The sequence below is a fragment of the Clostridium sp. AF22-10 genome (genome assembly GCF_003478725.1).
GTDB classification, from domain to species: domain Bacteria; phylum Bacillota; class Clostridia; order Lachnospirales; family Lachnospiraceae; genus Otoolea; species Otoolea fessa.
This window is the reverse complement of record NZ_QUFZ01000004.1, coordinates 115,343-173,013: the sequence shown is the minus strand read 5'-3', so window position 1 is coordinate 173,013 and position 57,671 is coordinate 115,343. Positions and strand designations below refer to the sequence as shown.

Sequence of the window (57,671 nt, the reverse complement as noted above, 5' to 3'; positions counted from 1 at the left end):
GTGCCGGAAACACCTGCCGAGACAGTTGAAGATCCGGCAGAATCTAGCACGACGATCGTGCCGGCAGGACCGGGCAGCGACATCGGACCAGGACACGGTCCGGCGCAGGAACCGGCAGTGGGTCCGGCGGCGGAGATTGGGCAGTAAAGAATTGAAAATGAGAAGAGTCATTTGATGCAGAGACATTAAATGGCTCTTCTTTGTTTTGTAGAAAAGAATTGTTCTATGAAATCTGTTCAAGATTTATGTGGAATCAATGGCGGAAGAATATTTGAATGAGAATAAAATTGACCGATTGTTTATGCAATAAGGGAAATATGGGGGAAAATGGATTGGAAATGTACAATACAATGAAATAAAACATGATAAAAGATCAATACGATTTAAAGTTCGTCAAATAAAATCAGAAAACGACTTGAAAATAAAAAAATAAAGTGCTAATATATCAGTAAGATATCTGAGATATATTAAAGAAAACAAAGTGCATGTACTAATAAAGATTAAAAAAGAAAGGAAGGAAAAAGAGTATGGGCGACAAAATCAGATTTGGTATTATCGGCGGCGGTATGGCAGGTCCGTTAAATGCAGGAGCACTTCGGGATATCCCGGAAGCAGAGGTTGTTGCATTCTGTGACGTGAAAGAGGATGTGGCAAAGGAATTCAGCAAAGAGTACAATATTCCGTCTTATTACACGGATTATAAAGAGATGCTGAAACGAGATGATATCGATGCTGTCTGTGTAGTAACACCTCCATTCCTGCATGAGCAGATGGTTGTGGACTGTGCGAAGGCTGGCAAACACGTAATGTGTGAGAAACCAATTTCTGTCGATTGTAATGCAGCTGACAGGATGATTGCAGCATGTAAAGAAGCGGGCGTTAAATTTGGTGTTATCTTTATGTACCGTTTCATGGATCAGGCTCAGCTGATCAAGAAAGCGCTGGATGAAGGCAAGCTTGGTAAACTTCTTTCGGTTGATTGTTCTGGAAAATGCTTCCGAAGCGATGAATACTATGCTTCCGGTGCATGGAGAGGTACATGGAAAGGTGAGGGCGGCGGTTCCCTGATTAGCCAGACCGTTCATTTTATTGACTTAATGCTTTATTTAGTCGGCGATGTAGAGAGACTGACTGGTAATTATATGACAACCCTGCATCCGGATATTGAAGTAGATGACGTAGCCAACGCAATATTCAAATTTAAGAATGGGGCGTTGGGAAGCCTGGTAAGTAGTAGTGCAGTCCGTCCGGGTTATCCGCGTCACATCGAAATCCATGGTGAAAAAGGTACGATCAAGATTGTGGAAGAAGAGATCGTAGAATGGAAAGTAGAAGGCATGAACGAGGATGATTACCTGACCAAGGTAAAAGTTGACTCTGGTGATACAGCAACGGGTGCTGGCTATGTGGCAACCGAAAATCACAGAAGACAGCTTACTGATTTCATCCATGCGATCAAAGAAGATCGTGAGCCGATGGTAGACGGCGTAGAGGGAAGAAGAACACTTGAATTTATCCGTGCGATTTATCAGTCGAGCGACCTTGGTAAAGAAGTGCATTTCCCGATCCAGGAAGATGAAAAATACGGAAAGAAGACAGCTTGGTAATAAGGAGGTATAGATTATGGAAAAGAAGATGTATACAGAGACGTTGGAAAAGGTTCGCAATGATTATGCGGTTCGCAATATTGATAAATTAGAGGCAGCGATCAAAGCCGGTGATATGGAAAAAGCGCTGGAGCTGCACAAATTAAATGTAGAGAAAAAGACAGGATTTCACCATTTCGCAGTCCGCTGGGTAAATCAGACATTACGCAATTTCAAGAAATGGGCACCGGATGAGGCGATCTTTGAATGTATGGAAGACTATGCATTATGGTGCTATCCGCCATGTCTGCAGGACTGGATGGAGAAATATAAAGCGGGTCAGGCTACATATAAAGATTTCCCAATGGAAGATTTCCTGGAGAACCGTGCAGTATTATGGTCTGCTCTTCATGATAACGGCGATCAGATTTGGGAAGAGGATGAGGAGAAGATTACCTTTACACTTCCGCGTTGTAACAGCGGCGGCTGGCTGGTAACCGAATGTCAAGACAAGGTACAGACTTTAGATAAACCGGATCCAAGAGCTTATAATAAGGAAGGATTCCAGTGCTACTGCCTGAACTGTACAACCATGTGGGAGTTTGGTTGGTACAAATGGTTTGGATGGCCATTATTCATTATGGATGTGCCGACTATCGGCAGTGACGGTAAGTGCGTGATGGTTATGTACAAAGATCCGAAAGATATCCCGGATTCTTACTATGAGAAACGCGGCTTAGAGAGAAAGATCTAATAAAAAACCGGCGGCAGTTTCACCGGCTGCCGCCTTTGTAAAAACTATCCAGGAAAGGGGGATACATTATGAAAGAAAAGGGGAACCCACTTCTCCAGATAATTCGAAATGTAAATGATGCGGTAGTAGTTGTTCTTTTCCTTGCGATGACAATTACAGTTATTATTCAGGTTTTTTTTCGTTTTGTAATACAGAGTCCTCTTAGATGGACCGAAGAATTAGCGAGATATCTGATGATATGGCTGGTATTGATGGCATCGGCGATTGCGATGAGAAATCGTTCTCACCTTCAGGTAGATGTTCTGACATCTGCACTTCCGCAAAAGCCGAAACGCATTTTGACCGCGATTGTAGATCTTTTAACGATTGTTTTCTTATGTATTATGACATATTTCGGGTTCAAAGTAGTACAGTCTACGACGGCTCAGACGTCTCCGGCGATGCAGATTCCGATGGCTTTGATTTACGCGGCATTCCCAACCGGTGGAGTTTTGATGATTATGGAACAGCTCCTTACCTTTATCGAACGCTTAAAAAACAAGAATGCACCGGAAGAACCGAGAGAATTTATAGATTAGTAAAGGAGGCTGCGATATGTTAGGATTTTTATTTATCTGTATTTTGTGTCTGTTTCTAATCGGAGCCCCTATTTTTGTTGCACTCGGAATGGGAACGACACTTTCGATTATGCTTGAGGGAAATTTCCCATTGGTTCTGGTACCGCAGAGAATGTTTGCGGGTCTTGACAGCTGGCCGATCATGGCGATTCCGATGTTCATGCTGGCAGGAAATCTGATGGATCAGGGCGGTATGTCCAAACGGATTGTAGATTTTGCAAGTGCGTCGATCGGCTTTGTAAAAGGAAGTCTGGCGATGGTAGCCGTACTGGCATCCATGATTTTCGCGGCAATTTCCGGTTCAGCAACGGCTGGAACAGCAGCAATCGGTTCGATCATGACGCCTGCATTTAAAGAAAAAGGCTATAACATGAGTTTCGTAACGGTTCTGCTCTCAGCAGCAGGAAGTATCGGACCGATTATTCCGCCAAGTATCTTAATGGTTCTGATTGGATATTCCACAGGTGCATCTGTTGGTCAGTTATTCCTCGGAGGCGCTATTCCTGGAGTTATGATTGGTGTGGCACTGATGGTCTACTCCTATATTCACGCTTCCAGGGGCGGAGATGCATATATCCAGACAACCAAGTTTGATCCGAAAGAAGTACGGAGAACGATGTTTTCTGCACTTCCTGGTTTAGGACTTCCGATTATCATTATCGGTGGTATCATCAGCGGTATCTTTTCTGCAACTGAAGCAGCGGCTGTGGCGGTTGTCTATGGCTTCCTGGTAGGTATGTTTATTTACAAAGAAATTACATTGAAAGATTTACCTGGTATTTTTGTTAAGTCCGCGCAGACAGCGGCTGGCATCATGATTATCACAGGCTGCGCTTATATCTTTGCATGGTTTATCACAGCAAAACAGCTGCCGCAGCTCTTAATCCAGGTTATGAATACATTCATCACAAGTAAGACTGCATTCCTTATTTTCTTAAATATTGCGCTGTTCTTAGTTGGAATGTTTATGGAAAGTTTCTCTGCAATTATCGTTTTAATGCCGATCTTATTCCCGGTAGCAACCGCTTATGGAATCGACCCGATTCACTTTGGTGTTATTGTCTGCATCAACCTGGCGATTGGATACGTAACACCGCCTTATGGAGCAACTTTATTCGTTGCCTGTGGATTGACCGGCAAGAGTGTAAGAGAGGTATTCCCGTTTGTAATTCCTACGATTCTTGCAATGTTAGTTGTACTGATTATTGTTACATATCTCCCGCAGACCTATTTATGGCTGCCGCAGTTAATGGGATAAGAAGATGAAATGAAAGGAGGATTTATTGATATGAAGAAAAATGTGAAACGGTTTGTAAGCATGACGATGGCGATGCTGGTGGCAGCTGGCTCTTTGGCAGGATGTGGAGGAGGCGGCAGCGCTTCCACAGGAGAGTCCGCAAAGGCAGCGGCTAATACAGGCGGTTCATCCGGTGGTGCGGTGACCGTAAAGGTTTCCTTATCACAGGCAGCAACCGAACCTCCGGTAAAAGCAGCGGAATATTTTAAAGAGATTGTGGAAGAGCGATCCAATGGCGAAATTAAAGTAGAAATATATCCGGATAACCAGCTTGGCAATGAGCGAGATGTCATTGAGGGTATGCAGCTTGGCACCGTAGAGATGGCGATGACGTCGGTAGCGCCGTTCTCCAGCTTTGTTCCATCTGTTAATATATTCTGCCTTCCGTTCCTCTGGAGAGATAAGGAACATATGTATTCCGTTCTGGACTCTGACGAGATTGGAATGTCCTATAGCGGTGACTGTGAGGAGAAAGGCTTCCATCTGATGGGCTTCCTGGATTTGGGAACCAGACATATCATGACAACGCAGAAGACGATCAACAGTATCGAGGATTTAAAGAATCTCAAGATCCGGACCATGGAAAATCAGGTACAGCTGGATTCCTTTACCGCATTCGGCGCAAGCCCGCTGCCGATGGCATACGGCGAATTATACACAGCGCTGCAGCAGAACATTATTGACGGTGCAGAAGCGGCCAATACAAACTATTATTCCAAGAAGTTTTATGAGGCAGCGCCGCACTGGGCAATGGTTGGATGGACCAACGACTTAGGTATCTGCGTAGTTGCTAAGAATTTCTATGATTCTCTTTCGGACGAGCACAAACAGATTATCGATGAGTGCACCAAAGAAATGATCGATAAAGAGAGAGAACTTTATACAGCATCTGAGGATGAGTGCTTGGAACTGTTAAATGGAGAGGGCATCGAAATCACAGAGCCGGATCGCGAACCATTTATCGAGGCAGCCCAGAGCGTATATGATCAGTGGGGCGATAAAGTAGGCGGAAGAGATAAAATTGACGCAATCGTTAATTTTGGAAAATAAAATGTGTTCAGTGACAGAGAAAGGCAAAGGTGTATATGGGATTTGATTATCAAAGTTTTTTGAATGACAAGATTTTTGAAGAATTAAACAAGATAAAAGCCTTTTCTCCGGAGGTTATTGAGCAGGAAGCGGCGGCGCGAAAAAAACCGGGATTTCCGCATGATAAGCTGGTATTTGCGGCAGCGGATCACAATGCCAGAATGATCAATGAGTACAAAGGAAATCCGATTGGTTTAAGTAATAGGCGGGAGTATTTATCCCGCCTGGTGCGGATGCTGCAGAGTGATCAGATTGATGGAATCGAGGCGACACCGGATATTATTGAAGATTTATTTATCCTCAATAAGTTGCAGCGGGAACGTGGAGAAAAGGCGTTTCTGGATGGGAAGATGCTGGTTGGCACTGTGAACCGGGGCGGTCTGAAAAATACGGTATGGGAGATGGACGATATGCCGTCCTGTTATACAGTCGATCGCCTAGTGAAACTTCGGATGGACGGTGTAAAGTTTATGATCCGTCTGAATCCGATGGATGAGCGAAGCAAATATACGGTTCGGTACTGTGCAGAAGCTGTCAATGCAGCAGAGTCAGCTGGTCTTCCAATTTTTATCGAGGCGCTGTATGTAGAAACGACGGAAACGGGGTTTACGATGAAGACGGATTCAGAGAGTCTGTGTAAGGTAGTCGGCGTGGTAGGCGCTCTTGGCTGCCGTGCATCCGGCAAATGGATTGAAGTTCCGCTGAATCATGAATATGCAGTTCCGACGGCGGCGACCACCTGTCCGGTGCTGGTAGTTCCAGACGAGGTAAAGAGTGAGCCGATTGAGGTTGTAGAAGAGTACACGAAAGAGATCGGAATCAGCAGCAATATCCGCGGAATCTTGCTGGGACGAAATGTTATGTACAATGAATCGGATCCGCTTCCAATCGCGGAAGCGATCGCGGATATCTGGCATAAGGGCGGCAACGCGGAAGAAAATTACAAGCGATGCGTCGAAAAATTATAAAAAAAATAGGGCATATCAGGTTACTGGGCATGTATGCGTGAACAGTAACTATATCAGAAACGGGGTATATACAAAAGTCTAATTGAATTTGATCCTTATTTGCGCTATTATAAAAATAAGCATTCCTGTAGACTAAAAGAAGTTGGATGCAAATCACAGATTTGTTCTACAAGAAAGATGAGGGAAACAATGCGAGTTAGTGATGTGGCATACGAGAAGATTAAGATGATGATTATTACAGCCAGACTTCGCCCCGGACAGACATTAGTAGAGGCTGAATTGATGGAAGAGCTGGGGATGGGACGAACTCCCATCCGTGAGGCACTGAATCGACTGGCATGGGAAAACTTTGTGAAAATTGTCCCGAGACAATGTATTATGGTAAATGAGATTTCCTTATATGAAGTGGAATCGATTTATCAGATGAGATTTGCTCTGTCTCCACTTGAATCAGAGCTTGCTGCTATGAATCGGACGGAAGAAGATTTAAAGCGGCTGAAAGACAGCCTGGAAGTCCTGAGAGAGGAGACAGATGCGGAAGAAAGAGTTCTTTTGGATCGAGCATTTCATAGAATTATTTCTTCTATGACTAGGAATCCGTTTCTTGAGCGGGAGATGAATAATTACCAGGATTTGAGTATTCGTCTTCTGTTTTTAAACCGGATTAATTTATCTTCGATTGATGATATGGATATTGGACATCATGAGGAAATTTATCGTTGTCTTCAGGAGAGAGATGTAGATAAATTGATATCGGTTCAGAAAGCGCATGTTCAGGCATTTAAAGAAAAATTTATCCGCTGAGAGCGGGAACTTCCCTTCGCTGAAAGGCGAAGGGAAATATAAGCCACATAAGATATATTTGAAGTATATTACTAACTCGGACTTTAAGTTGAAAGGAGACCAGCTATGAAAAAAATTGCTTTTATTGGAAGTGGAACTATGGGTACAGCTCTTGCAACGGCAGCCTGCAAGGGAATTGATCCATCGGAAGTTGTGATTACAGATGTGGTTACAGAAAAAGGACAGAAATTAGCGGACGAGCTGGGATGCAACTTTGTTGAGACCAATGGAGAAGCGATCAAGGCAGCTCATTATGTTGTGTTCTGTGTAAAACCGCAGTTTTTAAAGAGTGTTCTGGAAGAGGTGAAACCGGTCTTTGCGGCATGTGCAGAAGAAGGGCAGGAAAAAATTATCGTTTCGATTGTAGCGGGTGTTGAGGTTTCAACCTATATGAAAGAATTAGAGTTAGAAGGAAAGAATGTTCCGGTTATCCGTATTCTCCCGAATACAGCCTGCTTGATTGGAAAAGGTTTTATCCTGATCGAACAGGGCGACAGCTACACGAAGGAACAGGAGGACGAATTCCGGTATATTCTACGTGAAGCCGGTGGATTTGACAGCCTTCCGGCCTCCCAGTTTGTGGCAGGCACGGTATTAACATCTACATCCCCGGCGTTTATCGCAATGTTTGCTAATTCTCTGGCAGACGGCGGCGTTTACAATGGTCTTTTACGTTATCAGGCGAGAAGATATGCACTGGAAGGAATCCTTGGAACCGTGCAGCTGTTTTTACAGAGCGAAAAGCATCTTGAGAATTTAAAAGATGATGTGTGTTCTCCGGCTGGTCCGGCGATGATCGGTGTGAAGACACTGGAAGACCGTGGGTTCCGCAGCAGCGTGATCAATGCGGTTGTCGATGCTTATAAACGATTTGATGAAATTGGAAAATTAAAATAATCGTTGCATCATCCTGAAAAAGCCCCCCTTTATATTTTTATACCACCTTAGCAGCCGGTCGGTTTCCCTGATGAAGAGAAGCCGGCCGGTTTTCCATTAACTGCTTGGGATATCTGGTTTTGATAAGTGTTGTTTCCGGTACTGTGCTGGTGTGCAGCCAATGATCCGTTTGAATGTGGCGATGTAATTGCTGACCTGGTTGTATCCGACCAGTCCGGCAATCTGTGAGATGGGCAGATCGCGGTGAAGGAGGGAAACACTGGTCTGGATGCGGTAATTAGTTAAATATCCATAGGGAGTTGTGTGAAGAATATTTTGAAAAATCCGGCAGCATTCTCCGACGCTGATATTGGCTGATGCAGCCAGGTCTGAGAGCTGTAAATCATCTGCGTAATGTGCATAGATGAACAGGAGAATGGATTGCAGGCGCTGCTGGCGCAGGAGGTTAATAGAGGTAGAATTCCCACTGCTGTGAAAATTGGAAATCAACAGATTCCACATCGAGGTAATCTTAATGCAGATAGAATATTCATTGCCTTTAACCTGATTGGAAAGAAATAAATCGGTTATTTTTTTGTGCAGTCCGATCAACTCTTTCTGCCATTCGGATTCCGGGTGAATAGAGAAAGCGGAGAATTTCCCGCCGGCGGTATAGGGCAGGACGTAGTCCTGATCCATGCGGCTTCCAGGAAAAAAGGCAAGAAGGCGGTAAGGAAAATTGAGGCTCGCATAGGAGCCGTCTTCCGACATCTGTGTGACGGCATGAATCAGGGAGGTGTTGACGAAAATCAGATCTCCAGCCTGTCCGGGCAGAGAAAGATTATCTACCTGCATTGTCAATGTTCCGCTTAGTACGAGGGTAAACTGCAGCTCATCATGCCAGTGGAAGTCGCGCAGCCAGCGTCCCGGCGGCTGCATGGAATGAATATCAGAATAGTAGACATTGACCGGAAAATCTTGATCTTGATAGTGGTTGATTTCCTGTAACTGGGAAGTAGATTTCAAAGGATCCCTTCTTTCTATAAAAATTCAATATGTTAAGATTTTGGTATTTTTAGTTATTGATATTGTACCATTTCCACATAAGAATTGCTATACTTTTAAACGAAAAGAGATTTATAGCAGGTGCTAAAAAAATAAATCCCACAGAATGGGAATGTGAGTAAAAAATAGGAGGAAATCAGATGGCAGCAATCGAAAGAAAACCATACATGGATCGGATTGACCGATTAAAACAGAGAGTATTAAAGACCAAGCCAGAGATGGATCTGGAAAATGCAATTATCCTGACAAAGGGCTTCCAGGAATCAGAGGGACAGCCGCTGTGCATCCGGAAAGCATATGCATTTAAGAAACAGTGCCTGGAGAAAACTGTAAAAATCTGGGGGGATGAGCTGATTGTCGGCAATGCCGGAAGCAAGCAGCGCGGCGGTATTTTAAGTGTCGATACCTGCTGGTCGGTTCTGGATGAGGAGCTGGATACCATCAGTACCCGTCCATATGACCCATTCTATCTGCGCCCAGAGGATCGGAAGGCATTTGAGGAGATCATCCGCCCGTACTGGAAGGGACGTTCCACGTATGAGCAGTGGCTGGTACAATGCCCAGATTTTGCGGCAACCTTACGTGACTGCGGCGCTCTTTACATCAACCGTAAATCGGTTCGTGGCTGGGGCGAGACGACTGCGGGTTATTCCAGAGTCATTAAAGAAGGCATGGAGGGAATCAAGGCGCATATCCATAAAGTGCTTGATACACTTGATATTACCCGTCCGGGTGACTATGAGAAGATTGAATACCTGAAAGCGATGGAGCTGGCAGCTGACGGTATCTCCGCATTGGGACACCGCTATGCGGCAGAGGCGAGAAAGCTGGCAGAGGCAGAGCCGGATGAGAAGCGCAGAAAAGAACTGTTACAGATTGCAGGGACCTGCGATCAGGTTCCGGAAAAACCGGCGCGTACCTTCCGCGAGGCGATTCAGTCGATGTATATTTACCAGACCTGTATTTTCATGGAGCAGAATGCAGCAAGCTACAACCCGGGACGTATGGATCAATATCTTTACCCATTTTATAAGGCAGATATCGAGGCTGGCCGTTTGACAGAGGAAGAGGCGCAGGAACTTTTGGACTGCTTATGGGTTAAATTCTCTGAGCAGTGCCTGTTCCAGGATCAGGTAACCGCACAGTTTTCCGCCGGTTACCCAATGTTCCAGAACGTATGCTGCGGCGGTGTGGATGAGCGCGGCATGGACGCAGTCAATGACGTGTCGTACCTGATTTTGCAGGCAACCGCAGAAGTACAGTTATATCAGCCGTCCCTGTCTGTCCGTTACAATATGGCGAAGAATCCGAGCAGCTTCTTAAAGAAGATTGCAGAGGTTATCAAGCTTGGAACCGGTTTCCCGGCATTTCACAACGATGAAGTTGGTATCGAGATGCTCCTGAACAAGGGAATCCCGTTAAAAGAAGCATATAACTGGAATCCATGCGGCTGTGTAGAGACGAACCTGGAAGGAAAACAGAGATGCTACACCGCATATGCAGACTTCAACTTAGGTTCTGCGGTTGAATTTGCTCTGTTAAACGGTAAGAGCCGTAAATATGGCATTCAGGCATCTGAGGCGACCGGCGATCCGACTGCCTTTAATACCTACGAAGAGTTTGAAGAGGCAGTCAAAGAGCAGATCCGCTATGAACTTCGCGGAACCGTGGCTTCCAGCCATGTATGCGATGACATTGGCTTTCAGAGGGTCGTTCCGGCACTTTCCCTTTCCTTCTATGAGTGCGTAGAGAATGCGAAAGATTACGCGTGGGGCGGTGCGAAATATAACCTTGGAAATGGTATTGATGCGATCGGCGTAGCAGACCTGATCAACAGCCTGATTGCAGTAAAGAAACTTGTATTTGATGAGAAAAAAGTAACGATGCAGCGTCTTCTGGATGCACTGGATGCAAACTTTGTGGGTTATGAGGATGTCAAGAAGATGTGTGATGAAGCTCCGAAGTACGGCAATGATGACGACGAAGTAAACGAGCTGACCGGTGATATGTTCTGTTTTATCGCGGACTATATCGAGTCGTTCCACAGCAAATTCGGCAAGATGACGCCAGGTATTCTTCCGGTATCTGGAAATACTCCGTTTGGTCTGGAGGTCGGTGCACTTCCGTCCGGACGTCTGGCTTGGAAACCGTTAGCAGACGGCGTATCTCCGAACCAGGGAACCGATACCGAGGGCATGGGCGCTGTATTGAAATCCATTTCCCACATTCCGCATGGCCGTTTCAATCAGGGAACTCTGCTGAATGTAAAGATGGATACGGTATTCCGCGACAGCCCGAACTCGACAAAAGAACTGATGAACTACCTGCGGAGTCTCTGCTCCCTGGGCGTATTCCACACACAGTTCAATGTCATCGATACGGAGACCTTAAAAGAAGCACAGAAGCATCCGGAGGATTACAACGGACTGCTGGTACGTGTAGCTGGTTATACAGCATATTTTACAGAGCTTGGAAAAGAAGTACAGGACGATATCATTTCCAGAACTTCACATTCCAATATCTGCTAGGAAAAAGAGTGAAATCTGCCGTGTTTCATAAAAATGCGGCAAATCAGCTACCGGGGATGCGCATCATGCGCGGTGGCGGGCAGCAGGCAAGGTGTACTTGACAGGAGGAACAGCGTATGGAATTAAAAGCAAATATTCTTCGGATTGAGCGGTTATCCCTCTCCGATGGGAAGGGAATGCGGACGGTTGTATTTTTTAAGGGCTGTCCCCTGCGCTGTGCCTGGTGTTCGACACCGGAGTCGCAGTCGGGGCAGCGGGAAGTCTACTATATGAAAGAGCGCTGCACCGGATGCGGTGCCTGCATCCAGGTCTGTCCGGAACAGGCACTTCGCCGGAGCGAAAAAACGGGAGAGATCGTGAGGGATCACAGCCGCTGTAAACAGTGCTTTCAGTGTGTGGATGCCTGCAATTATCGGGCACAGCAGATCTATGGCAAGGAGATGACCGTAAAAGAAGTAATGCGCGAGATCCAGAAGGATGAGATGTTTTTCTTCTATTCTGATGGTGGAGTGACACTTTCAGGAGGAGATCTGTTCTGTCAGACGGATTTTGCGGAAGCACTGCTGGAGGCCTGTGATGACGCCTGCATCAATGCGGCGGCAGAGTTAGATATGTTTACTTCGTTTGAAAATGTGAAACGGATCGTGCCGCATCTGCAGATGTTTTATGTGGATGTGAAAACGATGGATCCGGAAAAGCATAAAAAATGGACGGGGCAGGATAATGCCTGTATTCTGGAAAATATCCGCAAAGCCGATGCGATCTGCGCGCCGCATTCGATTCATGTCCGTGTGCCGCTGGTAGAAGGAGTCAATGATGATGTGGAAAATATTCGGAAAACGGCGCAGTTATGCCAGGAACTTAAAAATTGTCAGGAATTGGAATTTCTGCCATATCATAGACTGGGGCTTCATGCATACCGGCAGCTGGGAAGAAACTATCAATTAGAAGAACATGCGTCGATGAGCCGTTGGGATGTGTATCAGAAAATGGGATTTCTGTGCGAAACGGATTGGATGTTTGATATAGCGATATCAGGATTGGAGGTGTATAAAGCTGGAATAGGAAAAACGGGAGTAACAGAGGAGGTGTTAAAAGCGTAAAATACGATAAAAATTAGTATTGGATAAAAATGGATAATGGGAAAATGCGTACCGTGTGAGATAAGGTTGGTTGGTGAAAAATAGTCTTGCACGGTACGTTTATTTCTATGAATTTTCTATGAATTTCAATTTTCCTCTGGACAAACAAGATAAGTTAGTGTATACTAACTTCATCAGCAGTTAGACAGAGCTAACTTTCGGAGGATAAAATATGAGTGTTGTAATTGTAGGTGGTCATGACCGCATGGTCAGCCAGTACGTGAAAATCTGCAAATCATTTAACTGTAAGGCAAAGGTATTTACACAGATGACGGCGGATTTCGGCAAACAGATCGGAGCGCCGGATCTGCTTGTACTTTTTACAAGCACCGTTTCCCATAAAATGATTCGGACGGCGGTTGATGGTGCAAAGGGAAGCCGGACAGAAGTTGTCCGCTGCCACACCAGCAGCAAAACCGCGTTGGAAGAAATTTTGCAGGAACACTGTGCAGCTTGCTGACGTATTAAAAGGCGAAGCCACGGCAAAATCCGTTACTGGGCACGTATGCGTGAACAGTCACTCCGTCGGTTTCTGGAAACGATAGATTGATTTCGATATGGTTTGAAATATTCTTCCAAATATGGTATTCTAGTATATAGTATTATGGTAACTGGTCGGCAGCTTGGGAAGACTATTCTGCGGGAGACGGGAAGGCACGAAGCCAGGCCGGTTATGTGTTAGAAGTTTGGAGGGAATCACTTTGAAAATACAGCAGTCAGCAGAGGATTATCTGGAAACGATTCTTATGTTAAGCTATCGCAAGCCGATGATCCGTTCGATCGATGTAGTCAATGAGCTGGGGTATTCAAAACCAAGCGTCAGCGTTGCGATGAAGAATCTTCGTGAAAACGGTTATATTTCGATGGATCATGAGGGATATATCACTCTGGAGCCGTCGGGACGGAAGATCGCGGAGATGATTTATGAGCGTCATACATTACTGACAAAGCTTTTGGTAGCGTTGGATGTGCCAAGAGAGGTGGCAGTGGAAGATGCCTGCCGCATTGAACATGTGATCAGCCCGCAGAGTTTTGAGGCAATCAAAGAATTTGCAGCCGCGCATCTGGCAAAGCTCGAGAAAGCAAACCGGACAGATGAGCCGGAAAAATAGATGGCTGTTTAAGATTCGGACAGTTATATTCTCATCATAAATTTATAATTGCAGAGGACACGGAAGAGAGACCGCACGCGTGAACGTGGCGGTCTCTTTTTTCATAGGAAATTACGTCCTATGAAACAAAAAACGCTTCGCGGGATTTGCACTCGCGTGAAGAAGCTTTTCTCAAATAAAAGCGATCAGGCGTTGAGCATCTGTACCGAAAAATCATTAAAAGTACCCAGAACCGCCAGTGTGTAGCTGTAACCGCTGCGAAGCCGGATATTCGTGTTGACGATGGCGAAGCCCGGATTGGTTCGGCGGTAGACGGTCAGCTGGTAGATGCCGGGGATGATGTGCATGTAGCGCGTATAATTCATGTAATCCAGATCGGATACGACCAGACGTCCGTTCAGGTATATATCGATCGGTTCGCGGATGGAGGCGGCATTGTAAAAACGCAGGTGCGCGATCTCCGATGAGGTGGAAAAGAACGGCGAGAGAATGCCCCAGGTCCAGAGAGCGCCATTTGGAGATGGCTTCCAGTTGGAACCGCCGCAATTTATGCAGCCACCGGTGTTCGGGCTGCCATGATTATTGGACGGCAGGGTGGGCATCACATCCCCGTATGGTCCGAAGCCCGGAGATACCTGAAGATCATTGGATGAGCTGTCCGGATATGTTAAGATAACAGGAGGCTGAGAACTAAATCCAGACTGTGCCGTATCACTGGTTCCAGCTGCTGCCGCATCCGTCTCCGGTGCCGCCGCCGGAGTCGTGTCAGCATCCCCCTCAGGCACTGCTGCTGCATCGTAGTTGTATGTTTCCATAAAAAGATACCTCTTTTCATATTGGCTATATTGCAGTATATGAAGAAGAAAAAAGGAGAGTTACTATTTGCAGGCAGGAATTTTCTGGACTGAAAATCCTGTTCGATACTGTAGAAAAGTGTATTTTGCCGATCTGGAATGCGGAGCATCGGCAAAATTCAGTTATAGTTTACATGATTTTGTGAAAGGTCAAGAATGAAGAAAATAAAAAAGAGACTCGAATCTCGAATCTCTTTCCAGTGACCTGTCCGGGAATCGAACCCGGGTTTACGCCGTGAGAGGGCGTCGTCTTGACCGCTTGACCAACAGGCCATATTTAATTTTATTCAATCGAGGCGACGTGATTCGAACACGCGACCTCTGCGTCCCGAACGCAGCGCTCTACCAAACTGAGCCACGCCTCGATATGATTTTCTCGCTTTTGAAGCGGTGCTCATCAGCGACTCCTATATACTATCACGCCTTCCAAAAAAATGCAAGCGTTTTTTTGAAAAAAATTGAAAAAGTTTTAAAAAATTGAAAAAACCCTTTAAAATCAATATTTTCACGCTTTTAACTTATATTTCGAAATTATTATGAATAACGTAAGAAAGCGAAAGGATGATTAAAGTCTTGCTAAGGATGCGCCGAAACTCTTTTCATTTTGGATAAAAAGAATAAAATGGGGAACAAAGCATAGTGAGCTTGCATTGAAAAATGAATGAGTCAGGAGGAATTAAGTATGAACATCATCGCAGCCATCTTATTTGGAATATATGGAGTGATCGGAGGCGTGAGTACCGTCGTATGTACCGTGAGCATTCCGGGTATCATTATTTGGAAAATTTACCGGAAAACGAAATATCATAAGGCGCTGACGGATTAAGGAAAATAAGGATTATAAAAAGGGTCTTGCAGGTGAAGAATTTTCTACCTGCAAGACCCTTTTTTTGCTTAAAATCAATGTAATTATCGGACAATATAGACATCGGCGCTTCTCTTTCCATACTGCAGTGCCTGGCTGTGGGAATTGAAGAAGATGTCCAGTTTGTTTCCGCGGATGCCGCTGCCGCTGTCTTCGACGGTATAGACAACGCCGTTGATGCGGAGTTTGGTTCCGAGCGGGAATACGCGCAAGTCGGCGGAAATGGTATGTCCTGCCTGCGGAATGGTGCCGGATTTAGTGCGGTTCTTTCCGCCACGGCAGCATCTGCGGCAGCTGCAGTAAGCAGTTGTCGTAAAACGTCCGGCGTAGATTTCAGCAGGTGCCTCTGCTTCCTGTGCCTCGGCAGCAGCATTTGTGTCAGTATTTTCAGTCATTGCAGCTTCGTCAGCGTTCTCTGCCTCCGCCTGTGCAGACTCATTTGAAAATGCAGCGACTTCTGCCTCGGAAGCGTTCGTGTCAGCCGCTTCTTCCGCAGCAGCGTTTGTCTGCTTTCTAATCAGCTCCGGATCGGAAGCCGGACCAGATGGTGTCTGGGCTACTTCGGTGGAAATGCCGTTTGTTTCTTCACCGGCTGCCGCATCTATTTGGGAGACAAGCTCGGTTCCGGCATCTGTGGCTGCCAGTGTATTCATGGTGCCTGCCATGAGACAGACCAGGCTCATTGCCGTTGTGGCAAGTCCGCGCCGCATGGTGTTCATCATATTCATCAAATAAAAACCTCTCATTTCAATTTAGATTCATTTGTCTCATCGCAACGATTGTGCATCTCACAAATATTGCAATGTGTTTACAAATGTTATAATTTATTACTATTATATTACAAAAATGTTAAATGTCAAGTCGGAGAGCCGGAAATAGGGCTCTGGGAGCGGTCGGAGGTTCGACAAGTCGAAAGCTTGTTCGAACGCAAACAGGAAAGCGGGTAAGGGAGTTTCTACCTATAGAAAATGTGAAAATCAGCGTGCCTAAAAACAGGGTATGCAGAATGGAAAATTTTATTCGAAAAAAGAAGAAAAAAATTTTTTTAAAAACCGAAAAAAATCATTGACAAATACTTGCGTAAGTAATATAGTATGAACTGTAGATATTAGCACTCTGATAGATTGAGTGCTAACAGAAAACTTCCAGAGCGGGTTTAAGAGACCGGCGGAAGCGGATGCACGGAAGGAGAGATTGGATGGAACTGGATGAGAGAAAAGAAAAGATTTTGAAAGCGATTATCCAGAACTATCTGGAGACCGGAGAGCCGGTTGGTTCCAGAACGATCTCCAAGTATTCCGATTTGAAACTCAGTTCGGCGACGATTCGAAATGAGATGTCGGATCTGGAAGAACTGGGATATATCATTCAGCCGCACACATCGGCAGGTCGGATTCCTTCAGATAAAGGATATCGTTTCTATGTGGATCAGTTGATTCATGAGAAAGAGACGGAGGTCACGCAAGTGCGTGATATGGTCATCCAGAGAGTGGATCGGGTGGAGCTTCTGTTAAAGCAGATGGCAAAGCTTTTGGCGAGCAATACGAATTATGCGACGCTGATCAGCGGACCGCAGTATCACCAGACGAAGATCAAGTTTATACAGCTTTCCAGAGTGGAAGCCGGGAAACTCCTGATTGTCACTGTTTTAGAAGGCAACATTATCAAGAACTCGATTGTGGCACTCGATGCGGAGCTGACCGATGAGGACATCCTGAATCTGAATATTCTTTTAAATAGCGGTCTCAACGGATTGACGATGGAGCAGATTAATCTGGATGTCATTACCCGGATGAAAGGGCAGGCAGGCGAGCGCAGCCACATCGTGGATGTGGTACTAAGCGAGGTGGCCGAGGCGATTCGTTCCGGCGAGGAAGATTTACAGATTTACACCGAAGGTACGACGAACATTTTCAAATATCCGGAACTGAGCGATGGCGCGAAAGCCAGCCAGCTCATCGGGACACTGGAGCAGAAAGACCTCTGGAGAGAGATTCTTACTGAGGACGATGCGGACAGCGATAAGAAAAATGAGATTCAGGTCTACATCGGAAGTGAGACACAGGTGCAGTCGATGAAGGACTGCAGTATCGTTACTGCCAATTATGAATTGGGGGACGGACTTCGGGGAACGATAGGAATCGTTGGACCGAAACGAATGGATTATGACAAAGTTGTATCGACCCTGCGCTCATTAAAGAGCCAGCTCGATCAGACATTCAATCATAAAGATACCGAGTAGCACGGATGTGCAAAATAAAGAGGTGAGAGACATGGCAAAGACAGAGATAGATTCCAAAGCAGCCGAGGCAGCAAATGAGGAGCAGGTAAAAGAAACAGAAACCCAGGCAGGAGCTGAGGCAGTGAAGGAAAAGGAAGCTTCTTCGGAAGACGCACAAGCGCCGGAGGGAGAAAAAGAGAAAAAAGGATTTTTCTCCAAAAAGAAGGATAAGAAAGATGAGCAGATCGAGGAGCTGACGGATCGCCTGAAGCGCACGATGGCTGAATTTGACAATTTCCGGAAACGAACGGAGAAAGAAAAATCAGCGATGTATGAGATTGGCGCAAAGGACATCATCGAGAAGATTCTCCCGGTGGTGGACAATTTCGAGCGTGGTCTGGCGACCATCCCGGAGGGCGAAGAAAAAAGTGCTTTCGCCGAGGGCATGGATAAGGTTTACAAGCAGCTCGTAAAAACACTGGGCGATGCAGGTGTAAAGCCAATCGAAGCGGTTGGTCAGCCATTTGATCCGAACTTCCACAATGCAGTGATGCATATTGAGGATGAAAACCTGGGTGAGAATGTGGTAGCCGAGGAGTTCCAGAAAGGCTATGTATACCGCGACAGCGTGGTTCGCCACAGCATGGTAAAAGTGGCAAATTAAAATAGGTAACACGTAAACAGCTGGCACCCAGAATTCGGTGCTGGTGGTTGATTTGATATAATATAGACAGACAGGCGGCAGAATTTAGCTCCTATGAGGAGAAAGAGAACTGCCAGAAAAAGATAATTTCAGGAGGAAATAACTATGAGCAAGATTATCGGTATTGACTTAGGTACAACAAACAGTTGTGTAGCCGTTATGGAAGGTGGTAAACCGGTTGTTATCGCAAATACAGAAGGTATCCGTACCACACCGTCCGTTGTGGCATTTACAAAGACAGGCGAGAGACTGGTCGGCGAGCCGGCAAAGCGTCAGGCAGTTACCAACGCAGAGAAGACCATTTCTTCTATCAAGAGACACATGGGCAGCGACTACAAAGTAACCATTGATGACAAGAAATATACGCCGCAGGAGATTTCCGCGATGATTCTGCAGAAGCTGAAAGCAGATGCAGAGAGCTACTTGGGCGAGAAGGTAAACGAGGCAGTTATTACTGTTCCGGCTTACTTCAACGACGCACAGCGTCAGGCAACCAAGGATGCAGGTAAGATCGCTGGTCTGGATGTAAAGAGAATTATCAACGAGCCGACGGCAGCAGCGCTTGCGTATGGTCTTGATAATGAGAAAGAGCAGAAGATCATGGTATATGACTTAGGTGGCGGTACATTCGATGTTTCCATCATCGAGATCGGTGACGGCGTTATCGAGGTTCTGGCAACCAACGGCGATACACATCTGGGCGGCGATGATTTCGATAACCGTATTACCCAGTGGATGATCGACGAGTTCAAGAAAGCAGAGGGTGTAGACCTTTCCGCTGATAAGATGGCGCTTCAGAGACTGAAAGAAGCAGCTGAGAAAGCGAAAAAAGAGCTTTCTTCCGCAACTACAACCAATATCAACCTTCCGTTCATCACTGCAACCAGCGAGGGACCGAAGCATCTGGATATGAACCTGACCAGAGCTAAATTTGATGAACTGACCAGAGACTTAATCGAGAGAACCGCAATTCCGGTACAGAACGCACTGAAAGATGCTGGTATCACTGCTTCTGAGTTAAGCAAAGTACTTCTGGTAGGTGGTTCCACACGTATGCTGGCAGCACAGGAAGAAGTAAAACGTCTGACTGGTAAAGAGCCGAGCAAATCCTTAAACCCGGATGAGTGCGTAGCAATCGGTGCAGCTATCCAGGGTGGTAAGCTGGCTGGCGATGCCGGTGCCGGTGATATCCTTCTTCTGGATGTAACTCCGCTGTCCCTGTCCATCGAGACTATGGGTGGTGTAGCAACCAGACTGATTGAGAGAAATACCACAATCCCGACCAAGAAGAGCCAGATCTTCTCTACCGCAGCTGATAACCAGACCGCTGTTGATATCCACGTTGTACAGGGCGAGAGACAGTTCGCAAAGGACAACAAGACACTGGGAACCTTCCGTCTGGATGGCATTCTTCCGGCAAGAAGAGGTGTTCCGCAGATTGAGGTTACCTTCGATATTGATGCAAACGGTATCGTAAATGTATCTGCAAAAGACCTTGGTACAGGTAAAGAGCAGCACATCACGATTACCTCTGGTTCCAATATGTCCGATTCCGATATCGATAAGGCAGTCAAAGAGGCAGCTGAGTACGAGGCACAGGATAAGAAGAGAAAAGAGGGCATCGATGCAAGAAATGAAGCTGACTCCATGGTATTCCAGACCGAGAAGGCTCTGCAGGATGTAGGCGATAAGATCGATGCAAACGATAAAGCAGCCGTAGAAGCTGACTTAAATGCACTGAAAGAAGCTATCAACAAAGCTCCGATCGACCAGATGACCGATGCACAGATTGATGAAATCAAGGCTGGCAAGGAAAAACTGATGAACAGCGCACAGGCACTCTTCAGCAAGGTTTACGAGCAGGCACAGGCAGCTGGCGCAGCAGGAGCACAGGGCGGAGCTCAGGGTGCAGCTGATGCAGGAAGTGCACCGCACGACGATAATGTAGTTGACGGAGACTTTAAAGAGGTATAATATAATAAGCAGCCATTTTTCAAAGAAAAATGAGCGGATTACGAATGTTTTTGAGGATTGCGGGAGCACGCAGTGCGGAGCAATCCGGGGCATCGGGGTATCAATAGAAAAACGCAGTGAGGGGCTGTCGCAGGAATCTGCGGCAGACCCCCATTTGTAGGTTGTGGGGTAACTGTTCAGTAGGTCTGCGCATTTACTGCGCTGACCGTACGAAAACATGGGCCAGCAGGCAAAAATCCCATTGCCGTAGGCAATTTTTAATGGATTTTTGCGCGTGACTGTGAAGGTACTGAACAGTTACGTTGTGGGAAGATAAATAGATACGATAGAAACTCTGCCGGATGCGGTCAAATGTACCGGCGGATTTTGGGAAGGAAGAGCTGAAATGGCAGAGAGTAAGAGAGATTACTATGAGGTCTTAGGCGTCCCGAAGGATGCGGACGATGCGACACTCAAAAAAGCATACAGAACCCTGGCCAAAAAGTATCATCCGGATGCAAATCCGGGCGATCAGGCGGCAGCCGATAAATTTAAGGAGGCATCGGAGGCCTACAGCGTACTGAGTGATCCGGAGAAGAGACGTCAGTATGATCAGTTCGGCCATGCGGCTTTTGACGGCGGTGCAGGCGGCGCTGGCGGATTCGGTGGTTTTGATTTCAACGGCGGCGATATGGGAGACATTTTCGGAGATATCTTCGGAGATATTTTTGGCGGCGGACGCAGCCGCGGCGGCAGAAGCAACGGACCGATGCGCGGCGCGGATGTGCGTACCAGTGTGCGGATTACTTTTGAAGAAGCGATCTTCGGCTGTGAAAAAGAGCTGGAGTTAAACTTAAAGGAAACCTGTGAGAAATGCCATGGAACGGGTGCAAAACCGGGAACCCAGCCGCAGACCTGTCCGAAATGTAACGGTAAAGGCAAGATCATGTACACGCAGCAGTCGTTCTTTGGTCAGATTCAGAATGTACAGACCTGTCCGGATTGCAACGGAACCGGAAAGATCATCAAGGATAAATGCCCGGATTGCTACGGAACCGGCTATGTAGCGAAGAGAAAGAAGATCAAAGTGACGATCCCGGCAGGTATTGACAACGGTCAGATGCTGCGTGACCGCGGCAATGGCGAACCAGGTACCAACGGCGGTCCGCGCGGAGATCTGCTGGTAGAAGTAGTGGTATCCCAGCACCCGGTCTTCAAGCGTCAGGATACAACAATCTACTCAACCGTGCCGATCTCCTTCGTGAAAGCAGCACTCGGCGGTCCGATCCGCATCAAGACGGTGGACGGCGAGGTAGAGTATGAGGTCAAACCGGGAACCCAGACAGATACGAGAGTCCGTCTGAAAGGAAAAGGTGTTCCGTCCCTGCGTAACCGCAACGTGCGCGGCGACCATTTCGTGACGCTGGTGGTACAGGTTCCGGAGCGCATGACCGAGGCACAGAAGGAAGCGCTTCGCAAGTTTGACGATGCCATGAACGGAATTGCACCGGAGGGCGAGAAACATAAGAAGAAAGGACTGTTCGGAAAGCTGGAGAAATAGAATACGGACAGGACAAAAATAGAAAAGAGCTGTCGGGCTGACATAAAAATGCGGCGCGGCAGCTCTTTGTTTCTGTTTCATAGGAAATTGCGTCCTATGAAACAAAAAAACGCTCCGCGAGGATGCGTACTCGCGCGAAGCAGAAGCATGTCTCAGGCGATCGCGCTCGGCGCGAGAATATACCAGAAAAAGACAGAGTTTTGTAAGTTGACTTCCGTTTAAAACTTATATACAATAGGACAATGGGGGATCAGCAACACAGATAGCATGGATTTTTGTCAGAAAAATATGCCAAATGATAAAAACATTACTTGAATGGCAGATCCTTCCGGGAATAGGAACCCGTATTGGATTTTTAAAGGGAGAATAGGACGATGACAGATAGAAACGGGAATTTGAATGAAAATTCACGTTCCGGCAGCCGCGAAGATGGGCGGGAGCCGGTGAGACGAAATACGGCGATGAACAGCCGGGAGATTATGCTGGAAGATGAAGATTATCTGGATGAGCCGGATGAGGGCTATTTGGATGATGATTATTTCGACCGGGATATGGAAGAACGGATCTTGAGGGAAGCGGAGCTGGACATGGAAAACATACACCAGCCAGAGCGTCAGGATCAGAACCGGTGGGAAGAGCCGGAACGCCTGCCGGAGAAAGAGCCGGAGGAGACAGCCAGTCGAAAGCGCAGCCGCGCCCGTGGAAATCAGAACGCAGGCACAGGGCGGGAGGCAGCCCATGCCGCGCCGCAGCGGGGACAGGATTCCGGAAGGACGGCATCCTGGACGGAAACTACCCCGGAAAAGGCAGCTCTGAAAGCTGAGCATAGAAAAAACGGTAAAAAGGCGGCGTGGATCGCTGCCTGTACGGCGGGCATTCTGCTCGTGGCAGCCGGAGGCGTCTATGTGGGAATGTCCCAGAAATATAAGACCCGTTTCTTTCCGAATACGCAGATCAACGGTGTTGACGCGTCCGGAAAGACAGCGGCAGAGGTGCAGGAACTGATTGCGGAAGGTGTGAATGGTTATACACTGACGATCGATGAGAGAAATAATCAGACAGAAACCATCGCCGGAACCGATATCAAACTGCATGCGGAGTTTGACGGCAGCCTGGAAAAGATGGTAGCGGCGCAGAACCCGTTTGCATGGCTGTGGCATATGAAACAGGAAGAATATACGATCGGAACGATGGTGGCGTATGACGATGCGGCGCTGGAAAGCCAGATCCGGAATTTATCGTGTTTAGACCCGGAGAAAGCGGTAGAACCGGTCAATGCAAAGATTTCTGAGTATGTGTCCGGACAGGGATATTCGATTGAGCCCGAACAGGAAGGAACGGCAGTCGAGGCGGAGAAGCTGACACAGGCGGTAACGGGTGCGATCGAGAATCTGCAGGACCATTTATCGCTGGAGGAAGCAGATGTCTATAAGAAGCCGACGGTATTGAAAGACGATGCATCTCTGGCAGAACAGCTGGATAAGATGAATAAATACGCGAAAATGAGCGTGACATACCAGTTTGGCGATTCGACGGAGACCTTAAATGGAGATCAGATTCATGCGTGGCTGATTGCCAATGCAGACGGAAGTGTTTCGGTAGATTCCTCCAAGGTGTCGGAGTACGTGTCTGAGATGGCGAAAGCACACAATACTTCAAACAAAGCGAAAACATTGAAAACATCGTATGGTTCCACGATTCAGGTAAGCGGCGGAACGTATGGCTGGAAGATCAACCAGGCGGCAGAGACGGAAGCGCTGGCAGCGATTATTGCCTCCGGCGAGAGTACGACGCGTGAGCCGGAGTATTCCCAGAAGGCGGCGAGCCATGGGGCAAATGACTACGGCGACACTTACGTGGAGATCAACCTGACCGGACAGCACCTTTTCTTCTATAAAGAAGGAAAGCTGGTGGTAGAGTCGGATTTCGTATCTGGAAACCTGGCGAAAGGCTGGGGAACCCCGGCAGGCTCGTATCCGCTGGCATATAAGCAGAAAAATGCGGTCCTGAAGGGTGAGAATTACCGGACGCCGGTTAATTATTGGATGCCGTTCAATAATGGTATCGGTATGCATGATGCGAAGTGGAGAAGCAGTTTTGGCGGTGCGATTTACAAGACGGGCGGTTCCCACGGCTGTATCAACCTGCCGCCGAGTGTTGCAAAGACGATCTTTGACAATATTTCGGCAGGAACTCCGGTGATCTGCTACAATCTGCCTGGTACGGAGAAGAGTACGACGAGCGGTACGGCAAAACCGGCGGAGACGAAGCCGGCAGAGACCACGGCGCCAGCAGAAACACCAGCGCCGGCAGAGACGCAGGCGCCAGCACCGGCAGAAACACAGGCACCGGGTCCGGCACCGACCACAGCGCCAACGCAGGCGGAGACGAAAGCGCCAGAGACTGCGGCACCGACCAGGCAGGACCGGGAGGTCCTCGGGGGATAATGGTGGAAATATTGCAGTGGGACCAGGAGCATAGGAAGAAACGGGAATAAAAATCGAGAAAAAACCTGCATAAAATGATTTACACCGAAAACATATTGTGTTATACTAACTAGGTATGAGTCCGCCGGTGCTCAGTTTTTTGACGACTCCGACATAAACTTAGCATACGGTAAGAATAATTTTAAGGAGGAAATCACAATGATTTCAAAGGAAAAGAAAGCAGCTATTATCGAACAGTACGGAAGAAAAGCAGGCGATACAGGTTCACCGGAGGTTCAGATCGCAATTCTGACCGCTAGAATCGCTGAGCTTACAGAGCATTTAAAATCCAATCAGAAGGATCATCATTCCCGCCGCGGACTTCTGAAGATGGTAGGACAGAGACGTGGTCTTCTGGATTACTTAAAGAAATCCGATCTGGAAGGATACCGTGCACTGATCGAGAAGTTAGGCATCAGAAAGTAATTAAGATTAAAACGTATAGGGTGGAGCAATCCACCCTAGTTGTTTATGTAGAAGAAAAGTCCGAGACCGCTGCTGTACCCGTAAAGCAGAAAAACATATTTGCGGGCAGAGCAGTAGTTTCGGTATTACTTTTCACAGAAAGGCACTTTTGGAACCGAAAGCGGCGTATGAGAATGTGAAGGTTCTTCTGCAAAACAAGATGAAAGGAGATATGAGATGTACAAGAGTTTTTCGATGGAACTGGCTGGCAGAACTTTAACAGTGGATGTTGGTCGTGTAGCAGCTCAGGCAAATGGTGCTGCATTTATGCATTATGGAGATACAACCGTATTATCAACCGCGACAGCTTCTGACAAGCCGCGTGACGGTATTGATTTCTTCCCGTTAAGCGTTGAGTTTGAGGAGAAGATGTATTCGGTCGGAAAGATTCCGGGCGGATTTAACAAGAGAGAGGGAAAGGCATCTGAGAACGCAGTTCTGACTGCACGTGTTATCGACCGTCCGATGCGTCCACTGTTCCCGAAGGATTACCGCAACGATGTTACCTTAAATAACCTCGTATTATCCGTTGACCAGGACTGCAGCCCGGAGTATACCGCGATGTTAGGTTCTGCAATCGCAACCTGCATTTCCGATATCCCGTTTGATGGTCCGTGTGCGACCACCCAGATCGGCATGATCGACGGCGAGTTTATCGTAAACCCGACTAACGCACAGAAGAAAGTATCTGATATGGCTCTGACCGTTGCTTCCACCCGCGAGAAGGTTATCATGATCGAGGCTGGCGCAAAGGAAGTTCCGGAGAACATCATGATCGACGCGATCTTCAAGGCACACGAAGTAAACCAGGAGATCATCAAATTCATCGACACCATCGTAGCAGAGTGCGGCAAGCCGAAACATTCCTACGAGAGCTGTGCAGTTCCGGAAGAGCTGTTTGCAGCGATTCGTGAGCTGGTTCCGCAGGAAGAGATGGAAGAGGCTGTATTTACAGACGAGAAACAGAAGAGAGAAGAGAATATCCGCGCAATCACCGAGCGCCTGGAAGAGGCATTCGCTGATAACGAGGAGTGGCTGGCTGTTCTGGGTGAGGCTGTATATCAGTACCAGAAGAAGACTGTCCGCAAGATGATCCTCAAAGATCACAAGCGTCCGGATGGCCGCGGTATCACCGAGATCCGTCCGCTGGCAGCAGAGATCGACATTCTGCCGCGTGTACACGGTTCCGGTATGTTCACTCGTGGACAGACACAGATTTTAAATATCTGTACACTGGCTCCGCTGTCCGAGGCACAGAAGATCGACGGACTGGATGAGAACGAGACATCCAAGAGATATATGCACCATTACAATTTCCCGTCCTACTCCGTAGGCGAAACCAAACCGTCCAGAGGACCGGGACGCCGTGAGATCGGTCATGGTGCGTTGGCGGAGCGTGCGCTTGTGCCGGTACTTCCGACTGCGGAAGAGTTCCCGTATGCAATCCGTACCGTATCTGAGACGATGGAATCCAATGGTTCTACCTCCCAGGCAAGTATCTGTGCATCCACTCTGTCCCTGATGGCAGCAGGTGTACCGATCAAGCTCCGGTAGCTGGTATTTCCTGCGGTCTGGTAACAGGCGACACCGATGATGATTACATCGTTCTGACCGATATCCAGGGTCTGGAAGACTTCTTCGGCGATATGGACTTCAAGGTAGGCGGCACTCACAAGGGTATTACTTCCATCCAGATGGATATCAAGATCCACGGTCTGACCCGCCCGATCATCGAGGAGGCAATCGCTAAGACGAGAGAGGCAAGAATCTACATTCTGGATGAAGTTATGGCGCCGGTTATCTCCGAGCCGAGAAAGACCGTCAGCCAGTATGCTCCGAAGATCGTTCAGATCTCCATCGATCCGCAGAAGATCGGCGATGTAGTCGGCAAACAGGGCAAGGTAATCAACAAGATTATCGAGCAGACCGGCGTTAAGATCGATATCGAGGACGATGGCAGCGTAGCTGTATGCGGCACCGATCAGGCAATGATCGACAAGGCAGTTTCCATCATCAAGGGCATCGTGACCGACATCGAGCCGGGGCAGATTCTGACAGGTACCGTTGTCCGTATCATGAATTTTGGTGCATTCGTAGAGCTGGCTCCGAACAAAGATGGTATGGTTCATATTTCCAAGCTTTCGGACAAGCGCGTAGCGAAGGTAGAGGATGTTGTCAACATCGGCGATGAAGTTACTGTAAAGGTAATCGAGGTCGATAAGATGGGTCGTATCAACCTGAGCATGAAACCAGGCGATCTGGCTGAAAATAAATAATAAATAGATTGCAAATGCACACGATGTGCTGCAATCATCCATCATAAAATCAATGTGCCTGCATCACTGCGGCGCAGACCAGATAAAGTAAGGAATGCTGCAAGGCAGAGAAGCGGTTCGCTTCTGCTTTGCGGTGTTCCTTTTTACTTTACAAAGAGGAAAAATATGTTAGAGGTAACAGGGGTAGAAAAACGGTACCGCGGAAGGACGATCCTAAAAAATGTCTCTTTTCGGGCAAATCCAGGGGAATGCATCGGGATTGTCGGCGGAAATGGATGCGGCAAGACGACGCTGCTCTCGATCCTCGCGGGGATCCGCAAGCCGGATCAGGGGAGTATTCGGATTGACGGGCAGGAGGCACTTGGAAGACATCGTCTATTAGAAGAAAAAATCGCCTATGTGCCTCAGGAAAATCCGTTGATCCCGGAGCTGACGGCATTTGATAATTACCGTCTCTGGTTCCGGGGGAAACGGCGGGAGATGGAGCGGGATCTGGAATGCGGCGTCGGTCATGTGCTGGGTGTGGACCGATTTTTGAAAACGCAGGCGGGACGGCTTTCAGGCGGAGAGAAAAAGAGGCTGAGCATCGCGGCGGCACTCTCCGGACGCGCGGATATCCTGATTCTCGATGAACCGGGGGCAGCGCTTGACCTGGAGGCAAAGGAGCAGATCCTGACTTATATCAGGAGCTATGTGAAAGCAGGGGGAACAGTTCTTTTAACGTCCCATGAGATGGGAGAGATAGGGGCGTGTACAACCCTTTATGTATTAAAGGACGGTGTGCTGGTTCCGACGGAGGCAGGGCTTTCGGCGCGGGAGCTGATACAGAGGTTTTAAGGTTACTGGGCACGTATGCGTGAACAGTAACGTTTTAAGAGTGAGAAAACAGGAGGAGGTACAAGATGGAAGAGGGAAATAATGCAAACAATACAAACAATGCAAACATGTCAAACAATTCAACCCCGCTAAACCCGGCAGAGGCAGCGGCGCAGGCGCTTACGGCCGCATCTGACACAGCGGATGGAACCAGTGCAGGCGGATCCGCTGGTGCTGGCGGCGGAATCGGTGGAAATGCTGCAGGCGGCAGTGACGGTGGCAGAACGGGCGGAAATGGTTCCGGCAGGAAGAAATGGCTCATTCCAGCCGGAGCAGCCGCAGCGGTGGCCGTGATCGGCGGCGGTGTGATGCTCAGCCATCAGGCAGATCCGAGGCACAGTGATCGATGCGTTCAAGAGTATCACGGCGGAAGGGCAGTTAAATCCGTCTGAGGAGATCTTTGGGACGAAAGAGCTGGAAGACCTTTTACAGAAGGGATCTGCGCAGACGGGTATGGAGTTAAGCATGACAGGTATTTCCGATGAATCCCTGAACCAGATGAGCGGTGCGGGCATCGGTCTGGATGTGAAGCGCGATGTGGACAGCGGACGGCAGCTGCTAAATCTTTCCTTGCAGTATGGCGGCGGAGAATTGGCGGACGCACAGCTTTACATGGATGATACGCAGATCATGGCGGCGATTCCGGCACTTTCCAGCCGTATGTTTACCCTTGACTATGTCAATGATCTGGAAGGACAGCTCATTAATTCTCCGTATGCGGCGCAGAAGCTCGAAGAGCAGGGGATTGATATTGAGGGGCTGGCAAATTATCTGGGACAGTACAAGGAAGCGCTTTCGGACGAGGAGCCGATGATGGATCTGAAAGCACTCTGGAACCGCTACAAAGAGGGAAGCAAGGCGATTGATGACCTCAAAACGGCTATGACCGTCACTAAGAATGACAAAAAAGAGTTTACGATCGACGGACAGAGCGAGAACTGCCGCGGTTACCATGTGACTCTGCCGAAGGATGCGCTGATTCGCTTTGCAAAGACGACGAGAGAATTTTTCCTGAATGATGAGACACTCAAACAGGATGTGGTGCGCTATCTGGAACTGGCAGGCGATGCAAGCAGCATCTATGCAGCGGACGGGGACGGAGAGAGCGTGGATCCGGAGGAACAGCAGAAGGAACTCTGGGCGCAGGCGGAAGCGGTGCTGGACAATCTGGTAGAGGAAATGGAAAATACCATCGGGGATGTGACGATGGATGTCTATGTGAGAAAAGACGGCAAAATGGCTGGATTTTCCTATGAGACGGATGCAACGGTTGAGGAAGAAAATGTCCGTTTTTACGGCGATGTTTCCTTTGGCGGCGGTTACAACATGCTGTCGAATGTGAATGGGGCGTTAAATATTGAGGATTCGGACGGTCAGATTATCACGGTTTCCCTGAATAAAACAAGCGCTTACGAGGCTGGAAAGAGCTGGAGTGGTCAGGTAATTGCGACCCTGCAAGGCGACGAAGAGAAATACCAGTTTATCCTGGATGGCGACTATCAGATCGCGGACGGAAGCTATGAGGTAAAGCTGGATCTGCAGAGTAACGGTGCGTCTCAGGCATCGCTCACGGCGAATGGCGCGGTCAGCGACCTTTCGAAGGGCGAGAGCGTCCATATCGATATGGATTCCCTGCGTCTGGAAACTACATTGTTAAATGGAAGCAGTTCTTATGTTGAATTTGCCGGTTCCTATTATGTCAACCCGCTGGAGGATGAGATCGTGCAGCCGGACGGCGTTCCATTTGATGTGCTGGCTTCCTCCGAGGAGGATTATAACCAGGTCACAACGGAGATAACAGGCAACCTGTTCGCAATTCTCCTGAAAGTCATGTCATAGGCGGCGGAAAATGCGAACATATATGATATATCTGCTGCTGACCGGAAAGCGCCTGCTCCGCCAGCTGCCGTATTTTCTGGCAGGGCTGGCGGTGATGGTGCTGCTCGTCGGCATGGCGGCATTTTCGGCGTCTAAGGTTTTATATGGGGAAACATCTTTAAAGAAAATCGAGGTGGGCGTGGTGCTTCCGGAGGACGATGCGCTTTCGGAAAAGATAACCAAAATGATTGCCTCGCTGGACAGCGTGGAAAGTCTCTGCGACTTTTCGTATCTGGAACACGATGAAGCGTTTCAAAAGATGAAAAGCGGGGAGCTTCAAGCGGTTTTCGAGGTGCCGTCCGGCATGGCGCGCGGCATTTTGGACGGTACGAACCAGCCAGCCACGATCTGGTTTCCGGATGAGAGCGGGCTGGAAGGCGCTGTTTTCCGGGAACTGGCAGAGTCGGGCAGTTCGATGCTTGGCACTTCGCAGGCGGCGATCTACGCGGCAAATGAATGTTTAAATATCCAGGGAGTGCCGGAACAGATTTCGGTGTCTGAACAGGATTTGAACCGTATCTTTTTAAAATATGCGATGAACCGCGAGGCACTTTTCCGGAAGAAAACGGTCAGCGCTGCAGGGAATGTATCGACGGCGGTCTTTTATGGAATTTCGGGGATTGTATTTCTGATGATTCTTACCGGAATCCCGGCAGCGCCGTTTCTGGCTCCCCAGACGGAGGCGCTGGAACAGGGGCTTCGGCGCATCGGGATCCGGCGGTGGTATCCGCTTTTCTGCAAATGCTTGTGCATGACGCTTCTTCTGATGGCAGTCACGGCGGGCGGCTATGGCTGGGCGGTGCAGAAGGGATATGCGCTGGCGGGGCGGGAAGAACTGGCGGCGTGGGGGCTGACCTGCACGGCAGTTTCGGCGTGGATTCTGCTGTTTTATGAGGTGTGCAGAAGTTCGGCAGCGGCGATTTTGACGTTGTTTGCGGTCAATGTGGTATTTCTCTTTCTGGCGGGCGGCATCATCCCGTCCGTCTTTCTGCCGGAACTGGTTCAGAAAGTCGGAAATATGACGGTGACGGCGCTCTGGATGGATGGAATCCGCTTTATTGCTTCGGGCGGGGAGACAGGGGCGGTTCCGGTGCTGTGGAAACTGGCTGCGGCGGCATTGGCATGCTTTGCACTGGCGCTTGCCGCCGGAAAAAGGAGGGATTGACGGATGCGGAAGCTGGCGTGGTGGTTCTGTATGTTTGGAATGACGCTGCGGCGGGCTCTTTACCGCCCGGTGTTCCTCCTGTTTCTTCTGATTTTTCCATTGGGAATGGGCGTGCTCCATCAGGTGGAAAAACGGGATTCCGGGCGGATCGCGGTGGCGCTCTGCCCGGGAACGGATTCGTGGAATCAGGCGCTTGCAGAAAGATTGGAATCGGAAGAGAGCCGTTCATTTTTCTTTTATCCATGCGGGACGGAGGAAGAGGCAAAGAAGGCGGTTATGACCGGACGGGCGGAGTGCGCCTACCTGTTTCCGGAGAGATTAAAAGAACGGCTGGACGAGGGGCATTATACCCGTGCGGTCCGCGTGCTGGTGTCGCCGTCCACGGTGGCAGAGAAAATTATATCAGAAAAGATATTTTCTGAACTGTTCGAGGTGTACGGGCGGGAACTGCTGGCGGACTATGGGAAAAATGGAGCGGCATTCCAGACGGTGATGGCGCGCTGCCAGACGACGGAGGCGCGGGAAAAGGCGTGCGGCGTGCTGATGGAACTCTATGAAAAATACCGCAGCAACGGAAGCACCTTTACCTTTGATTATCAGACCTTACGGGGAGAAACGGCACTGCAGACAGGGGCGATGAAGGTGGTCTTTCCGGTGCGCGGGCTGACTGCGGTATTCCTTTTTATCATGGGGCTGGCGGCAGCTGTCATGGCGGGCGAGGATGCAGAGCGCGGGCTTTATGCGGCGGTCCGGAGCCGGGAGCGGTGGCTGCTGCAGACGGCGGAGATCGCGGCGTTTGTCTTTTTAGCAACCATTTCGGCCTATGCGGCGCTTCTGGCGTCGGGAAATGGGGCAGAGCCGCTTTTAGAGGCGGGAAAGCTGCTTTTTTATCTCTTCTTCGTGACCATGTATGCCTTTGGATGCCTGGCAGTCTGCCGGAAGCCGGGATTTCTGGCGGCGCTGATTCCGGTGTTTATCCTTGCGAGCCTCCTGCTCTGCCCGATCTTTTTTGACGCTTCAGTCTTTTTGCCGGGAGCCGCGGGTGTGCGAAAGCTGCTGCCGCCGTGGTGGTATCTGAGCGGCATTTTCGGTTCCCAAAGTGTCTACCCGTGAACAATTACTTTTTAATAACGTTTTTTTGGATAACTTCGATAAAAAGATTGCTATTTTTTCATTCAATTATTATAATAAAAAGAGACATCCGGTATCGAGCATCAATCTGCCGGATGTTTTCATGCGAGAAAATCAGGAGAGGAGTGAACACAATGGAAAGCCGGAGTCATAAGGCGGAATCAGACGGCAGCTACCCAGAACCGAAGGCAGCGTACACATGCATTTGCAGGAATGACAGCTGCAAACAGCGGATTCCTTGTGTACACTGCCGCATCTGTGGATAAGTTTTCGGCATTCTGCCTGTGTGCAGGAGCAGGAAGGGAGCAGCCTGTCCGATTTCCAAAATGACAATATTTTGGAAGGAGACGGGAATGTTAGAAGAAGAGAAGAAAGAAGAGCTGCTGGCTCTGCTGTCCGGGAAGAAGTACCGGGAGCTGAAAAGCCAGCTGGTCGAGATGAATGAGGTGGATATTGCCTCATTTATCGAAGAATTGGATTCAGAAAAGACGGTCGTTGTATTCCGTATGCTGCCGAAAGAGCTGGCATCGGAGGTATTTGCCTGTCTGGAAGTCGAACAGCAGCAGCACATCATTACCAGTATTACGGATAATGAGCTGCGTGCCATCATTGACGACCTGTATGTCGATGATGCGGTCGATATGCTGGAGGAGCTGCCGGCGACGATCGTGCGGCGCGTACTTCAGAACTCCAGCCCGGATACGAGAAAACTGATCAACCAGTTCCTCAATTACCCGGAAAACAGCGCCGGAAGCGTCATGACGGCGGAGTACGTGGGACTCAAGAAAAATATGACGGTGGAGCAGGCATTTGATTATATCCGGAAATATGGTGTGGACAAGGAGACGATTTACACCTGCTACGTCATGGATGAAAAACGCCGCTTAGAGGGCGTTGTGACGGTCAAGGATCTTCTGATGAATGATTATGCGGCGCTCATGGGCGATATCATGGATCCGCATGTGATCAAGGCGTATACGACGGAAGACCAGGAAAAGGTCGTGGAGACGTTCAATGAGTACAACCTCTTGAGTTTACCGGTTGTGGACGGCGAAGACCGTCTGGTCGGCATCATCACGGTCGATGATGTCATGGATGTCATGGAGCAGGAGGCGACGGAGGACTTCGAGAAGATGGCGGCGATGCTGCCGAGTGAGAAGCCGTACCTGAAGACGGGCGTGTTCCAGCTTGCGAGAAATCGTATTCCGTGGCTGATGATCCTGATGTTGAGCAGTATGGTGACCGGCGGTATTTTGTTAAAATATGAGAATGCCTTTTCGGTAATTCCGCTTTTGGTTACGTTTATTCCGATGCTGATGGATACGGGCGGAAACTCCGGCAGCCAGGCGAGCACGATGATCATCCGTGGTATGGCGGTCGGCGAGGTAGAACCGGCGGATATTCTGAAAGTTATGTGGAAAGAGATCCGCGTGGGAATGCTCTGTGGACTTTCTCTGGCGCTTGTCAATTTCGTGCGCCTGATGATCCAGTATCCGGGGCAGGTACTCATCTGCCTGACGGTAGTTATCAGCCTGTTCTGCACGGTTATCATCGCGAAGACGATCGGATGTGTGCTTCCGATTGCGGCGAAGACGATCCATCTCGACCCGGCGATCATGGCGTCTCCGATGATCACGACGATCGTGGATGCATGCAGCCTGATGATTTATTTCCAGCTGGCGTGCCATTTGCTGAATATGAAGGCTTGATGTAAATTACCAGTTAGCTATATAATATTATTTTGTAACTGTTCAGTACCTTCACAGTCACGCGCAAAAATTCATTAAAAATTGCCTGCGGCAATGGGATTTTTGCCAGCTAACCCATGTTTTCGTAGGGTCAGCGCAGTAAATGCGCAGACTTACGGAACAGTTACTTTATTTTTATAAATAATTCCAATATTTTAATTATTTCTAGGAAAGGAAAAACTGTTTGGAACATAAGATTCCAGACAGCCGTGTGAAAAGTATGACAAAGATCAGAACCAGATACGCACCGAGCCCGACAGGCAAAATGCATGTAGGAAACTTAAGAACTGCATTATACGCATACCTGATTGCAAAACATGAGGGCGGCGATTTTATCCTGCGAATCGAGGATACCGATCAGGAGCGTTTCGTTGAAGGCGCGACCGAGATCATTTACAATACGATGCGCGATACCGGACTGAAACATGACGAAGGTCCGGACATCGGCGGTCCGGTTGGCCCGTATGTACAGAGCGACCGTCAGAAACAGGGCATCTACATGGAATATGCGAAGAAGCTGATCGATAAAGGCGAAGCTTATTACTGTTTCTGCGATCAGGAACGCTTAAACAGCTTAAAGAGAGAAGTAAACGGCGAAGAGATCATGACCTATGATAAGCACTGCCTGCACCTTTCCAAGGAAGAGGTAGAGGCAAACTTAAAGGCAGGAAAGCCGTTTGTCATCCGTCAGAACAACCCGACCGAGGGAAAGACTACCTTCCACGATGAGATTTATGGGGATATTTCCGTAGATAACTCCGAGCTGGACGATATGGTTTTAATCAAATCGGATGGATTCCCGACCTACAACTTCGCAAATGTGGTGGACGATCATTTACAGCAGATCACCCATGTAGTCCGCGGTAACGAGTACCTGTCTTCTTCTCCGAAGTACAACCGTCTGTACGACGCATTCGGATGGGAGGTTCCGGTTTATGTGCACTGCCCGACCATCACGAACGAGGAGCACAAGAAGCTGAGCAAGCGAAGCGGTCATTCTTCCTATCAGGATCTGATCGATCAGGGCTTCGTTTCCGAGGCAGTTGTCAACTTTGTTGCCCTGCTTGGCTGGTCACCGGAAAATAATCAGGAGATTTTCTCCTTAGACGAGCTGGTAAAAGAGTTCAACTACAAGAATATCAGCAAATCTCCGGCTGTTTTCGATATGGTAAAACTGAAATGGATGAACGGCGAGTACATCAAGGCGATGGATTTTGATAAGTTCTATGAGATGGCAGAGCCGTACATCAAGAAAGTAATCACCAAGGATCTGGATCTGAAGAAGATCGCGGCGATGGTTAAGACGAGAATCGAGATTTTCCCGGATATCGAGGGACACATCGATTTCTTTGAGACACTGCCGGAGTATGATCCGCAGATGTATGTTCACAAGAAGATGAAGACCAATCTGGAGACATCCTTAAAGGTATTAAAAGATGTTCTGCCGATTCTGGAAGCACAGGAAGATTACTCCAACGACGCCCTGTACGCGGCGCTGTCCGAGTATGTATCCAAAGAGGGCGTTAAGACCGGCTTTGTAATGTGGCCGATCCGTACCGCTGTATCCGGCAAGCAGATGACGCCGGCAGGCGCGACTGAGATCATGGAAGTGCTTGGCAAGGAAGAGTCGATCCGCCGTATCAAGAAGGGGATTGAACTTCTGGAGGCACAGCAGTAGGCTGTCGTAATCGTAGATATTCGACTTGAAGCAAGTTTGGCTTCGCAGATTAAATCAGTAGGTAGTAAATAAACAACTGCTTTTTCATGTATCGTAGATGCATGAAAAGCAGTGAAAAGGTGCGCTTTGTGAGAAATACATTCCAAGGCGCACTTTTCTTACATTTGTACTTGACAGATTTGCTTCAGATGCGCGGCAGAAGTATGTCTTGCACATCAAAATGCGAATTTCGAAGCAAATATGCCGAGATATTCTTGAATTGTGGAGTAAGGAAACAGGAAATGGCATTCAGTAAAGCACAGACACAGGCAATCATGCATAAAGATGGTCCCATGATGGTTCTGGCGGGACCGGGATCAGGGAAAACAACGGTGATCACCCATCGGGTCCAGTATCTGACGAAGGAGTACGGAATCGACCCGGGGGATATTCTTGTGATTACCTTTACCCGGGCAGCAGCCGAGGAGATGCGGGAGCGGTATGAAGCATTGACCGGCGGCGGATCCAGAGTCACCTTCGGTACTTTTCATTCGATCTTTTTTAGGATCTTAAAGCTGGCATACCGATATACCGCTGACAATATTGTCCGGGAAGATCAGCAGATGCAGTTTGTCCGGGAGCTGGCTCAGGCCGGAGGTCTGGAGCCGGAGGATGAAAATGAGTTTGCAGCCTCCATTTTAAGTGAGATAAGCTCTGTCAAGGGAGAGAGGATTGCACTGGAACATTACTATTCCAAAAACTGTCCGGATGCAGTTTTCCGTCAGCTCTATGCAGGCTATGAAGAGAAAATGCGCCGGACCGGACTCATCGATTTCGATGACATGATGGTGCTGTGTCTGGAACTTTTTACGGAAAGAAAAGATATCCTGTCTGCCTGGCAGAGGAGGTATCGGTACATCCTGATTGATGAGTTTCAGGACATCAACCGGCTTCAATATGAGATCGTGCGGATGTTAGCCAAGCCGGAAGATAATCTTTTTATCGTGGGCGATGATGATCAGTCGATTTACCGGTTTCGTGGGGCCAAACCGGAGATTATGCTGGGGTTTGAGCGGGATTATCCGGGTGCCGGACGGATTCTTCTGGATGTGAATTACCGCAGTACCGAGGAGATCGTGGCACCGGCATTGCGGCTGATCGGAGAAAACCAGAAACGTTTTTCAAAGGCCATCCATACAACGGGACGTCATGGGAAGAACGTGATCACGAAGCTCTGGCAGGATCCGGGGGGAAGAAAATCTGGCCATTGCCAGGGAGATACAGCTGTATCTGCAGTCGGGAGTGCGGCCGGGGGATATCGCAGTTTTATACCGGACCAATGCTGGTCCTCGTTTTCTGATGGAAAAGCTGATGGAATACAACCTTCCTTTCCGGACAAGGGATACGGTGCCGAACCTCTATGAACACTGGATTTCGCGAAATATCCTGACCTATATCCGGATCGCCATGGGAAGCCGGGCGCGGGAAGATATTTTGCAGGTCATCAACCGTCCGAAGCGGTATATCAGCCGGGATGCGATGCCGGATGAGACGGTTTCGTTCGAGAAGATGAAGGCATTCTATGCGGAGAAAGACTGGATTGCCGAGCGGATCGAGAGTCTGGAAGGGGATCTGCGGGCCATCGCCCGGATGTCACCTCTGGCAGCCGTCAATTATATCCGCCAGGGCATGGGATACGACGAATATCTGATCGAGTATGCGGCATTCCGGCGGATGCGGCCGGAGGAACTTTTAGAGACTGCCGATGAGTTAAAAGAAAGTGCGGCGGGTTTCAAGACCTTTGACGAGTGGTTTGCACACATCGACGCGTACAAGGAGGAACTGCTCCGGCAGGCGGCGCAGCGGCGGACGGAGACGGACGCGATCACGCTCGCGACGATGCACAGTGCCAAGGGGCTGGAATTTCCCATTGTCTATATTCTCGATGCCAATGAGGGCATCACGCCGCACAGCCGCGCGATGCTGGACGAGGATATGGAGGAAGAACGACGTCTGTTCTATGTGGCAATGACGCGTGCCAAGACCCGGCTGCATGTATATGCGGTGCGGGAGAGGTACCATAAAAAGGCAGAAGTATCGCGGTTTGTGTGGGAGTATCTGGGGCGGGATGGAGATAGCAGGTAACGAAATTCACAATGAAAATCGGGAAATCATATAAATGACGGTATTAAATATATATTGTGTACGGTTTGTTGACATTTTTTGAAAATTGTTTAATAATAACATCATAAGAATTAATCTTCATGGGCGTCAAAAGAGATGAAAGGTAAACAGAGAGGAGATGGGAGAATGAAAGGTATACGAAGGGCGGCAGCGGTGTGTCTGACAATGACATTGGCAGTATCGACATTATTTGGAAATACAGCATGGGCGGATATGCCGCAGAAGACAGAGAAGAAAAAATGTGTCCATGTGCATACCGAGGAGTGCTACGGCGAGCCGGATGAGGAAGCAACCTCGTCCCAGATAGGAGAAGAGCCGACGGAATGTACCCACGTCTGCACTGTAGAAAGCGGATGCATACGGAATACAGCCGCGTCTTCCGGTACGAACGAGGACGATTCTGAAACCGGGCCGGATGATGAAGAAACCAACGATCAGAAGGATTCTGCTAACAAAGCGGAGAATGCACCTTCCGTCAGTACACCATCGGATATGAAGATACGACAGTTCCAGGCGGAACAGTGATACCGGCTGTGAAGTCCAGATCTTCTCCTGGTCCTGGTATGATCCGGAGGAGAATCTGCTGGATGGCAAATTAGAGCTTAGCGGAGTTACCGAGGAAGCCCAGCCATCCTTCGAAGAAGTCACGGAGTACTTACCAGAGGCTATTATTGCCCAGGTCGGAGAAGAAAGCGAAGCTGGTAAAGAGGAAAAACTTCCGATCACTGGCTGGAGCTGTAACGAGTATGTGCAGGATGAAGAAGGCTGCTGGCCCCTGGAAGGCACCTATGAGTTTGCAGCAGAGCTGCCGGAGGCATATGAACTGGCGGAAGATGCAGAGGCGCTGGTGGTGGAAGTGTCTGTGACGGGAGACCAGGCGGCGATGCCTGTGTATGATTATCAAAATGTTGTGTTAAATGTAAATTTTGAAGAAGGGGAACCTCCTAAAGGCCTTGCCTATGATGAGAGTGGGTTTTCTAGTCTTAACAACGACGTAATGAATTTATTGAACGATCGCGGTATAAAGGTTACTAATTCAGGAGAAAATAGCTTTCAATTAAGAATGACGAATGCTACTACCATACAGAACCTTGAGTTAAGCCGGGGAACATGGGAGATAGTATTAAATGGAAGCAATGTATTAAAGGGAAAAGGGAAAGGTTTTTCAGGATGTGGCCTCAGGATTAATGACTATGTGAGCGCGACAATTAAGGCAGAAACAGCATCGGCTTCGTTGACAGTTAAGAATCTCCAACGAAAAGAACAAGTGATGATGCATCCAGCGCAATAGTGGTCGCAGGCAGCTTGACGATAGAGAGTGGAACGATAGAAGCAGCTGCCTATGCGGAACAAAATAGCGATCCAGTTTCAGGAGCTATTGTTGTGCAAAGCAATGGAACTTTAAATATTAGCGGAGGCTCTGTTACTGCTGCGGGAACACACAAGAATGGTGTGTATGTCCGTAGAAATTTCCAGATGACTGGTGGAAGTTTAACGGTAACCGGAAGTGGAAAACCCGGAATTGAGAATGTGGGTAGTTTTGAACTTTCAGGTGGAACAATTTCAACAAATGGTGGACCAGGATTTTTGCAGAGGGGTGGAACTGCAACGATCCAAGCCAAGGAACTGAATACCGATCGATTATACATTAATGGAAATAGTTCTTTCACTGTTGCAAAAGGCGGAAAGGTAACCTCTGGAAGTACGATAATTGATAGTGGCACACTTACCAATGCAGGTGAATTTGTTTTAAACGGTGCATTTGAAAAAGGAAAATACGGAACATTTATCAATAACGGTACAATCAGCGGAACCGGAAGTCTACCCGATGGTGTAAAGCAGATTCCGGATAATATTACAGTTTATAAAGCGGAAATAAGTGCAGATTATTGCGATAATATGTCGATCAATGTTCAAAACCTTGCGGCTATTCAGAAACCGGTTAACGCCGGAAACCTGCAATATGAACTTGTTGAAGATACAGGAAGTGATAAGGGAGTAGGAACGATTGACAAGGAAAGGGGCCAGTTGAGGGTGACCAAGGCTGGTGTATTTAAAATCAAGGTAAATACACAGGCAAGTGGATTCTATAAAGCCGGAGAAAATCCAGTTTATATAACATTGACTGTTAATAAAGCAAAGTTTCCTGATTCCTGGAACTTGACCGTAACGGCTGCCAGCGGTGAATATAGGGGAGCCCAAGGATATCCGGCAGCTGCCATTAGCGCAAGTAGTATTCCTAGTGGTGCAAGATATGAATATCAGCTGAAGAGTACAAATCGTAAGGATGATTTACAAGAAGATCAGTGGAAGTCGGAGTGTCCGAAGATTGTGAATGTAGCAGAGTCTGGTCAGTTTGTATTTGTAAGAGTGACAGTAGATAATTACAAGTCGAAGATATTTTGCTCTGGCAACCAAACAAATATTACAAAACGGAAGTTTACAGATACAAAAGTAACACTTGAACCAGAGACCGTCATTTATAATGGTCAATCCTGGAGCCCGGAGATCAAGGTGGTTGAGAACTGGCAGGGAGCTTCCGAGGATGCAGTGGATAGGGCGGATTATATAATCCAATATTGGACATATTGGACAGGAACTGATAATAGTATAGTTACAGAGCGAAAAGATGCTGGAACATACACCGTTTATCTGTTGGGTCAGAGAAATTATACGAATGAATCGAAACAAGCTATACTTACAATCGACAAGTGTAAATTAAATGCACGGATAACAGGAGACTCTTTCGATAAAGTCTATGATGGAACGACAGATATTAAGGAGGAGCAGAATTTATCCGTTCAGCTTTACAGTGATTCCGGTACTCCTGATTCTCGGGATGTTCGTGCTGACCAGGTGAATTGGGCATATCAGAGTGCGGATGTTGGAGAGCACAATATTGAGGCGGCAAATATTACGTTAGCAGGTGACAATGCAAAGAATTATGAGCTGACAGAAAATAGCACATCTATCAAAGGCAATATCGTAGCACGTGATTTTGCATCCATGACTGTGTCGGCGGATCCGCTTACCTACAATGGTACCGAGCAGAAGCCGCAGATCCATGCATCTGTGGAAATCGGTCTTTCAAATGAGAGTCCGGATGCAGTGGTATTTACTTATTCTAAGAATGGAGTGGATTACCAGAGTGAGATCCCGGGCTTTACAGATGCGGGAACCTATCAGGTATATGTGAAAGCTTCGATGGCCAATTTCAATGATGCTGTAAAAACAGTCAATGTGACGGTTCAGCAAGCGCCTCAAGCTCAGGCAGTCATCAGGCGGCGGAGGAAAAGGCAGCAGTGGAAAAAGCAGCAGTGGAAAAAGCAGCAGCGGAAGTTCCGGCACAGTAACCAAAGATAGCCAGAAAGGCTACCGCAGCGAGGAACAAGGGGTTATCACCGGTGCATCGAATCAGGCAGTGAATGACGGTTACAGCCATTGGATAAAGGATGCCAGAGGCTGGTGGCTCCGCTACAGTGACGGCACCTGGCCTATGGGCAATACCGGTGCATTTCATTGGGAAAAAGTCAACGGCAGATGGTGGGCATTTGGCGCTGAGGGATATCTGAGTACCGGCTGGATCTATGACACCCTGCACCAGGGATGGTTCTATATGGACGAAAACCAGGGTATGCTTACAGGATGGCAGTTCATCAATGGAAAATGGTATTATCTGAATTCGAATCAAGACGGCAGTGCCGGCATCATGTATTCAAAACGCCGGACACCGGATGGCTGGTATGTGAAAGAAGACGGCAGCTGGGATGAAGAAGCGGGAAGATAATAGGTAAAAGAGTTATTTAAAGCGGTTGATCGGGAGGTCAGCCGCTTTTCTTTGCTCATATTGAGGTCTTAAAAATTGAAAAACGGTCACCAGAATTTGTGGGAAATGATAGGCGGTTGTTTGCTCAGTTTTTTGGAATATAGATGATTTTGTCACAGGTGTAAAGCTCTTCTTACCTCTGTTTCGCGTTTCATATCCGATATATTTACAATTCCCATCCAACTGACTATAATAAAGAATGTCCGTTTGCCTGCAACGGCGCGGAACCATATCCATCTGCATCAGGGCGATATGACAGAAAAATGAACTTAAAAGAATGGAAGAAACAACAATGGATGTAATTGGAAAATTTGGAAATAGGGTGAGCAGCCAGGCGCTTAAGGATCCGGAAAAAGCGCGTCGGCTGCTTCTTGCGGGATACCGCCTGCAGGAAAAGAAGCTTCAGTTTTTGCCGGATCGGGGGCTGCCGTCGTCGGGACAGTATGTGGCGCGGGTGGTTATGAAAAATATCATTCAGTCGCTGTCGGAACCGGAGAATGCGGCGATGGTCAGCATATTTGTGCCGGGAGAGCTGGTGATGGCGGCAGGGCTGACGCCGTACTCAGTGGAGGCGATGTCCTGTTTTATGGCGGGAACGAAGTGTGAGCAGACGTTTCTTCGGAAAACGGAGGAAGAAGGATTTCCGGAGACGATGTGTTCGTACCACAGGGTGTTTCTGGGGGCGGCGCTGACGGGGATTCTGCCAAAACCGAACTGCATGATTTATACGAACCTTGCGTGTGATGGAAATATGATGACGTTTCCGTATTTAAAGGATAAATTTGAATGTCCGGGCTTTTATATTGATGTTCCGTATGAGAAAAACCGGGAATCGGTTCTGTATGTGGCGGATCAGCTGCGGAAATTGAAACGGTTTCTGGAGGAGACGACGGACAGACGGATTTCGGAGGAAACAGTGCGGAGTGCGGTAGATAACAGCCGGAAAGCAGCGGCGAATTATAAAAAACAGCTTGCCTTGCGGTGTGCGCATGACCCGGTGACCTCTCTGACGAATGAATTGTATGCGCTTTTTATGTGCCATCTGATGGCTGGCTCAGAGACGGCGGTTACCTATACGGAAAAACTTCTGCGCGATGTGCGGATGTCACCGAGGGGAGATGGTCTTTCGGTAATCTGGATGCACATCATGCCATTTTTACAGGAGCCGGTTAAGGATATTTTTAATTATAGTAAGAAAATGCACATTCGCGCTTGTGATTTTATCGCAGATGGTTTTCAGGAGATGCATGCGGAAGACCCGTATGAGGCGATGGCAGAGAAAATGGTCTATTGCATTTACAATGGCAGTGTGAAACAGAGAGTTGAGGAAGCGGAACGGCTTGCCAGAATCACGGAAGCGGATGGTGCTGTTTTATTTGCCCACTGGGGCTGTAAGGGAACGATCGGTGCATCCAGCCTGATTAAGCAGTCCTTAGAAAAGACAGGACTTCCGACGATGATTCTCGACGGTGACGGCTGCAACCCTGCCAATACAAGCGACGGTCAGGTATCGACGCGGCTTCAGGCGTTTGTGGAAATGCTGGAAAAGGGCAAGGAGGAGAAACACGCATGATTTATTACGTCTGTAAGTACACCCCGATCGAGCTGTTCCGGGGGTTTGGAGAAGAATGTTCTGTTTTGGAGGAAATGCCGGAAAATTTCGAACAGTCGGATCAGATTGCACATGCAAATCTGTGCGGCTTTGGAAAATCGGTCATTCAGGCAGTGCTGGAAGGAAAGGTTGAACAGCTGGTGCTGGTAAACTGCTGCGATTCGATGCGACGCGTTTACGATATCGTGGAGAGCACGGGAAAATGTAAGTTTTTATATATGCTGGATCTGCCGCATGATGATAATGAATGTGAAAAAGTGAAATTTGCGGGCACGATCCGGAGGCTTAAAAAGGCATATGAGGCATATTCCGGGAAAGTGTTTGATAAACGCGCTTTTATCAAGTCCTTTATTACGCCGGAAATGAACACGGAGCCGTACATTGGTGTGCTGGGCGTGCGGGTCAGCGGCATTCTGGAGGATATGATCCGGGACAATATCCAGATGGATGTGGAAAATCTGACCTGTACGGGTGGGCGGAAACTGTCGGTCGTACAGGATGAAATGTGGAATATGGAGGAAGAGGAGCTGTTTCTTTCTTACGCGGACGTCCTGCTGGGACAGATGCCGTGTTTCCGCATGAACCGTTCGATCCGCAGAAACCGTCTGTATCTGGATCCGAATTTAAAGGGAATTATTTATCACACGATCAAGTTCTGTGATTATTATGGATTTGAGTATGCGAGTATCAAGCGGGATATCAAGGTTCCGCTCCTTAAGATTGAGACTGATTTTACGAGCCAGAGCGCGGGGCAGCTTTTGACGCGCATTCAGGCATTTGAGGAGACGATCGAGGGATCAGAGGATATGGATCCGGGAAAAGGTATCAGTGAGGAGGCAAGAAAGAAGATGGAGTCGGGCATTTTTTATGTAGCGGGAATCGACAGCGGTTCGACAAGTACGGATGTGGTCATATTGGATCAGGATGGAAAAATTAAATCGACGATGATTATTCCGACCGGCGGCGGTGCGATGATGAGCGCCGAGAAGAGTCTGGATCTGGCGATTGAGAAAGCGGGAATTAAGAAAGAGGAGATCGTGCGGATCGATACGACCGGATATGGACGATCCTACATTGACAGCGGGGATGACAGCATCACGGAGATTACCTGCCATGCCAAGGGCGCAAATTATCTGAATCCGAATGTCCGCACTATCATCGACATTGGCGGGCAGGATATCAAGGCGATCAGCATCGACGGGCAGGGAGCCGTGAAAAATTTCCTGATGAATGACAAATGTGCCGCCGGAACGGGACGTTTTCTGGAAATGATGGCGAAAACGCTGGGACTTTCCCTGGAGGAAATGAGTGTGAAAGGGCTGGAATGGAAGCATAATATCGTGATTTCCAGCATGTGTACGGTGTTTGCAGAGTCGGAGGTCGTGTCGCTGGTGGCACAGAATAAGGATGTGGCAGATATTATCCACGGTTTAAATGTGTCAGTTGCCTCAAAAGTCGGCGCGTTAGCAGCCCGCCTTGGAAAGGATCATCCAGGCGAATATATGATGACCGGCGGTGTGGCGAAGAACCAGGGTATCATCCAGGCATTGGAAGAGAAGCTTGGTGCTAAACTTTATATCTGTGATGAGGCGCAGCTCTGCGGTGCGCTGGGAGCGGCGCTATTTGCTTATGAGAAATGTAAAGGCAGTGCGGAGGAAACGCGATGAAGCGGCAGGGTTAAAACACTTGTATCGATATTTTCGTCAGATATTCACTGGGAGAGGCTGTGGCCAATTCGTCGATCACAGCCTCTTTATAAGAGTATTTGCCGGTTTTAAACTTGTGTTCATCGATCCAATCAAAGAGTTTTTCGTAGGTGGCTTTCGAGTCATAGTAATTTCCCATTAAGTAAGCAACTGCATAGGTTCCGGCCGGTTTTAAGTGATAGGGGTAATTTTTCGGTTTTGTTATAACTTTTGTGAAAAAATAAGCATAGGTATCCAGATGATTTTTTCGTAAATCTGCCACATCAAGCATGGCACCATAAGGATGACCGGCATTTAGAGCGTGGGCATTGCAGTAACCGATGTGGCGGCAAAGAGCCTGGATGATTTTCTGATGGTCATCTGTATGAATCGGATCGCTGAGAATCAGATATTCTTCCGGTGTCGTCTCGAGAAAAATACGACCGTTTTTATTTTCGGTATGGAAGAATAATTCATCTTCTGTACGTTCTGCCTGTTTCTGATTCAGTGATTCCTGGAGTGATACCAGGGATAATTTTATATGATTGGACTGTAAAGTGAATAAAAATCCAAGAATGCATCTACATTCTGAAATCAGAAATCAAATTAAAACATTATAATCTTCGATGCCTCGTTGGGAAGCCAACGGGGTATTTTTTTACCCAATCAGGCTGTATAGGACACCTCATTTTTGATGTCTTTGGACGGTGCGGGAAGCATACTGATTGGAATCCTTATATCTATGATATAGATTTTTGCAATACAAAAAGACTTTACATATGGCTATAAAAATCAACTGTATTCCAAGCGGAACCTTCCCCCATTTTCTGGAACACGAAAAAGAAGAAACGATTTCGGTCTATCTGGAGGTCGTCAAATGGGCGCTTCTGGAAGAATGAATATGTCCGAAAAAATGTTGGAATTATAATAATATTAATCGAAAAAATGTGATTTATAATAAAATAATGTCCGTAAAAATGCTGTTTAGCAATGGAAATATGCCCTGAAAAGTGTTAAGATAGAATACAGATGCTTTTGGATGTATATGTTGCGCAGGAGGTTTCTTAATGGAAAGAGAGCTGTTTACGAAACTGGAACGATGGATGAATAAAAAGAACAGAAAGCCGCTGATCATACAAGGAGCGCGCCAGGTCGGAAAAACCTGGATTATGAAGGAATTTGGAGCCAGGTTCTATGAAAATACAGTCTATATCAATTTTGATAATAATAAAGCAATGAAGGATGTATTTGACCTAGACTTTGACTTAAAGCGGATCCTTTCTGCAATCAAAATTGAGTACGGAAAGAGTTTTCAGGCTGAAAATACATTGATTATTTTTGATGAGATCCAGGAAGCACCAAAGGCGCTGGCATCTTTAAAATATTTCTATGAGAATGCACCGCAGTATTCTATCATTGCAGCTGGTTCCCTGCTCGGTGTTGCATTACATCAGGGAACATCCTTTCCTGTTGGGAAAGTTGATTTTTTAAAATTATGCCCTATGAGCTTCAATGAATTCATTTTGGCAGTTGGTGAAAAGGGGTTGCATGAAGCGTTGAGGTCCCAAGATTATGAACTGATCAATGCATATGCCGGGAAATATACGGATTTGTTAAAAAAGTATTATTATGTGGGCGGAATGCCAGAAGTAGTCCAGACATATATTGATTCCGATGATCTATTTGAGGTACGTGAGATCCAAAACAATCTTCTGCAGTACTATGAAGAGGATTTTAGCAAACATGCGCCAAAGGAAGTTGTTCCGCGCATCATGATGGTCTGGAATTCGATTCCTTCCCAATTGGCTAAGGAAAATCGTAAGTTTATGTATGGAGCACTACGAGAGGGTGCACGGGCAAAAGATTTTGAACTTGCAATTCAGTGGTTGGAAGATGCAGGGTTAATCCTGAAAAGCTATAGAGTATCAAAGCCAGATATTCCACTGATTGCGTACATGGAAATGAACAGTTTTAAAATGTTCATGTTCGATGTGGGATTGTTAACAGCAAAGGCCGGACTATCAGCAAGACTTCTATTGGAGGGAAGCCGGATCTTTGAAGAATTCAAGGGGGCACTTACGGAACAGTATGTTGCACAGGAGTTACACGCTGCAGGATATCCGCTTTATTATTTTGCAACAGCACGATCAACTGGAGAGATAGATTTTATGTTGCAGGGAGATTTAGACTGCGTTCCGATTGAGGTGAAGGCAGAACAGAATCTCCGTGCCAGGAGTTTGAGGGCATTTTGCGATAAATATAAGCCGGGCATGGCGATTCGTAGCAGTATGTCAAATTATAAGCAGGAAGACTGGCTGACAAATGTTCCGTTATATATGCTTGCGGAATATTTGAAAAGAACAATATATGTGGTAAGCTGATAACAATTTACCTCAAAACCAACGGGGTATTTTTTGTTCTGAATCAGACAATACAGAAGTTCGCGCTAAGCGAACTAATGAAATGGAGGTTCTGGGTCCCTTCACGGCAATGTAGTATGTGCATTAGCTGCCGGAATCGGTGACTATGCGCGATGTACTCTCTTGGAATATAGCTATCACGATGGCCAGTTTTGGATTTTTACAGAAGGCGGCGAGAAGTTCATAGGACTTGAGAGGAATAAAAATGTCAGTCTTGCTGTCTTTGAAAAGCCCCCGGACTTTGGTGCGCTGAAAAGCGTACTGGTCATGGGAACGGCAAAGCTCATCGAGCCGATGTTATTTGAGGTTCCTGGATTTGATGAATATTCGGAAAACTTGATAAAAAGTTCGATGATAGGAGTTCGAAAAATTTCTTTCGGGAAAGAATCTGTTGCGGAAACGCGGGAAATACCGTATAATAATGCGGTCTGATCTGCACCTATGCAACAGATTTGTCCGTAAAAAAATGAAAAATCAGAATTGTGCGTATTTCAGAAACAATTTTTTGCTGTAAGAGTGAAAAAAGTTATGTAAACTGTCTGCAAAAAAATACTTGACAAGAATTTGTGTTTTTACGCTTACGGAGAAGAACAAAAAAAGAACTAAAAAACAGCGATGAACACATCGCAAAAAATGAGAAATGTAGGTAAAAATAATTTTATGAGAAAATTAGCATTAAGTGATGAAATCCTTCTCAAGATCTCCCAGCCGGCGCGTTATATTGGCGGCGAGGTGAATATGGTGAAGAAGGATCCGTCGAAGGTAGCAGTCCGGTTTGCCATGTGCTTTCCGGATGTGTACGAGATCGGTATGTCCCATCTGGGCATCCAGATTCTTTATGATATGTTCAACCGCCGGGATGACGTTTACTGTGAGCGCGTTTATTCCCCGTGGATGGACTTAGATTCGATCATGCGGGAGCAGAAGATTCCGCTGTTTGCTGTTGAAAGCCAGGATCCGATCAAAAATTTTGACTTCCTTGGAATTACAATCCAGTACGAAATGTGCTACACCAATATTTTGCAGGTGCTGGAATTATCACAGATTCCGCTCCATGCAGAAGAGCGTACCGAGGAGGATCCGATCGTTATCGGCGGCGGTCCGTGTACCTACAATCCGGAGCCGATCGCGCCGTTTTTTGATCTCTTCTATATGGGCGAGGGCGAGGTGGTTTATTTTGACCTGATCGACCGCTACAAGGAGATCAAGGCGCGCGGCGGCAGCCGGAAGGAATTTCTGGAGCAGGCGGCGCAGATTCCGGGTATCTATGTGCCGGGATTTTATGATGTGACATACAAAGAGGACGGCACGATCGAGGCGATGACGCCGAACAACCCGCACGCGCCGCAGACCGTTTCCAAGCAGCTTGTCATGGATATGAGCGATACCTGGTATCCGGAGAAGCCGGTGGTTCCGTATCTGCGCGCGACGCAGGACCGTGTGGTTCTCGAGATCATGCGCGGCTGTATCCGCGGATGCCGTTTCTGCCAGGCGGGCATGGTATACCGCCCGGTGCGCGAGCGCAGCCTGGAGGAACTGAAACGTCTGGCGCGGACGATGCTAAAGAGCACCGGACATGAGGAAATTTCGCTGAGTTCGCTGAGCTCTAGTGATTACACGAAGCTGGAGGGAATCGTCAATTTTCTGATCGACGAGTTTGACGGAAAGGGCGTCAATGTGTCCCTGCCGTCCCTGCGTATTGACGCATTTTCCCTCGACGTCATGAGCAAGGTGCAGGACGTGAAGAAGAGCAGCCTGACCTTTGCACCGGAGGCGGGATCTCAGCGTCTGCGTAACGTTATCAACAAGGGTCTGACCGAGGAAAATATTTTAAATGGTTCCGCCGAGGCGTTCAAGGGCGGCTGGAACCGCGTAAAGCTCTACTTCATGCTGGGACTTCCGACCGAGACGGTGGAAGATATGCAGGGCATTGCCGAGCTTTCGGAGAAGGTGGCGGAAGTGTACTATGACACGGTTCCGAAGGAACAGCGCCACGGCAAGGTGCAGGTAACCGCCAGCACCTCGTTCTTTGTGCCGAAGCCGTTTACCCCGTTCCAGTGGGCGCCGATGTGCACGAAAGAGCAGTTCTTAGAGCGTGCAAGCATCGTCAACCACCGCATGAAGGAGATGTTAAATAAGAAGAGTCTCCGCTATAACTGGCATGAGGCGGATGTGACCGTGCTGGAAGGTGTTCTGGCGCGCGGCGACCGCAAGGTGGCAGCTGTGATTGAGGAGGCATACCGTCAGGGTGCAATCTACGATTCCTGGTCCGAGTATTTCAACAATGATATCTGGATGAAGGCGTTTGAGACCTGCGGCGTGGACATTGATTTCTATACGACGCGTGAGCGAAGCCTTGATGAAGTGTTCCCGTGGGATTTTATCGACGCGGGTGTGACGAAGGATTTCTTGAAACGCGAGTGGGCGAACGCACAGGCGGAAACGGTAACGCCGAACTGCCGGATGCGCTGTTCGGGATGTGGTGTCCGTAAGTACGGCGGCGGAGTCTGTTTCGAAGAACGGGCATGAGGAAGGAGCGGTCATGAAGATACGAATTAAATTTCAAAAACAGGGAACGGTGCGTTTTATCGGTCATCTGGACGTGATGCGTTACTTCCAGAAGGTGATGCGCCGGGCGGAAGTGGATATCCGTTATAGCGAAGGATTCAGCCCGCACCAGATCATGTCGTTTGCGTCTCCGCTCAGCGTGGGGCTTATCAGCCATGCGGAGTATGTGGATATTGATGTCAATTCCAGCGGAAATTCGACCGGGATGGTGCGCCGCTTAAATGAGGTCAGCGCCGAGGGGCTGGAGGTGCTCAGCTACCGCGAGCTTCCGGAGACGGCAAAGAATGCGATGTCGCTGGTGGCAGCTGCTGATTACACATTCTGGTTTAAAGAGGGATTTGCACCGGAGGACGGCAGCAGTGTAGAAGAATTTTTCGGGAAATTCCTGACATTCTGCAAAAACGAGACAATTCCGTTTGTGAAGCAGACGAAAAAGGGCGAGAGAACCGTGGATCTGCGTCCGCTGATCTGTGAGGCGCGAATCGCGGAGCGGAAAGAGTATGTTCCGGCGATGGTCGCAGACTGGTATCCGGATCTGGAAAATGAGACGGTTGAGGAGGAAAAACAGGCAGAAGGAATCTGTGTCTTCCTGCGCCTCTTATCGGGCAGTGCGGCAAACGGAAAGCCGGAGCAGGTATTGCAGGCATTCTATGAGAGCCTGGGGCTGACCTACCGCCCGTTTGCCATTCAGGTCGAGCGCGAGGAGCTGTATGCGGACGAGGGCGCCGAGGGCGCACCGGAGTATGTGCCGCTTGAGGCGTATGGAAGCGAGATTGTGTAAATGCTTCAATGTTCATTAAGAGATGAAATGCGAAGCGCCAGCAAAATCCGGCTGCAGGTAGCGCAAAGTGTGAACGGCAGCAAAAAATGAGAGGAGACGAAGAGTTTGGATCAGTTAATAGTGACAAAATGGAAGGATCGAAGCCTGACGGCGCTCCTCTCGGACGGGCACTGCCGGTCGCTGACGCTGGAATCTGGAGATGAAAGCCTGCTGGGGAATATTTACATCGGCAAGGTGAAAAATGTGGTAAAAAACATCAATGCCGCGTTTATTGACCTCGGCGGTGGAAAAACCGGATATTTCAGCCTGGCGGAAAACCCGGTTCCGCTTTATACAGACGAGCTGAACCAGCTATGTTCATTCGGATATTCTGGAAATTCTGAGAAGAAAGTAAGTCCACGGAAACTAAAAGCTGGAGACGAGCTTCTCGTCCAGGTATCCCGCGACGCCCTGAAAACCAAGGATCCGTCCGTGACCTGCTGTCTGAATTTTCCGGGTACCTATATGGTTCTGACGGTTGGAAAACCGCAGATCGGATTTTCGACAAAAATCAAGGATAATGCCTGGAAAGAGAAGGTGCGGGAGGAACTTCTGACACATAAGGATGAGCGTTTTGGACTGATTGTCCGGACGAATGGGGCGTCGGCTTCCATCGAAACACTCTGTGCAGAAACAGAGAAGCTGAAACAGCAGATGGAAGAACTTTTGCCGGCAGCCTGCCGCACCTGTTACAGCCTTTTAGAGCAGGGTACGCCGCCCTATATCCAGAGTCTTAGGGATGCGAAGAAAGGAACCCTTTCGGAGATCATCACAGATGTGCCGGAGTATGCGAAGAAGATTGAGGCATGGCTGGAGGAAGAGAAGGAAGAGGACAAAGAACAAAAAGAAAATCAGCCCCAGGCAGATAAAAATGAAAGCATAAAACAGGCGGTTCCGAACTTGTCCCTATATACAGATGAGAACCTTCCATTAATGAAGCTGTACCGCCTGGAATCGGTGCTTAAAAGTGCATCGGATCGCCGTGTCTGGATGAAATCCGGTGGATATCTTGTGATTGAACCTACGGAAGCGTTGACAGTTATCGATGTCAATACGGGGAAATACACCGGCAAGAAGACACCGGCGGAGACCATTCTTAAGATTAATCTGGAGGCGGCGCATGAGGTGGCGCGCCAGCTTTCCCTTCGCAATCTTTCCGGTATTATTATTGTGGATTTTATCGATATGGAATCGAAAGAAGATCAGGAGACGCTGATGCGGACGCTCGGGGAAGAGCTTTCCCGTGACCCGGTCAAAACGATCCTGGTGGATATGACGCGGCTTGGGCTGGTGGAGATCACCCGCAAAAAGGTGCGCCGTCCGCTTCATGAGATTTTGTAGCGGTTGAATCATAGAATGAAAAACACAAGGAGAAGAAAAGATGTTTGAAAAAGTATTTAAGCTATCCGAACATCAGACGACCGTAAAGACGGAAGTCATGGCTGGAATTACGACCTTTATGACGATGGCGTACATTCTGGCAGTCAATCCGAGCATCCTCGGATCGACCGGCATGGACCCGACTGCGGTGCTTCTGGCTACGGCTCTGGCATCATTCATCGGTACTGCCTGCATGGCATTTATGGCGAACCTGCCGTTCGTTCTGTCCGCAGGCATGGGACTCAACGCGTATATGGCGTATACGGTGTGCGCGGGCTATGGCTATAGCTGGCATGTTGCACTGCTGGCTGTATTTGCAGAGGGTCTGATCTTCATCGTGCTGTCTCTGACAAACGTGCGCGAGGCGATCTTCAATGCGATTCCGTTGACTTTAAAGCGCGGTGTGTCCGTCGGTATCGGTCTGTTCATCGCATTTATCGGTCTTCAGAATGCGGGACTTTCAGTAGACTCTTCCACACTGGTAACGATCATCAGCTTCCCGGAAAATTTCCATACCGCGGGTATTTGCGCGCTGCTGGCGCTGATCGGTCTGTTTATCATGGCGGTTTTATACACCTACCGTGTGAAGGGCGCGATTCTGTACGGCATTCTGGGAACCTGGATTCTCGGTATGCTGTGCCAGGTAACCGGCATTTACACACCGGACGTAGAGAATGGTTTCTACACCCTGTTCCCGACCCTGGGAATCACCGATTTCTCCAAACTGGGAGAGACATTTGGTAAATGCTTTACCGTTGACTTCGATGCAGTTGGAATTATCAATTTTATCGTAGTTATTTTCTCATTCCTGTTTGTAGATATTTTTGATACACTTGGTACATTAATTGGTGTAGCAACCAAGGCAGACATGCTGGACGAGGAAGGTCGTCTTCCGGGTATCCGTCCGGCGCTGATGGCAGATGCGATCGCAACTTCCTTTGGTGCGGTATTAGGTACTTCCACAACGACTACCTTCGTTGAGTCTGCATCGGGTGTTGCAGTCGGCGGACGTACCGGTCTGACTGCCCTGGTATCGGCACTCCTGTTCCTGCTTTCCACCCTGTTTGCACCGATTTTTACGGCGATCCCGTCCTTTGCGACGGCTCCGGCATTAATCATGGTTGGCTTCCTGATGGTGGGAACTGTAACCGAAATTCGTTTCGATGAGGACAATATCACCGAGGCAATCCCGGCATATCTGGCAATCATCGCCATGCCGTTGTTCTACAGCATTTCCGAGGGTATTTCCATGGGAATTATCTCTTATGTGCTTTTGAATGTGGCAGCAGGAAAAGCAAAGAAGATCACTCCGCTTATGTATGTGCTGGCGGTGCTCTTCGTTCTCAAATACATTTTCCTGTAACAACTTGTAATAATTTAACCCCTGAAAACTTGACGAAAACAGGTTTTCATAATAAAATAGTCTATATCAAAAAAAGTTTTTAAAATTTTTTTGATTAACGTGCAATAAAATGCGTATGCAGCGCATTAACTTATTGAACGGATGAAAATCATTCCCGCGCGGAAGAACGTGGACGGAGACGAACAAAAACAAATCAAGTTACTCGAAATTCCTTGATGCATTACACTCCGTTACGAACTGTCCAAGATTTTCTGCTGGGATCTTTTCGGTATCGGTTGACAACCAGCAACCGATATTGGGTAAAAAGCGCCGGACCTGCTTGCAGTGCCGCGCTTTTTACTGTACAAAAAAAGGGTAATTTTTACCAGGAATATCTCATTGACATTTTGGCGGGCAGACGGTATAAAGGACAGAGGGTAACTGTTCACAGGTAGGAATTTTCTGAACTGAAAATTCCGTACGATACAGTTCTGGCAGCAGATTTTGCCGATTTGGAATGCGCAGCATCGGCAAAATCTCGTTGCTGGGCACACGTGTGTGAACAGTAACGACAGAAGAGGGAGTAGACTCTGGCGAAAGAAACACGCATGGAACCAGTTCTGGGAGGAAAAGTTAAGAAAACATGAAAACAAAACAGCAGGGCGGGTTTCATACGGAGGTAGGGTACATATGAAGATAGAAAATGATTTGGGGCGGGACGATATCCGGCGGCTGGTGCTCCGTCTGGCGATTCCTTCGATGCTGGCGCAGTTTATCAATGTGCTCTACAGCGTGGTCGATCGAATCTATATTGGAAATATCCCGGTGATCGGGGAGACGGCGCTTGCGGGCGTCGGCGTCAGCGGACCGATTGTGACGCTGATCTCCGCGTTTGCCTATCTGGTCGGTCTGGGCGGCTCGCCGCTCATGAGCATCCGTATGGGCGAGGGGCAGAATGAGAAAGCGAAAAAGATTCTGGCGAACAGCTTCTGGATGATTGTCGGGTTGTCGGCGGTTCTGACGTTGGTTTTGTTTGTGTTTAAACGTGAAATTTTGACGCGGTTTGGTGCGAGTGAGGCGATTCTGCCGTATGCGGAATCGTATTTTACGATCTATCTGCTGGGAACGGTCTTTGCACTGCTTTCGATCGGAATGAACCAGTTTATTATCTGCCAGGGATTTGCGCGGATTGGAATGATTTCGGTGGCGCTCGGCGCGGTAACGAATATTGTGCTGGATCCGGTGTTTATTTTTGTGCTTGACATGGGCGTGGCGGGGGCAGCGTTTGCCACGGTTTTGTCACAGCTTGCGTCGGCGGTCTTTGTCCTTCGTTTTCTGCGTGGAAACCGCGTGCTTCTGCGGCTTGAATTTGAATGTCCGCAGGTAAAGACAGTCTGTAAGATTGCGCTGATGGGACTGTCGCCATTTTTGATCATCGCATTTGATAATGTGCTGATCATTTCGCTCAATACGGTAATTCAGATGTATGGCGGCGCGGAGGCGGACATGCTTTTGACCTGTACGACAATCGTGCAGAGCTTTATGCTGATCGTGACGATGCCGCTCGGAGGCATTACATCGGGAACGGGGGCGATCCTGGGATTCAATTTCGGCGCGGGACGCCCGGATCGGATCCGGAGCGCACAGAAGTATATCACATTGCTGGCGGTGGTGCAGTGCAGCATCATGTTCCTGTTTTCCCGGACGCTGGCGCAATATTTTGTGTATCTCTTTACGCGCAATGAGTCCTATGTGGAACTGACTGTCTGGGCGATCCGGGTCTACACGATGGGGATTATTCCGCTGGCAGTCCAGTATGAGGTCGTAGATGGATTTACCGGAATGGGTGTGCCGTCGGTGGCGATCTCGCTGTCAATGTTCCGGAAGCTGCTGTACCTGGTCAGCGTGTTCCTGATTCCGGTGTTTGCGGGAGTTGAAAATGTTTTCTATGCAGAAGTGGTATCGGATTTCGGCGGAACGACGGTGTCGGTGATCGTGTATCTTCTTTTGATTGGGCGCATTATGGGGCGCTGTGTAGAGCGCGCTAAATTGAACGGGAAAGCAGTGGAAGCAGACACTTGAAGCGGCGCTTAAAATGGCTGAAAATGTGTGTCAGATAACGTTGTCATCAATCAATAAATGAAAAAAATAATGGATTGACAAACGGATTCTCTGGATCTATAATGCAATACAGATAATGAATGACAACAAAATAACGATATCTTCAGGGCAGGGTGTAATTCCCGACCGGCGGTAAAGTCCGCGAGCGCATGGCGCATGATTTGGTGCAATTCCAAAACCGACTGTATAGTCTGGATGAAAGAAGAGAAAACGTAAATAAAAACGGCGGTGCCGGGAAGCTTCCAGATACACTCCCCCGGATGATGGATATGGCGGATATATACCGCTATGGCAAAAGAGAGAGAAAAGTCATCGAGAATGGATGTAAAAAAATATTTACGATAATTAATATCATGAAAGATATTATAAAATAGAAATTATAAGCCCTGAGATGTGAAAATAAAAGTATTTCACATTTCAGGGCTTTTTTGTTTCAATAGAAAATTGTATCATATGAAACAAAAAACGCTCCGTGAGGATGCACACTTGCGCGAAGCAGAAATATGTCGCAGGCGACCGCATTCGGTGCGAGAATGTGCTTGGCACATTCTTTTGATAGAAAGGTGGGGAAAAAGATGGAACGAATCCATGTAAAGGTTCCCGGTGAGCAGCTACAGGATCGGGAATATATGAAGCAGGCGTTAGCACTGGCAGAAAAAGGGCACGGATGGGTCAATCCGAATCCGATGGTCGGCGCGGTGCTGGTAAAGGATGGACGCATCATCGGCGAGGGATATCATACACGATATGGACAGCTTCATGCAGAACGGGAGGCATTTAAGAATGCGGCAGAGCGAGGCGAAGAGACGGCGGGAGCAGATTTGTATGTGACGCTGGAACCCTGCTGTCACACCGGAAAACAGCCGCCGTGTACGGAAGCGGTGCTGGCATCCGGGGTGAAGCGCGTGATTGTCGGCTGCACGGATCCGAATCCGGTGGTGGCAGGGCGCGGCATCCGGCTTCTGAGGGAAAAAGGGCTGGAAGTGGTGGCCGGAGTTTTACGCGGAGAGTGTGAACGGCAGAATGAGGTGTTCTTCCATTTCATGCGGACGAAACTTCCGTTTACGGTGCTGAAATACGCGATGACACTCGACGGAAAGACAGCGACGGTGTTGGGTAAATCCCAGTGGATCACGGGCGAGGCGGCGCGGAAGCGGGTGCATGAGGACCGCGGGCGTTATATGGCGATTCTGACTGGCGTTTCGACGGTGCTGGCGGACAATCCGCAGCTGACCTGCCGGATTCCGGGAGGGAAAAATCCGATCCGGGTGATTGCAGATACGAAGCTTCGGACGCCGCTTTCATCGACCGTGGTACAGACCGCGCGGGAGACACCGACCTGGATTGTGACGGCGGTATCGGATGCCGGAAGAAAGAAAGCATATGAGGACGCCGGCTGTCGTGTTTTAAGTGTCCCGGCAAAAGAGGGAGAACTGGATTTGCAGGCGATGATGCAGCGGCTGGGCGAGGAAAAAGTGGACAGCGTGATGGTCGAGAGCGGCGGGACGCTGGCATGGTCGTTTTTAAAGGCAGGGCTTGTGAACCGGGTGCAGGCCTACATTGCACCGAAGATTTTCGGAGGGGCAGGCGCCCCGACCCCGGTGAGGGGAACCGGTGTGGATGCGCCGCCGGAGGCATTTCTTCTTAAAAAGCCGGAGGCAGTGTGGCTGGGAGAGGATCTGCTGCTGGAATATGAGGTGTCCGGTCAAGATGCATGAGGCGGTGTTAGAACGGGAAAAAATCGCTGATTTGAAAAGGAGAAAAGATGTTCACAGGAATCATAGAGGAAGTGGGAAGGATCCGTGCGATTGAGCGCCAGGCAGTCTCGGCACGGCTGACGGTTGCTGCGTCCAAGGTGCTCTCGGATGTTCATCTGGGCGACAGCATTGCGGTCAACGGTGTGTGTCTGACGGTCACGTCATTTGGGAGAGATTATTTCTGTGCGGATGTAATGCATGAGACGCTGAACCGTTCGTCCCTGGGGGCGCTGGGTGTCA

General features: G+C 48.3%; 47 protein-coding genes, 2 tRNA genes, 2 pseudogenes and 1 riboswitch (2 of these 52 running past the window's edge). Of the genes and pseudogenes, 45 read left to right on the top strand and 6 right to left on the bottom strand.

Translation table 11 applies throughout. The annotated features are described in order from the left end of the window. From DWX91_RS04500 to proC, 9 genes are all read left to right on the top strand, one after another. Nucleotides 1-147 carry the final stretch of a transglycosylase domain-containing protein gene (locus DWX91_RS04500; protein ID WP_233430244.1) on the top strand. It extends 2,430 nt beyond the left edge of the window, so only the last 147 of its 2,577 coding nucleotides appear in the window; its start codon lies off the left edge, out of view; it ends in the stop codon at nt 145-147. Between the two features lie 380 nt (nt 148-527). After that, a complete protein-coding gene (locus tag DWX91_RS04495) occupies nt 528-1,607 on the top strand; it encodes a Gfo/Idh/MocA family protein (protein WP_107001112.1) in 1,080 nt (359 codons plus the stop codon). Nucleotides 1,608-1,623: 16 nt separating this feature from the next. Then, nucleotides 1,624-2,340 carry a hypothetical protein gene (locus DWX91_RS04490; RefSeq protein ID WP_107001111.1) on the top strand — a complete coding sequence of 239 codons (717 nt, stop codon included), beginning with the start codon at nt 1,624-1,626 and terminating at the stop codon, nt 2,338-2,340. A 68-nt stretch (nt 2,341-2,408) separates the two neighbouring features. Next, nucleotides 2,409-2,918 carry a TRAP transporter small permease gene (locus DWX91_RS04485; protein ID WP_107001110.1) on the top strand — a complete coding sequence of 170 codons (510 nt, stop codon included), beginning with the start codon at nt 2,409-2,411 and terminating at the stop codon, nt 2,916-2,918. Between the two features lie 16 nt (nt 2,919-2,934). Further along, complete coding sequence (locus tag DWX91_RS04480) at nt 2,935-4,215, top strand: TRAP transporter large permease (protein ID WP_107001109.1); 1,281 nt, start codon at nt 2,935-2,937, stop codon at nt 4,213-4,215. 30 nt (nt 4,216-4,245) lie between these two features. After that, entirely contained in the window at nt 4,246-5,304 is a 1,059-nt protein-coding gene (locus DWX91_RS04475; protein ID WP_182430844.1) for a TRAP transporter substrate-binding protein, read from the top strand. Nucleotides 5,305-5,339: 35 nt separating this feature from the next. Next, nucleotides 5,340-6,311: a hypothetical protein gene (locus DWX91_RS04470; RefSeq protein WP_107001107.1), complete on the top strand. Its 972-nt coding sequence runs from the start codon at nt 5,340-5,342 to the stop codon at nt 6,309-6,311. 189 nt (nt 6,312-6,500) lie between these two features. Next, nucleotides 6,501-7,115, top strand: a complete 615-nt coding sequence (locus DWX91_RS04465; protein WP_181357223.1) for a GntR family transcriptional regulator — start codon at nt 6,501-6,503, stop codon at nt 7,113-7,115. A gap of 105 nt (nt 7,116-7,220) precedes the next feature. Next, nucleotides 7,221-8,051 carry a pyrroline-5-carboxylate reductase gene (proC, locus tag DWX91_RS04460; RefSeq protein WP_107001105.1) on the top strand — a complete coding sequence of 277 codons (831 nt, stop codon included), beginning with the start codon at nt 7,221-7,223 and terminating at the stop codon, nt 8,049-8,051. A 96-nt stretch (nt 8,052-8,147) separates the two neighbouring features. Here the strand turns inward: proC and DWX91_RS04455 are convergent, their stop codons facing one another. Then, nucleotides 8,148-9,056, bottom strand: a complete 909-nt coding sequence (locus DWX91_RS04455; protein ID WP_107001104.1) for an AraC family transcriptional regulator — start codon at nt 9,054-9,056, stop codon at nt 8,148-8,150. Nucleotides 9,057-9,235: 179 nt separating this feature from the next. Here DWX91_RS04455 and DWX91_RS04450 point away from each other — a divergent pair, with 179 nt between their 5' ends. The 4 genes from DWX91_RS04450 to DWX91_RS04435 all read left to right on the top strand — a co-directional run bounded on the left by DWX91_RS04450 (nt 9,236) and on the right by DWX91_RS04435 (nt 13,877). Next, the gene (locus tag DWX91_RS04450; RefSeq protein WP_107001103.1) at nt 9,236-11,623 is read left to right on the top strand and encodes a glycyl radical protein; all 2,388 of its coding nucleotides are present in this window, start codon (nt 9,236-9,238) and stop codon (nt 11,621-11,623) included. Nucleotides 11,624-11,739: 116 nt separating this feature from the next. Further along, nucleotides 11,740-12,726, top strand: coding sequence for a glycyl-radical enzyme activating protein (locus DWX91_RS04445; RefSeq protein WP_118538385.1), 987 nt, complete (start codon nt 11,740-11,742; stop codon nt 12,724-12,726). 211 nt (nt 12,727-12,937) lie between these two features. Then, nucleotides 12,938-13,225, top strand: a complete 288-nt coding sequence (locus DWX91_RS04440; protein ID WP_022358490.1) for a DUF2325 domain-containing protein — start codon at nt 12,938-12,940, stop codon at nt 13,223-13,225. A gap of 241 nt (nt 13,226-13,466) precedes the next feature. Continuing rightward, on the top strand, nt 13,467-13,877 hold the full coding sequence (locus DWX91_RS04435; protein WP_107001101.1) for a metal-dependent transcriptional regulator: 411 nt from the start codon (nt 13,467-13,469) through the stop codon (nt 13,875-13,877). A 185-nt stretch (nt 13,878-14,062) separates the two neighbouring features. Here DWX91_RS04435 and DWX91_RS04430 read toward each other — a convergent pair whose 3' ends face one another. From DWX91_RS04430 to DWX91_RS04420, 3 genes are all read right to left on the bottom strand, one after another. Further along, nucleotides 14,063-14,692, bottom strand: a complete 630-nt coding sequence (locus DWX91_RS04430; protein WP_107001100.1) for a DUF4397 domain-containing protein — start codon at nt 14,690-14,692, stop codon at nt 14,063-14,065. A 240-nt stretch (nt 14,693-14,932) separates the two neighbouring features. Continuing rightward, nucleotides 14,933-15,004: transfer RNA gene (locus DWX91_RS04425), tRNA-Glu, on the bottom strand. Nucleotides 15,005-15,022: 18 nt separating this feature from the next. Beyond that, nucleotides 15,023-15,096 (bottom strand) — tRNA-Pro (locus DWX91_RS04420). A 317-nt stretch (nt 15,097-15,413) separates the two neighbouring features. Here DWX91_RS04420 and DWX91_RS16550 point away from each other — a divergent pair. Further along, nucleotides 15,414-15,557, top strand: a complete 144-nt coding sequence (locus tag DWX91_RS16550; protein ID WP_022358601.1) for a hypothetical protein — start codon at nt 15,414-15,416, stop codon at nt 15,555-15,557. Nucleotides 15,558-15,640: 83 nt separating this feature from the next. Here the strand turns inward: DWX91_RS16550 and DWX91_RS04415 are convergent, their stop codons facing one another. Then, nucleotides 15,641-16,324, bottom strand: a complete 684-nt coding sequence (locus DWX91_RS04415; RefSeq protein WP_182435052.1) for a 3D domain-containing protein — start codon at nt 16,322-16,324, stop codon at nt 15,641-15,643. Nucleotides 16,325-16,794: 470 nt separating this feature from the next. Between DWX91_RS04415 and hrcA the strand changes: the two genes are divergently transcribed. The 21 genes and pseudogenes from hrcA to DWX91_RS04310 all read left to right on the top strand — a co-directional run bounded on the left by hrcA (nt 16,795) and on the right by DWX91_RS04310 (nt 45,005). Further along, on the top strand, nt 16,795-17,838 hold the full coding sequence (gene hrcA / locus DWX91_RS04410) for a heat-inducible transcriptional repressor HrcA (protein WP_107001098.1): 1,044 nt from the start codon (nt 16,795-16,797) through the stop codon (nt 17,836-17,838). A gap of 31 nt (nt 17,839-17,869) precedes the next feature. Beyond that, a complete protein-coding gene (gene grpE, locus DWX91_RS04405; protein WP_118538381.1) occupies nt 17,870-18,481 on the top strand; it encodes a nucleotide exchange factor GrpE in 612 nt (203 codons plus the stop codon). 144 nt (nt 18,482-18,625) lie between these two features. Then, complete coding sequence (gene dnaK, locus DWX91_RS04400) at nt 18,626-20,494, top strand: molecular chaperone DnaK (RefSeq protein WP_022359496.1); 1,869 nt, start codon at nt 18,626-18,628, stop codon at nt 20,492-20,494. A 385-nt stretch (nt 20,495-20,879) separates the two neighbouring features. After that, entirely contained in the window at nt 20,880-22,034 is a 1,155-nt protein-coding gene (gene dnaJ / locus DWX91_RS04395) for a molecular chaperone DnaJ (RefSeq protein ID WP_118467196.1), read from the top strand. A gap of 374 nt (nt 22,035-22,408) precedes the next feature. Then, complete coding sequence (locus DWX91_RS04390; RefSeq protein WP_118538379.1) at nt 22,409-24,481, top strand: L,D-transpeptidase family protein; 2,073 nt, start codon at nt 22,409-22,411, stop codon at nt 24,479-24,481. Nucleotides 24,482-24,679: 198 nt separating this feature from the next. Beyond that, nucleotides 24,680-24,946, top strand: coding sequence for a 30S ribosomal protein S15 (gene rpsO, locus DWX91_RS04385; RefSeq protein WP_022358577.1), 267 nt, complete (start codon nt 24,680-24,682; stop codon nt 24,944-24,946). A gap of 216 nt (nt 24,947-25,162) precedes the next feature. Then, nucleotides 25,163-27,261 (top strand): annotated as a pseudogene (locus DWX91_RS04380) (polyribonucleotide nucleotidyltransferase). Nucleotides 27,262-27,426: 165 nt separating this feature from the next. Then, nucleotides 27,427-28,098, top strand: coding sequence for an ABC transporter ATP-binding protein (locus DWX91_RS04375; RefSeq protein WP_118538377.1), 672 nt, complete (start codon nt 27,427-27,429; stop codon nt 28,096-28,098). Between the two features lie 65 nt (nt 28,099-28,163). Beyond that, the gene (locus DWX91_RS04370; protein ID WP_118538375.1) at nt 28,164-28,529 is read left to right on the top strand and encodes a hypothetical protein; all 366 of its coding nucleotides are present in this window, start codon (nt 28,164-28,166) and stop codon (nt 28,527-28,529) included. After that, on the top strand, nt 28,477-29,976 hold the full coding sequence (locus tag DWX91_RS04365; RefSeq protein WP_118538373.1) for a zinc ribbon domain-containing protein: 1,500 nt from the start codon (nt 28,477-28,479) through the stop codon (nt 29,974-29,976). Before DWX91_RS04370 ends, DWX91_RS04365 begins: the two co-directional genes overlap by 53 nt. A 10-nt stretch (nt 29,977-29,986) precedes the next feature. Continuing rightward, entirely contained in the window at nt 29,987-31,180 is a 1,194-nt protein-coding gene (locus tag DWX91_RS04360) for an ABC transporter permease (RefSeq protein ID WP_118538371.1), read from the top strand. Nucleotides 31,181-31,183: 3 nt separating this feature from the next. Next, nucleotides 31,184-32,293, top strand: a complete 1,110-nt coding sequence (locus DWX91_RS04355) for a hypothetical protein (RefSeq protein ID WP_118538369.1) — start codon at nt 31,184-31,186, stop codon at nt 32,291-32,293. A gap of 371 nt (nt 32,294-32,664) precedes the next feature. After that, complete coding sequence (mgtE, locus tag DWX91_RS04350; RefSeq protein WP_118467208.1) at nt 32,665-34,020, top strand: magnesium transporter; 1,356 nt, start codon at nt 32,665-32,667, stop codon at nt 34,018-34,020. A gap of 259 nt (nt 34,021-34,279) precedes the next feature. Next, nucleotides 34,280-35,737, top strand: a complete 1,458-nt coding sequence (gltX, locus tag DWX91_RS04345; protein ID WP_118472008.1) for a glutamate--tRNA ligase — start codon at nt 34,280-34,282, stop codon at nt 35,735-35,737. A 281-nt stretch (nt 35,738-36,018) separates the two neighbouring features. Then, nucleotides 36,019-37,861, top strand: a pseudogene (locus DWX91_RS04340) (ATP-dependent helicase). A 165-nt stretch (nt 37,862-38,026) separates the two neighbouring features. Next, nucleotides 38,027-38,425, top strand: a complete 399-nt coding sequence (locus DWX91_RS04335; protein ID WP_118538367.1) for a hypothetical protein — start codon at nt 38,027-38,029, stop codon at nt 38,423-38,425. A 223-nt stretch (nt 38,426-38,648) separates the two neighbouring features. Next, nucleotides 38,649-39,191 carry a hypothetical protein gene (locus DWX91_RS04330; RefSeq protein ID WP_118538365.1) on the top strand — a complete coding sequence of 181 codons (543 nt, stop codon included), beginning with the start codon at nt 38,649-38,651 and terminating at the stop codon, nt 39,189-39,191. A 14-nt stretch (nt 39,192-39,205) separates the two neighbouring features. Then, nucleotides 39,206-41,263: a YDG domain-containing protein gene (locus tag DWX91_RS04325; RefSeq protein WP_118538363.1), complete on the top strand. Its 2,058-nt coding sequence runs from the start codon at nt 39,206-39,208 to the stop codon at nt 41,261-41,263. A gap of 58 nt (nt 41,264-41,321) precedes the next feature. Then, a complete protein-coding gene (locus DWX91_RS04320) occupies nt 41,322-41,687 on the top strand; it encodes a hypothetical protein (RefSeq protein WP_147354384.1) in 366 nt (121 codons plus the stop codon). A 331-nt stretch (nt 41,688-42,018) separates the two neighbouring features. Then, on the top strand, nt 42,019-43,299 hold the full coding sequence (locus tag DWX91_RS04315; protein ID WP_118471954.1) for a 2-hydroxyacyl-CoA dehydratase family protein: 1,281 nt from the start codon (nt 42,019-42,021) through the stop codon (nt 43,297-43,299). After that, nucleotides 43,296-45,005, top strand: coding sequence for an acyl-CoA dehydratase activase (locus DWX91_RS04310; RefSeq protein WP_118471956.1), 1,710 nt, complete (start codon nt 43,296-43,298; stop codon nt 45,003-45,005). The genes DWX91_RS04315 and DWX91_RS04310 overlap by 4 nt, the downstream gene beginning before the upstream one ends. A gap of 10 nt (nt 45,006-45,015) precedes the next feature. Here DWX91_RS04310 and DWX91_RS04305 read toward each other — a convergent pair whose 3' ends face one another. Continuing rightward, entirely contained in the window at nt 45,016-45,366 is a 351-nt protein-coding gene (locus tag DWX91_RS04305; RefSeq protein ID WP_270497486.1) for a GyrI-like domain-containing protein, read from the bottom strand. Between DWX91_RS04305 and DWX91_RS16545 the strand changes: the two genes are divergently transcribed. The 10 genes from DWX91_RS16545 to DWX91_RS04260 all read left to right on the top strand — a co-directional run. Next, the gene (locus DWX91_RS16545; protein ID WP_182431260.1) at nt 45,346-45,495 is read left to right on the top strand and encodes a hypothetical protein; all 150 of its coding nucleotides are present in this window, start codon (nt 45,346-45,348) and stop codon (nt 45,493-45,495) included. The two genes, DWX91_RS04305 and DWX91_RS16545, sit on opposite strands and share 21 nt — an antisense overlap. A 595-nt stretch (nt 45,496-46,090) precedes the next feature. Next, a complete protein-coding gene (locus DWX91_RS04300) occupies nt 46,091-47,404 on the top strand; it encodes an ATP-binding protein (RefSeq protein WP_107001083.1) in 1,314 nt (437 codons plus the stop codon). Between the two features lie 135 nt (nt 47,405-47,539). After that, nucleotides 47,540-47,875, top strand: a complete 336-nt coding sequence (locus tag DWX91_RS04295) for a pyridoxamine 5'-phosphate oxidase family protein (RefSeq protein ID WP_118471962.1) — start codon at nt 47,540-47,542, stop codon at nt 47,873-47,875. Nucleotides 47,876-48,103: 228 nt separating this feature from the next. Further along, nucleotides 48,104-49,972, top strand: coding sequence for a TIGR03960 family B12-binding radical SAM protein (locus DWX91_RS04290; RefSeq protein ID WP_118538427.1), 1,869 nt, complete (start codon nt 48,104-48,106; stop codon nt 49,970-49,972). Nucleotides 49,973-49,985: 13 nt separating this feature from the next. After that, nucleotides 49,986-50,792, top strand: a complete 807-nt coding sequence (locus DWX91_RS04285) for a TIGR03936 family radical SAM-associated protein (protein ID WP_118471964.1) — start codon at nt 49,986-49,988, stop codon at nt 50,790-50,792. Nucleotides 50,793-50,897: 105 nt separating this feature from the next. Next, nucleotides 50,898-52,172, top strand: a complete 1,275-nt coding sequence (locus DWX91_RS04280) for a ribonuclease E/G (protein ID WP_118538359.1) — start codon at nt 50,898-50,900, stop codon at nt 52,170-52,172. A gap of 40 nt (nt 52,173-52,212) precedes the next feature. Next, nucleotides 52,213-53,574, top strand: a complete 1,362-nt coding sequence (locus DWX91_RS04275) for an NCS2 family permease (RefSeq protein WP_022359656.1) — start codon at nt 52,213-52,215, stop codon at nt 53,572-53,574. Between the two features lie 669 nt (nt 53,575-54,243). Next, complete coding sequence (locus DWX91_RS04270) at nt 54,244-55,635, top strand: MATE family efflux transporter (RefSeq protein ID WP_118471968.1); 1,392 nt, start codon at nt 54,244-54,246, stop codon at nt 55,633-55,635. A 134-nt stretch (nt 55,636-55,769) separates the two neighbouring features. Continuing rightward, nucleotides 55,770-55,885: riboswitch (FMN riboswitch) on the top strand. A gap of 364 nt (nt 55,886-56,249) precedes the next feature. Next, nucleotides 56,250-57,392 (top strand): bifunctional diaminohydroxyphosphoribosylaminopyrimidine deaminase/5-amino-6-(5-phosphoribosylamino)uracil reductase RibD, encoded by a 1,143-nt coding sequence (gene ribD, locus DWX91_RS04265; RefSeq protein WP_118467254.1) that lies wholly within the window; start codon nt 56,250-56,252, stop codon nt 57,390-57,392. A 47-nt stretch (nt 57,393-57,439) separates the two neighbouring features. Beyond that, nucleotides 57,440-57,671, top strand: the 5' portion of a protein-coding gene (locus tag DWX91_RS04260; RefSeq protein ID WP_118471970.1) for a riboflavin synthase. It continues 416 nt past the right edge of the window; only the first 232 of its 648 coding nucleotides appear in the window; its start codon is at nt 57,440-57,442; its stop codon lies off the right edge, out of view.

What these genes read in the sequence shown, in the direction of transcription:
- DWX91_RS04495 (WP_107001112.1), top strand. Translation starts at nt 528, where the DNA reads ATGGGCGACAAAATCAGATTTGGTATTATCGGCGGCGGTATGGCAGGT.
- DWX91_RS04490 (WP_107001111.1), top strand. Translation starts at nt 1,624, where the DNA reads ATGGAAAAGAAGATGTATACAGAGACGTTGGAAAAGGTTCGCAATGAT.
- DWX91_RS04485 (WP_107001110.1), top strand. Translation starts at nt 2,409, where the DNA reads ATGAAAGAAAAGGGGAACCCACTTCTCCAGATAATTCGAAATGTAAAT.
- DWX91_RS04480 (WP_107001109.1), top strand. Translation starts at nt 2,935, where the DNA reads ATGTTAGGATTTTTATTTATCTGTATTTTGTGTCTGTTTCTAATCGGA.
- DWX91_RS04475 (WP_182430844.1), top strand. Translation starts at nt 4,246, where the DNA reads ATGAAGAAAAATGTGAAACGGTTTGTAAGCATGACGATGGCGATGCTG.
- DWX91_RS04470 (WP_107001107.1), top strand. Translation starts at nt 5,340, where the DNA reads ATGGGATTTGATTATCAAAGTTTTTTGAATGACAAGATTTTTGAAGAA.
- DWX91_RS04465 (WP_181357223.1), top strand. Translation starts at nt 6,501, where the DNA reads ATGCGAGTTAGTGATGTGGCATACGAGAAGATTAAGATGATGATTATT.
- proC (WP_107001105.1), top strand. Translation starts at nt 7,221, where the DNA reads ATGAAAAAAATTGCTTTTATTGGAAGTGGAACTATGGGTACAGCTCTT.
- DWX91_RS04450 (WP_107001103.1), top strand. Translation starts at nt 9,236, where the DNA reads ATGGCAGCAATCGAAAGAAAACCATACATGGATCGGATTGACCGATTA.
- DWX91_RS04445 (WP_118538385.1), top strand. Translation starts at nt 11,740, where the DNA reads ATGGAATTAAAAGCAAATATTCTTCGGATTGAGCGGTTATCCCTCTCC.
- DWX91_RS04440 (WP_022358490.1), top strand. Translation starts at nt 12,938, where the DNA reads ATGAGTGTTGTAATTGTAGGTGGTCATGACCGCATGGTCAGCCAGTAC.
- DWX91_RS04430 (WP_107001100.1), bottom strand. Translation starts at nt 14,692, where the DNA reads ATGGAAACATACAACTACGATGCAGCAGCAGTGCCTGAGGGGGATGCT.
- DWX91_RS16550 (WP_022358601.1), top strand. Translation starts at nt 15,414, where the DNA reads ATGAACATCATCGCAGCCATCTTATTTGGAATATATGGAGTGATCGGA.
- DWX91_RS04415 (WP_182435052.1), bottom strand. Translation starts at nt 16,324, where the DNA reads ATGAATATGATGAACACCATGCGGCGCGGACTTGCCACAACGGCAATG.
- hrcA (WP_107001098.1), top strand. Translation starts at nt 16,795, where the DNA reads ATGGAACTGGATGAGAGAAAAGAAAAGATTTTGAAAGCGATTATCCAG.
- grpE (WP_118538381.1), top strand. Translation starts at nt 17,870, where the DNA reads ATGGCAAAGACAGAGATAGATTCCAAAGCAGCCGAGGCAGCAAATGAG.
- dnaK (WP_022359496.1), top strand. Translation starts at nt 18,626, where the DNA reads ATGAGCAAGATTATCGGTATTGACTTAGGTACAACAAACAGTTGTGTA.
- dnaJ (WP_118467196.1), top strand. Translation starts at nt 20,880, where the DNA reads ATGGCAGAGAGTAAGAGAGATTACTATGAGGTCTTAGGCGTCCCGAAG.
- DWX91_RS04390 (WP_118538379.1), top strand. Translation starts at nt 22,409, where the DNA reads ATGACAGATAGAAACGGGAATTTGAATGAAAATTCACGTTCCGGCAGC.
- rpsO (WP_022358577.1), top strand. Translation starts at nt 24,680, where the DNA reads ATGATTTCAAAGGAAAAGAAAGCAGCTATTATCGAACAGTACGGAAGA.
- DWX91_RS04375 (WP_118538377.1), top strand. Translation starts at nt 27,427, where the DNA reads ATGTTAGAGGTAACAGGGGTAGAAAAACGGTACCGCGGAAGGACGATC.
- DWX91_RS04370 (WP_118538375.1), top strand. Translation starts at nt 28,164, where the DNA reads ATGGAAGAGGGAAATAATGCAAACAATACAAACAATGCAAACATGTCA.
- DWX91_RS04360 (WP_118538371.1), top strand. Translation starts at nt 29,987, where the DNA reads ATGCGAACATATATGATATATCTGCTGCTGACCGGAAAGCGCCTGCTC.
- DWX91_RS04355 (WP_118538369.1), top strand. Translation starts at nt 31,184, where the DNA reads ATGCGGAAGCTGGCGTGGTGGTTCTGTATGTTTGGAATGACGCTGCGG.
- mgtE (WP_118467208.1), top strand. Translation starts at nt 32,665, where the DNA reads ATGTTAGAAGAAGAGAAGAAAGAAGAGCTGCTGGCTCTGCTGTCCGGG.
- gltX (WP_118472008.1), top strand. Translation starts at nt 34,280, where the DNA reads ATGACAAAGATCAGAACCAGATACGCACCGAGCCCGACAGGCAAAATG.
- DWX91_RS04335 (WP_118538367.1), top strand. Translation starts at nt 38,027, where the DNA reads ATGAAAGGTATACGAAGGGCGGCAGCGGTGTGTCTGACAATGACATTG.
- DWX91_RS04315 (WP_118471954.1), top strand. Translation starts at nt 42,019, where the DNA reads ATGGATGTAATTGGAAAATTTGGAAATAGGGTGAGCAGCCAGGCGCTT.
- DWX91_RS04310 (WP_118471956.1), top strand. Translation starts at nt 43,296, where the DNA reads ATGATTTATTACGTCTGTAAGTACACCCCGATCGAGCTGTTCCGGGGG.
- DWX91_RS04300 (WP_107001083.1), top strand. Translation starts at nt 46,091, where the DNA reads ATGGAAAGAGAGCTGTTTACGAAACTGGAACGATGGATGAATAAAAAG.
- DWX91_RS04290 (WP_118538427.1), top strand. Translation starts at nt 48,104, where the DNA reads ATGAGAAAATTAGCATTAAGTGATGAAATCCTTCTCAAGATCTCCCAG.
- DWX91_RS04285 (WP_118471964.1), top strand. Translation starts at nt 49,986, where the DNA reads ATGAAGATACGAATTAAATTTCAAAAACAGGGAACGGTGCGTTTTATC.
- DWX91_RS04275 (WP_022359656.1), top strand. Translation starts at nt 52,213, where the DNA reads ATGTTTGAAAAAGTATTTAAGCTATCCGAACATCAGACGACCGTAAAG.
- DWX91_RS04270 (WP_118471968.1), top strand. Translation starts at nt 54,244, where the DNA reads ATGAAGATAGAAAATGATTTGGGGCGGGACGATATCCGGCGGCTGGTG.
- ribD (WP_118467254.1), top strand. Translation starts at nt 56,250, where the DNA reads ATGGAACGAATCCATGTAAAGGTTCCCGGTGAGCAGCTACAGGATCGG.